This is a genomic window from Pseudomonas sp. LY-1 (assembly GCF_053502595.1).
On the sequence record NZ_CP094353.1, the window covers coordinates 6342942 to 6400612 of the forward strand.

Consider the following 57671-nt stretch of genomic DNA (forward strand, 5'->3'; position numbering starts at 1 on the left):
AGCGCCAGCCACTTGAGCAAATCCAAGGCGCCATCGCGGACACGTCCGACAGGAATCGTTTCAGTAGCGTGCATAATTCCCCAGTGACTTTGCATTTACAGTGCGTGTGCACCCCAACCAATCTTGGTTAAAGTGTGCACCAACATCGACCACAGGAATGGGCCATGACCGACAAGAGCCAACAATTCGCCAGCGATAACTATTCCGGCATCTGCCCGGAAGCCTGGGCCGCCATGGAACAAGCCAACCACGGCCATCAGCGCGCCTATGGCGATGACGAATGGACCCACCGCGCCGCCGACGGTTTCCGTAACCTGTTCGAGACCGACTGCGAAGTGTTCTTCGCCTTCAACGGCACCGCCGCCAACTCCCTGGCGCTGTCGTCGCTGTGCCAGAGCTACCATAGCGTGATCTGCTCGGAAACCGCCCACGTCGAGACCGACGAATGCGGCGCACCGGAGTTTTTCTCCAACGGTTCCAAGCTGCTCACCGCGCGCACCGAAAACGGCAAGCTGACCCCGGAATCGATCCGCGAGATCGCCCTCAAGCGCCAGGACATCCATTACCCCAAACCCCGCGTGGTGACGCTGACCCAGGCCACTGAAGTCGGCAGCGTGTACACCCCGGACGAAATCCGCGCCATCAGCGCCACCTGCAAAGAGCTCGGCCTGAACCTGCACATGGACGGCGCGCGCTTCGCCAACGCCTGCGCGTTCCTCGGCTGTTCGCCGGCCGACCTGACCTGGAAAGCCGGGGTGGATGTGTTGTGCTTCGGCGGCACGAAAAACGGCATGGCCGTGGGCGAAGCGATTCTGTTCTTCAACCGCGCACTGGCCGAAGACTTCGACTACCGCTGCAAACAGGCCGGCCAGCTCGCGTCGAAGATGCGCTTCCTCTCCGCGCCGTGGGTGGGCCTGCTGGAAAACGACGCCTGGCTCAAACACGCACGCCACGCCAACCACTGCGCACAGTTGCTGAGCAGCCTGGTGGCGGATATTCCCGGCGTGGAATTGATGTTCCCGGTGCAGGCCAACGGCGTGTTCCTGCAACTCTCGGAACCGGCGATCGCCGCGCTGACGGCCAAGGGCTGGCGCTTCTACACCTTCATCGGCAAAGGCGGCGCGCGCTTCATGTGTGCGTGGGACACCGAGGAAGAACGCGTGCGCGAGCTGGCGGCGGATATTCGCGAAGTGATGGGGGCCTGATTACGAAGGTGGCAGGGGCTTGCTCCCTGCCACAGTGGATCGTGCCCACTTAAGGTGTGGGTCAGAACTCAATCCGCACGTCGCCCTTCGGCACGCTGCAGCACGACAGGATGTAGCCCTCGGCTTCGTCTTCCTCGGTAATCCCGCCGTTGTGGTCCATCTCGACCTCGCCGCCCAGCTTGAGCACCTTGCATGTGCCGCAAATCCCCATGCCGCAGGCCTTGGGAATCAGCAGGCCGAGCTTGGCCGCAGCGGCGTGGACGGTTTCGCCCGGCGCCACGCGGATGCTCTTGCCCGAGGTGATGAACTCGACCTGATGCAGGTCCGCCAGGTCGATTTCCGGCGCATCGGCGGCTTGTTCGGCCTGTTCCACCGCATCGGCGCGGGCTTCCGCTGGCGTCGCGCCGAAGGACTCTTCGTGATAACGCGTCATGTCGAAACCGGCGGCTTCCAGCAGGCGCTTCACTGCGGTCATGTACGGCGTGGGGCCGCAGCAGAACACTTCGCGCTCCAGGAAGTCCGGCACCATCAATTCGAGCATCTTGTGGTTCAGGTAGCCGCGATACCCGGCCCAGGGCTCGCCCAGGCCGTGCTTCTCGCAGATCAGGTGCAGGCTGAAGTTGTCGATCCGCGAGGCCATGTGCTCCAGCTCGCGGTGGTAGATGATGTCTTTGGGCGAGCGCGCGCTGTGGATAAACGTCATGTCGACGTTGGCGTTGGTGTCGTAGAACCAGCGCGCCATGGACATCACCGGGGTAATGCCGACGCCGCCGCTGAGGTACAGCACCTTGGGGCTTGGGAAGTCGATGGCATTGAACAGCCCGACCGGCCCGTGGACCGCCAGCTCCTGGCCCTCGTGCAGGGTGTCGTGCAGCCAGTTGGAGACCTTGCCGCCCGGCACGCGCTTGATCGTCACCGAGAAGCTGTAAGGCACCGACGGCGAGCTGGAGATGGTGTAGGAACGCATGATCGGCTGGCCGTCGATTTCCAGCTCCAGGGTGACGAACTGCCCCGGCTTGAAAAAGAACAGGATCGGTTGGTCGGCCATGAAGCAGAAGGTGCGAACGTCCCAGGTTTCCTGGATGACTTTGACGCAACGGACAATGTGCCGACCATTGGCCCAGGTCTGGGTGGTTACCGGATTCAGGAAGTTGCTGGACATGCTGTTCTCCACCGCCGAGGCTCGGCCTTATGGTGGCGATTCTGCGTAACGCGAGAACCACCCATTTACCTATCTGCGACATTCACATACTTATCGCGACCAGCCCCCAACGACAGGGGGTTGCGCGTCGGGAACAGATTGGGCCATGTCGCCCATGGATAAGGTTCACCGCAACGGCGGCCGCACACTCGCTGCCAACAACGACACTTTCTTTACGCCTTGCCACTGCACTAACCGTAGCCACTTTCGCCGGCCACACAGAATGGCCATGAGGACACACACGATGGACGTCACCGCAACCTTAAGCTTGGGCGATCCGCTGGAACCCGCACGCAAGGCCACCGCGCAGATGCTGCAAGAGCGCGAACGCACGTTCTCGCTGCCACAGCCGTTCTACTCTGATGAGCGGTTGTTTGATATCGATATGCAGGAGATCTTCCAGAAGGAATGGTTGATCGCCGGCATGACCTGCGAGATCCCCACCAAGGGCAACTTCCTGACCCTGCAAGTGGGCAAGAACCCGATCATCGTGATCCGTGGCGCCGATGGCGTGGTGCATGCGTTCCACAACGTCTGCCGCCACCGCGGTTCGCGCTTGTGTACCAGCGACAAAGGCAAGGTCGCCAAGCTGGTCTGCCCGTACCACCAGTGGACCTACGAACTGGACGGCCGCCTGCTGTTCGCCGGCACCGAGATGGGCGCCGACTTCGACATGAAGCAGTACGGCCTCAAGCCGATCAACGTGAAGACCGCCGGCGGCTACATCTTCATCAGCCTGGCGCAGAACCCGCCGGCCATCGATGACTTCCTGTCGACCCTGAACCACTACATGGAACCCTACGACATGGAGAACACCAAGGTGGCGGTGCAAACCACCTTGATGGAAAAGGCCAACTGGAAACTGGTGCTGGAAAACAACCGCGAGTGCTACCACTGCAACGCCTCGCACCCCGAGCTGTTGAAAACCCTGCTCGAGTGGGACGACGTCACCGACCCGCGCGCCGACCAGGCCTTCAAGGACCACGTGGCCGCCAGCGCCGCGGCCTGGGAAGCCGAAAAAATCCCTTACGCCCACGCCAGCTTCGGCCTGCGCAACCGCATCGTGCGTATGCCGCTGCTCAAGGGCACCGTGTCGATGACCCTGGACGGCAAACAGGGCTGCAAGAAGTTGATGGGCCGCATCAAGAACCCGGACCTGGGCTCGATGCGTATCCTGCACCTGCCGCACTCGTGGAACCACTGCATGGGCGACCACGTGATCGTGTTCACCGTGTGGCCGATCAGCGCCCAGGAAACCATGGTCACCACCAAGTGGCTGGTCCACAAGGACGCGGTCGAAGGCGTGGACTACGACGTGGAGCGCATGCGCCAGGTATGGGACGCCACCAACGACCAGGACCGTCGCCTGGCCGAAGAAAACCAGCGCGGGATCAACTCCACCGCCTACCAGCCGGGCCCCTACTCCAAGACCTATGAGTTCGGCGTGGTGAACTTCATCGACTGGTACAGCGAGCGCATGCTGAGCAACCTCGGCGCGGCGCCGGCGCCCTACCTCAAAGGCGTGGCCGCCCAGTAACCATCCCAGTGGGAGCGGGCTTGCTCGCTCCCACATTGGGTTGCGCACTGATCAAAATTTGTTCAAGCACACTGAACCCCTCTCGCCGCCTGCCCTCCAGCCTTTGCCCAACAACTTATCCACAGAGCCACCCACAGCAATTGTGCGCAAGTGCGCCTGCCCGTCGAAATTAAATCAAGAAAATCCGTGACTTATTCGACTTGGCCGTTTTAAGGCGCCACTGATCAATTTTTGAACAACTCCGTGTAAGCCATATGAACCGTGCCCTGTAGCGGTACGCGAACACCTTATCCACAGAAGCACCAACAGACTTTGGGGGCAACTTTGACGCGGCTGTGGAAAACCCCTTCAAACCTTCATAAACCGGGCTATCCACGCGTTTCAGCGGGCAAATGCGCGCAATTGATCAAATTTCGATCAACCTAGCGTAAGCCTTGATTTATAAGGGCTTCAGCGGTAAGCGAACATCTTATCCACAGAAGCGCCAACAGACTTTGGGGGAAACTCTGCGCGGGGTAATGGCTGTGATCACACAGAAACCCAAGGAAAAACCGAGGGTTAGCCTGGTCGTTTTTTGTACGGAGGGCTGCAGGGCTTGATTTACAGGGGGTGTGGACAACCGCGAACAGGTTATCCACAGACGGGTCAACAGGGATTGTGGGTAAGCCACTCTCCCCGTTGCGGCTCAGCGAACCACGCCTTCCTCAAGCAACAACTTGAGAATCGCTTCAGCACCCGCTTCAGGGCTGAGGCCCTTGAGTACCTGCCCGCCGCCGCCACTGGCCTTGGCCGTGGCCGCCTTCATCCGGTCCGCGCCGCTCTTGGCCTTGATCACCTTGAGCCGCTTGGGGCGTGGCTTGGCCGGTTGCAGCACGGCGCCTGTGAATAACTCGTCCGCTTCAACCTCGACCTCGTGGGCCGCCAGTTCGCCGCGTTGCGCCGGGCCATAGGCGCTCTGTCGAGGCTTGGGCGCGGCGTTATCCACCGTGGCCAGAAACGGCAGGCGCACCTTCAAGCGCCGCCGCTGCCCACGGGGCAAGGCTTGCAGCACCAGGGCCACGCCGCTCTCGATGGACTCCACCTGCGCCAGCCCGACAATCAGCGGCCAGCCGAGGTGTTCGGCGAGCAGGAACGGCAACATCCCCGAACCTTCGCCGGTTTCGGCCTGGCTACCGGTGAGCACCACCTGGGCGCCGGCGTCGCGCAGATACTCACTGAGCACCGGCAAGGCATCGGCGCCAGGCGGTTGTTCGAGCACATGCAACTGCGCCAGCCCCATGCCCAGGTAGCTGCGCAGCGTGGGTTCGGCGATGTCGCCGGCATGCAGCACCTGCAACTTATCCCCAGCCATTTGCAGGCCCAACTCGACCGCGCGCGCATCCTGCGCGGCGCGGCGCGGGCGCCCGGAGGTGGGGTGGGCGCCGATGGAGACCAGACTGATTACCTGCGTGTTCATGCCCTTATCCTTTGCTTAAGCCGCATCGCGCTTGGCGCCGTGGCGGTAGGTCTCGACCGCGGCGATCAAGGCTTGCAGAATCGCGGCGCTGTCGCCGATCACCGACAGGTCGGCACGCTTGATCATGTCGCAGCCGGGGTCGAGGTTGATCGCCACCACCTTGTCGCAGGCGCCGATGCCTTGCAGGTGCTGGATCGCCCCGGAGATACCGACGGCCACATACACCCGCGCCGTGACCCAGGTGCCGCTGGCGCCGACCTGGCGATCGCGGGCCATGAAGCCATCGTCCACCGCGACGCGCGAGGCGCCTTCGGTAGCGCCCAGGGCGGCGGCGGTCTGGTGGAACAGCGCCCAGTCCTTCACGCCGTTGCCGCCGGAGAAAATAAACTCGGCTTCAGCCATCGGAATCGCCGCCGGGTCCACCGCCACCGCGCCGAGGTCTTCGATACGCGGCAGGCTGCGCGCCAGGGCTGTGGATAACTCCACGGGCAGCACTTCATGCCGAGTGTCGCTGACCGGATCGGCGCATTCGGCGGCGGCCAGGATCAGGCGCGGCAACGGCCGGGCCACGTCTTGCTGACCAGCACCGGCACGGCCGATGCACTGCTCGCCCTGGATCTGCCAGACCCGCGTGGCCGGGCGCTCGTTGAGGCTGGCGGCAAAACGCCGACCGAGTTCACCGCCACCGCTGCGGCTGTCCGGCAGCAACCAATGACGCGGGTTGAACTGGTTATCCACAGCCCGCAGGCCCTGCACGCGTTGCTCCGGTGAATAACCGTCGAAAGCATGACCTTCGAGCACCAGCAGGCGGTCGACGCCGGCCGTGGCAAATGCGTTTTCCTTGTGTTCGCCAAACACCACGGCCAGCACCGCACCGTCGCTGCCGGCGAGTTGCCGGGCCAGGCCGAGCAGGTCACGGTCGTGGCTGCTCAGACGGCCGCCGACCATGTCCGGCACCACGTTGATGTAGAACGCGGGCGCCGCCACCTGATGCAGCGGCAACTGCACCGCCACCGCCGCCGTGCGCTTGGCCGCCCCGCCCTGCTGGGCACCGCTGCGGTCGATGCGCTTGATGCCGTTGGGGCCGATAAAACCGACACCATGGACGTTCTTGCGGATGACGCCGTTGGGCCCCATCCAACTGTGTTGCACCGGCTGCATCGCCGCATGCAGCGGGTGCAGGCGGTTACGGGCGATCCATTCGGCGCGTGGGTCGCGGCGGATAATGTCGCTCATCAGTGTACCTCCGCGGGTTCACGCGTGATCGGGGCTTTGGCCGGCGCCGGCTCGTCGAGCAAGGCATCGGCCACCAACTCGGCGATGTCCTTGATCAGTGGGCGCGGTTCGACCACGCCTTCGAGCATCGCAGTGCATTGCGGGCAGCCCACGGCCACCAGTTCGGCGTCGGTTGTGCGGATGTCGTCCATCCGCATATCGGGGATGCGTTGCTTGCCCGGAATGTCGGTGATCGGCGCGCCGCCACCGCCACCGCAGCAGCGTGAACGGTAGCCCGAGCGTTGCATCTCCTTGACCTCGATCCCCAACGCCCGCAGCACCTGGCGCGGCGCCTCGTATTCGCCGTTGTAGCGGCCCAGGTAGCACGGGTCGTGATAGGTCACGCTGCTGCCTTTGTGCTGGCCCAGGTTCAGCGCGCCGTCGCCGATCAGCTCGGCCATGAAGGTGCTGTGGTGCTGTACGACATAGTCACCGTTGAAGGCGCCGTATTCGTTTTTCAGCACATGGAAACTGTGCGGGTCGCAGGTGACGATGCGCGTGAAGTTGTACTTGGCCAGGGTCTGGATATTGCGCGTGGCCAGCAGTTGGAAGGTCGCTTCATCGCCCAAGCGGCGGGCGACATCGCCGCTGTCGCGCTCTTCCAGGCCGAGCACGGCGAAGTCGACCCTGGCCGCTTTCAGCACTTTGACGAAGGCGCGCAGGGTGCGCTGGTTGCGCATGTCGAAGGCAGCGTCGCCGACCCAGAACAGCACCTCGCAGCGACCTTTTTCGCTGAGCAACGGCAGGTTCAGATCCGCCGCCCAGTTCAGCCGACCGCCCGGTGCGAAGCCGCCGGGGTTGTCAGTGGCGATCAGGTTTTCGAGGACTTCGGCGCCCTTGTTCGGCGTGGCGCCTTTTTCCAGGGTGAGGTGGCGGCGCATGTCGACGATGGCGTCCACGTGCTCGATCATCATCGGGCACTCTTCCACACAGGCGCGGCAGGTGGTGCAGGACCACAACGTGTCGGCGTCCACCAGGCCGTTGACGATCGGTTGGTGCGGGTTGCCGCGGTGTTCACCGATCGGTTTTCCAGGATAAGCGCTGCCGGCGAACTTGGCATCGGTGCCGCCGGCCAGGCCGACCACCATGTCCTGAATCAGCTTTTTCGGGTTCAGCGGCTGGCCGGCGGCGAACGCCGGGCACGCCGCTTCGCACTTGCCGCACTGCACGCAGGCGTCGAAGCCGAGCAGTTGGTTCCAGGTGAAGTCCTTGGGTTTTTCCACGCCCAGGGGCGCGCTTTTATCGTTCAGGTCCAACGGTTTCAAACCGGTGGAACGGCCCCCGCCGAAGCGCTCGGCGCGGCGGTGCCAGGCCAGGTGCAAGGCACCGGCGAAGGCGTGCTTCATCGGCCCGCCCCAGGTCATGCCGAAGAACATTTCCGACACGCCCCACAGCACACCCACGCTCAACAACGCGGCCAGCAACCAGCCGCCGAAGTCAGCGGGCAGCACCCCGGCCACCGGCAGCGTCACCAGGAAGAAGCTCACAGAAAACGCCATCAGGCTTTTCGGCAGGCGCATCCACGGGCCTTTCGACAGGCGCGACGGCGGATTGCGCCGGCGCAGATAGACAAACGTGGCGCCGACAAACATCAGTACCGACGCCAGCAGCAAGGCAACGCCGAGGATGCGGTTATGCAGGCCGAAACCATGCACCAGGACCGCCAGCAGCGCCGACAGCACAAAACCCAGCGCCGTAGCGACGTGGGTGTTGGCGATGTATTTGTCGCGGGCGACCACGTGGTGCAGGTCGACCATGTAGCGCTTGGGCATGGCCAGCAGGCCTTTGATCAGGTCGACCTTCGACGCCCGCCCACGGCGCCACATGGCTGCCCGCCGCAGCGCGCCCAGAACAGCAAGGCCCAGCGCCGCGAACAGCAGAATCGGAAGAAGAGTATTCAACATGGTGAAGCTCCCACAGACCACACGGATCTACTGTGAAACCGGGCCCTAAATGTGGGAGGGGGCTTGCCCCCGATGGCGGACTGTCAGTTGATACAGCTGCAGCTGACCCACCGCTATCGGGGGCAAGCCCCCTCCCACATTTTTGACCGAGTACACATTGGTTCGGTGTCGGGTCAGAAATCCTTGCACAAGCGCAGGGCGTCATAGATCGCGGCGTGGGTATTGCGCTGCGCCACACAGTCACCGATACGGAACAGCAAGTAGCCCTCGCCCGCTTCGCTCAGGCACGGTTGCGGCTTGATCGCGAACAGCGCTTCGATGTCCATCTGCCCCTTGTTGCGCGAGCCGGGTTTGAGGGCGTAGTAGATCTCCTCATCGGGACGCACGCCGTTTTCCACCACCACCTGATCGACCACCCGCTCCTCTTTGGCGCCGGTGTATTCGTTCTCCAGCACCGCTACCAGCTTGTCGCCTTCGCGGTAGACCTTTTCCAGCATCATGTCGCCGGTCATGATCACTTCCTTGGGGTACATGCTGCGGTAGTAGGTCGGGAACGACGTACCGCCGATGGCCACGCCGGGCTTGATGTCGTCGGTGACGATCTCGACCTGGCTGCCCTTGTCCGCGAGGAAATCGGCCACCGACATGCCGGTGAATTCGCAGATGGTGTCGTAGACCAGCACGTTCTTGCCCGGCGCGACTTTGCCGTCGAGCACGTCCCAGCTGCTGACCACCAGGCCTTCGGCCGCGCCCCAGTGTTCGTTCTGCTCCAGGAACGGATGCCCGCCCACCGCCAGCACCACCACATCCGGGCGCAGGTCGAGGATGGCCGCCGCGTCCGCCGCCACGCCCAGGCGCAGGTCGACGTTCAACCGCGCCAGTTCCAGTTGGAACCAACGGGTGATCCCGGCGATCTGGTCGCGCTGCGGGGCTTTGGACGCGGTAGTGATTTGCCCGCCGATAAAGGCTTTTTTCTCGAACAGGGTCACGTCGTGGCCACGCTCGGCGGCGACGCGCGCAGCCTCCATCCCCGCTGGCCCGGCGCCGACCACCACCACCTTGCGCTTGGGCCCGGTGGATTTTTCGATGATGTGCGGCACGCCCATGTATTCGCGGGAGGTCGCGGCGTTCTGGATGCACAGCACATCCAGGCCCTGGTACTGGCGGTCGATGCAATAGTTGGCGCCGACGCACTGTTTGATCTGGTCGATCTGGCCCATCTTGATCTTGGCGATCAGGTGCGGGTCGGCGATGTGGGCGCGGGTCATGCCGACCATGTCCACATAGCCGCCTTCGAGGATGCGCGTGGCCTGGTTCGGGTCCTTGATGTTCTGCGCATGCAGCACCGGGGCCTTGACCACTTCCTTGATCCCGGCCGCCAGATGCAGGAACGGCTCCGGTGGATAACTCATGTTCGGAATGACGTTGGCCAGGGTGTTGTGGGTATCGCAACCCGAGCCGACCACACCGATAAAATCGAGCATGCCGGTGTCGTCGTAATACTTGGCGATCTGCTTCATGTCCTCGTGGGACAAGCCGTCCGGGTGGAACTCATCGCCGCACAGGCGGATGCCGACGCAGAAATCCGGGCCGACTTCAGCCCGCACCGCCTTGAGCACTTCCAGGCCGAAACGCATGCGGTTTTCAAAGCTGCCGCCCCATTCGTCGGTGCGCTTGTTGACCCGCGGGCTCCAGAACTGGTCGATCATGTGCTGATGCACCGCCGACAGTTCCACGCCGTCCAGGCCACCGGCTTTTGCCCGCGCTGCCGCGCTGGCGTAGTTGCCGATCACGCGCCAGATCTCTTCCGGCTCGATGGTCTTGCAGGTCGCACGGTGTACCGGCTCGCGGATGCCCGAGGGCGACAGCAGGGTCGGCCAATGCTCGCCGTCCCAGCGCGAGCGGCGGCCCATGTGGGTAATCTGGATCATGATCTTGGCGCCATGCTTGTGCATGGCATCGGCCAGGTTCTGGAAGTGCGGGATGATCCGGTCGTCGGCCAGGTTCACCGATTTCCACCAGCCTTGCGGGCTGTCGATGGCCACGCTGGAAGACCCGCCGCAGATGGCCAGGCCGATCCCGCCCTTGGCTTTCTCTTCGTAGTACTTCACATAGCGGTCGGTGGTCATGCCGCCGTCGGTGGCATACACCTCGGCGTGGGCGGTACTGAGCACGCGGTTGCGGATGGTCAGTTTGCCGATCTGGATCGGCGCGAACATTGCTTCGAAAGCCATGGCAGGGTTCCTCGACTTACAACGGCTTGACGGTGAACAGGCCGTCGTCGTGGCCCTCTTCGGAGCCGCCGTAGACTTGTTCGGCCACGGTGCGAATAGTGCTGCCGCGCGCTTGCAGGATCTGGTCCATGGCCCCGGCAAACCAGCCGGTGAACATGTAGTCGACCTTGCGCCCGACCTTGCCGTACACGTAGACAAACGCCGAGTGTTCGAGCTTGACGCTGGCGGTGCCTTTGTCGAGGTCGATGTCTTGGATCTTGAACAGGCCCCAGCCGCGTTGCGACAGGCGCTTCATGTAGTGCTCGAACACCGCCACGCCTTCAAGGCCATGGCATTCGGCTTCTTTTTCACACCAGTGCCAGGCGGATTTGTAGCCGGCCTTGTAGAGGATCGCGGCGTAGGCCTCGGCACCGAGCACCTCTTCGATACCCATGTGGTTGTTGACGAAGAAATGACGCGGTACGTACAGCATCGGCAGGGCGTCGGAGGTCCAGACACCGGTTTCGCTGTCGACTTCGATAGGCAATTGCGGGGCGATCTTGGCCATGGAAACTTAACTCCAGAAAATTCGTAGTGGTGTTGCCCGTGGGTGTTTGGCTTATTCGCCCCACACGTCCTTCAAGACGTTGACCCAGTTCTCGCCCATGATCTTGCGCACCACGCGTTCGCTGTGGCCGCGCTTGAGCAGGGTCTCGGTGAGGTTGGGGAACTCGCCCACGGTGCGGATGCCCAGCGGGTTGATGATCTTGCCGAAGCTGGTCAGGCGGCGGGCGTAGCCCTTGTCATGGGTCAGCATTTCGAAGAAATCCTGGCCATGGCCCTGGGTGAAGTCGGTGCCGATGCCGATGGCGTCTTCGCCGACGATGTTCATGGTGTACTCGATGGCTTCGGCGTAGTCGTCGATGGTCGAATCGATACCCTTGGCCAGGAACGGCGCGAACATGGTCACGCCGACAAAGCCGCCGTGGTCGGCGATGAACTTCAGCTCTTCATCGGACTTATTGCGCGGGTGTTCCTTGAGCCCGGAGGGCAGGCAGTGGGAGTAGCACACCGGTTTTTTCGATTCGAGGATGACTTCTTCGCTGGTCTTGGAGCCGACGTGGGACAGGTCGCACATGATGCCGACGCGGTTCATCTCGCCGACAATCTCGCGGCCAAAGCCCGACAGACCGCCGTCGCGTTCGTAGCAACCGGTGCCGACCAGGTTCTGGGTGTTGTAGCACATCTGCACCACACCGACGCCGAGCTGCTTGAAGATCTCGACGTAGCCGAGCTGGTCTTCAAACGCGTGGGCGTTCTGGAAGCCGAAGATGATGCCGGTCTTGCCCTGTTCCTTGGCCTTGCGGATGTCGGCGGTGGTTTTCACCGGGATCACCAGGTCGCTGTTCTCGCGGATCAGGGTCTGGCTGGCGACGATGTTATTGATCGTCGCCTGGAACCCTTCCCACACCGACACGGTGCAGTTGGCTGCGGTCAGGCCGCCTTTGCGCATGTCCTCGAACAGCTCGCGGTTCCACTTGGCAATGATCAGCCCGTCGATAACGATGCTGTCGGCGTGTAATTGCGCTGGGCTCATCAGGCGTCCCCTTATTGGCGATTCGTGCGCCGAATCGTCTGCCGGCGCTTTGGGGCCAGCATATGCCGAGGGGCCGAGCGGACCGGGTGCAAAAACGACAGGGGAATTGCCGAAAGCGTCAATCCGCGACGAAGGTCGCTAAGACAGGTCTGTCTGGCGGCTGTTCTTTGTCTTACGCTTGGGCCAGAATTCCCGCATCAACCGATATGAGACGGCGCAATGAAATCGATTTTCCTGGCTTTGGCACTCATCGCAACCGGCGTCCACGCGGCCGAAGACACCGACAGCACGCCGTGCGACGGCATCGAAAACGACAAGCAAACCTTGGAATGCGCCACCTACAACAAAACCACCGCCGAGCAATTGCTCAAGGATAACTATCAAGGGTTGCTGGAGCGCATGGGTTCGACCTATGGCAGCAACAAGTCACAGCTGGCAGACATTACCGCTCGTCTGAAGGATGCCCAGCAGAAGTGGGAAAAATTACGCGACGCCGATTGCGCCGTGGACACCTTCCCGGCGGCGACCGGTACCAAGCCCTATGCGATCGCGCTGAACGATTGCCTGGCGCGGATGAGTGATGAGCGGTCGGAGTTTTTGGAGTCGATCGGCCAAGAGTGAAGCATTCCCGCGCATTGAACGCGGGAACGCTTCACAGGCGTCAGGCCATGAAGGGCGACTTGAACGGGCTTTTCGTCAATGGGCGGCTGGGCGCATAGCTGTAGCCCAGCGCGGCGATATCCATCACCTCACTGATCCGGCGGGTCCAGGGATTAATCACATCATCATAGTTGTGGCCCGGCGGACCGTCCTGCATGGGGCAATAGTGCGGGGCCAGGTCCGGCTCATCCAGGCGCTTCTGCGCCTGCCATTCCGCCCAGATCTTGTCGATGAAGCAGTGATGCAGGAAGAACACCGGGTCATCCGGTGAGGTCATGGGCAACATATTGCCGCCAATCCACAAATGCACACGGTTATGCAGCTGCGAACCGGAGGTTTTGACAGCAGGATCGCCGCGCTGGGTGATCCAGCCTTCCAGGCGGTTTCTGAAACCGCGGATGAAAGGGCTCGAGTTGTAATTGGGTTCGTCATACAGGCTTTCGTTCATCGCCACTCGCAGGTCGTCCTCGGTTGGCAGTGAGCTGATCACTTGCCCGAACTGGCGCTTGAGGCCTGGCCCGGGCAAGCCCTCCTCGTCATAGGGCGGCACGGGCCAGTTCCCGTATTTGTGGGCAAAGACCCCATCTTGCACGCGAAACTGATCGGCTGGGTCGCCATCACCTCCCAGGAAACCCTGGCGCCAGACCGGCGATTGTTCAGGGGCGGCCGCATCCTGCGTCCAGTCCCAATAAGGCAGCGTCACGCCGACGTTGATCGCTTGTAGATCCGCCTCGAACTGCATCAACATTTCACGGTGCCACGGCAGAAATGCCGGCCCCCGGTGAGCACCGTTACGGTAGTTGGGATCTTGGGGTTCGTTCGGGTAGACCGTGGCCTTCATGACAGCGTGATGCCAATGAACATACTTGTCGTAGACACCGGAACGCTTCATCGCCAATAACGTGTTGATAAACTCCAGTTGTTCCGTTGCGGTCAGTGCGCGAATTTCCTTGCGAATATTCATTGCATAACTCCCTTGTCGGAATAGCCATGGAACAGACCGGAACCCTCGGCAGGCTCCTTCAGGGAATCTATGAGACCGGGCACGCGACGGTCTACTGTCAAAAATAACAGGTCAAGCACGTTCCCGACGGGTGGACGGCGGCCGTCTCAGCCCTCGACCCTGATACTATTGCGGCCTCTCTTTTTTGCCCCAAGGCGACCCAATGACTCTCTGCGGCATCGAAATCAAAGGCAGCGAAGCCATCATCGCCGTTGCCTCCCTGAACAATCAGACGCTGACCCACGTCGCCCTGGCCACCAAGAAAATCGCCCTCGAAGACGACGATGAAGCGGCCAACGTCAAAGCCTTCGCCGCCCAGGTGAAGGCGTTCGTGCAGGACAACGCCATCGAACGCATCGCCATCAAGAAGCGCAGCAAAAAAGGCGAATTCGCCGGCGGCCCGACCACGTTCAAGATTGAAGGGGTGTTTCAACTGCTGGAGGGGGTTGAAGTGACGCTGCTGTCGCCGCAGACCATCAATGCGCAGAACAAGAAGCACAATTTCGATCTGCCGGCGACGCTGAACAAGTACCAGCATGAAGCCTTCAAGGCGGCGTGTTCGGCCCTGATAAAGCAATAGGCACACCGACAATTTACTGTGGGAGGGGGCTTGCCCCCTCCCACATTGGCTTTGTGGTGTGTTTAGCCGTGTGTACGGTGCTTGTGCAGCAGCCAGTCGCCGAAGGACTTGTCTTCCAGGGCATAACCGCCGCGGCTGGACTTCCATACCAGTTCCTTGTCACGCAGGGCATCGATACACGCCTGGATGGTCTGAGTGCCGGGCACCACGTCGCTGCCCATCTCCTCCAGCACCTTGCTGACCGCAATGAGGGTGCTGTCGGTGAACGGGGCGAAGGGTTGATTGTGTTGCGAACGCTCCACCATCACTTGCAGCACGGCACGTTGCGCAAGGGTGAGGGCGTTCCAGGCGCTTTCGAATTCGTTCCAGACGCCGGCGCGCAGCACTTCCGCGCGGCTGTGCAGCAACTGGCCCAGGTTGCTCGCCTCGCCCAACTCCAGGGCCACTTCACCGATGATGGTGCGCAGCATCTCGGGGCGCCGGCCTACCAACTCAAACGCTTCGTCGATATCCGCCGCGTTGAATTGGTTGGTCTCGGCCAGGTGCGCGTTGAGATGCGCGGTGTAAGCCTGAGTGAACGCCTTACCCAGCAACGGAAACGGCGTGATGCTGGAGCCGAAAAACGGCTGGCTTTTGCCCAGCACCAAATGAGCGAGCTTGTCGCGGTTGGAGCCGGTGAACACCAGGTGTAAGCCACTGCCCTCGCCTTCGCGGCCCTGGTTGAGCTGGTCGCGTGCGGCCTTGAGGGCGAACATGGCGTTGATGCCCGCTTCGGTGGTGAGCGCGTGCTGGGCTTCATCAATCACCAGCACCACGGTTTTCTCGGCGGCGCGGTGAAGTAATTCCAGTGCTTGCGTAAGGGTCGCGCCCACGGGCAGTTGAGGCTTGGTGAAGTCCCAGGACAAGGTGCGCAGGAAGCTGAGTTTTTCGATGCCGATGTTCTTCGCCAGTTTGCGGATGCCCTTTTCGAAAGGCACCAACGCACCGGCAATGGCGCTGGAAATCAGCTCGGCGGGATCTTTCTCCTTGTCGGCCCACAGGTCCACATACACCGTCAGCCAACCCCGAGCCTGGCACTCGGGGAGAAGGTCTTCGCGCAGAAAAGTACTTTTGCCGGTACGACGCGGCGCCGCGAGAAACAGGCCAGAGGTGAAATCCTGGATACCCACGCCCACCAGGCCATCGGCAATACTGCTTGCCAGGGTGGGGCGGCGGAACACAAAACCGCTGGGCTTGGACATGCTTTTATACTCAATTATTGAACTAACTATAAATTATAGTCGTGAGTATAATTGACTATAATCGCCGGTCAAACCACCTCCCGTCGCCGATCCTCCCGCGGACACTTGGCAAACCGCGCCCGATAGCTGCGGGTGAAATACGACGGCGACTCAAAGCCGCAGGCAAGGCTCACCTCCAGCACGCTCATGTCGCTCTGGCGCAACAACTGCCGCGCTTTTTCCAGGCGCAGGCCGAGGTAGAAGTTGCTCGGCGTGTCGTTCAGATGCAGGCGAAACAGGCGCTCCAGCTGACGCCGCGTGACTTTGATCGCCTCGGCCAGGGCCAGGGTGCTCAACGGCGGTTCGGTGTGTTGTTCCATCTCGCCGATCACCTGCACCAACTTCTTGTTGTTGATGCCGTAGCGCGTGGCGATCTGCATGCGCTGGTGGTCTTTGCGCGGGCGGATGCGCCCGAGTACGAATTGCTCGGAGACCTGGATCGCCAGGTCGGGGCCGTGGGCCTGGGCGATCAGGTCGAGCATCAGGTCGATGGAAGCGGTGCCGCCGGCGCAGGTAATGCGGCGGCGGTCGATCTCGAACAGTTCCTGGGTCACGCTCAGGTGCGGATAGGCTTCCTTGAAGGCGTCGATGGCTTCCCAGTGCAGGGTCAGGCGGTGGCCGTCGAGCAGCCCGGCCTCGGCCAGGATGCAGGCTCCGGTGTCGATGGCGCCGAGGGTCACACCGTCATGGTCGAGGCGGCGCAGCCAATGTTCGAGGGCCGGGGTGGCGAATTCAAGCGGTTCGAAACCGGCGACCACCATCAGCGTCGCGCCTTTTTTCAGCGGCTCCAGCGCCGCGTCGGCGTTGACCGACATGCCATTGCTCGCCAGCACCGCGCCGCCGTCGGCGCTCAATACATGCCAGCGGTACAACTCGCCACGAAAGCGGTTGGCCACGCGCAGCGGTTCGAGCGCGGAGATAAAGCCGATGGCCGAGAACCCCGGCATCAGCAGAAAGTAGAAATCCTGGGACATGGTGCGCTCTCGTAGGACCGGCAGCGTGGTCACTGTGATACGCCAGTTCAACGGCCCATTCAAGAGCACAGGTCGCTGCAGTGCAAGAGCGGGTCGCCGCCGTGCGTTTTGTCGCCCTTCAAGCTGCGTAACGTGACCTCACGGCGCACAAAGACGCCGGCCCCCACAATAACGACCTGCCGAGGGAACCACCATGAACCGACTGATCAGCCGCTGCGTGCTCGCATTCAGCGCCAGCGCCATCTTGAGTACCAGCGTCTTCGCGGCCGACGCGCCATCCTGCCAGAACGTGCGTATGGGCGTGGTGAACTGGACCGACGTGATCGCCACCAGCGCCATGACCCAAGTGTTGCTCGATGGCCTCGGCTACAAGACCAAACAGACCAGCGCGTCCCAGCAAATCATCTTCGCCGGCATCCGCGACCAGCGCCTGGATTTGTTCCTCGGCTACTGGAACCCGCTGATGACCCAGACCATCGCCCCGTTCGTCGACGCCAAGCAGGTCAAGGTCCTCGATAAACCGAGCCTGGAAGACGCGCGCGCGACCCTGGCGGTGCCGACTTATCTGGCCGACAAAGGCCTGAAAACCTTCGCCGACATCGCCAGGTTCGAGAAAGAACTGGGCGGCAAGCTCTACGGCATCGAGCCGGGCTCGGGCGCCAACACCCAGATCAAGGCGATGATCGCCAAGAACCAGTTCGGCCTGGGCAAATTTCAGCTGGTGGAGTCCAGCGAAGCGGGCATGCTCGCCGCCGTCGACCGCGCGGTGCGTCGCAAGGAAGCCGTGGTGTTCTTCGGCTGGGCGCCGCACCCGATGAACGTCAACATCGCGATGACCTACCTCACCGGCAGCGAAGATGCCCTGGGCCCGAACGAAGGCATGGCCACCGTGTGGAGCGTCACCTCGCCGACCTATGCCGAGCAGTGCCCCAACGTCCACAAGCTGCTGACCAACCTGACCTTCACCGCCGCCGACGAGAGCCGAATGATGCAGCCGTTGCTGGAACACAAGGACGCCTTCGAGTCCGCCAAGCAGTGGCTCAAGGACCACCCGCAAGACCAGGCGCGCTGGCTCGAAGGCGTGACCACCTTCGACGGCAAACCCGCCGCCGCCAACCTGCAACTGACCAGCAAATAACGGTATTCGACGCACCGTTTCGCGGTCTTGCCTGACCGCGAACGGCCTCGCTACGCCTTGAAATCACGCCTGTAAGGAACCTGCCCCATGAACCACGACGTCATCATCACCTGCGCACTCACCGGTGCTGGCGACACGAGCGCCAGAAGCCCCCATGTACCGGTCACCCCCAAACAAATCGCCGCCGCCGCCGTGGAAGCCGCCAAGGCTGGCGCCACTGTCGTTCACTGCCATGTGCGCAACCCCGAGACCGGCAAGTTCAGCCGCGACGTCGCCTTGTACCGCGAAGTGATGGAGCGTATCCGTGAGGCCGACATCGACATCATCGTCAACCTCACCGCCGGCATGGGCGGCGACCTGGAGATCGGCGGCGGTGAGACGCCCATGGCATTCGGCCCCAACACCGACCTGGTCGGCCCGCTGACGCGCCTGGCCCATGTCGAAGCGCTGCTGCCGGAAATCTGCACGCTCGACTGCGGCACGCTGAACTTCGGCGATGGCGACACCATTTACGTGTCCACCCCGGCGCAACTGCGGGCCGGCGCCAAACGCATTCAGGAACTGGGCGTAAAAGCCGAGCTGGAAATCTTCGACACCGGCCACCTGTGGTTCGCCAAGCAGATGATCAAGGAAGGCCTGCTCGACGACCCGCTGTTCCAACTGTGCCTGGGCATCCCGTGGGGCGCGCCGGCCGACACCACCACCATGAAAGCCATGGTCGACAACCTGCCTGTCGACGCGGTGTGGGCCGGCTTCGGCATCGGCCGCATGCAAATGCCGATGGCGGCGCAGGCGGTGCTGCTCGGCGGCAACGTGCGCGTCGGGCTGGAAGACAACCTGTGGCTGGACAAAGGCGTGCTCGCCACCAACGGTCAACTGGTGGAACGCGCCAGTGAAATCCTCAGCCGCCTGGGCGCGCGGGTCATGACCCCGGCCGAAGGGCGCCTGAAAATGGGCCTCAAAAAACGCAGCTAACCCCCCAGCCCAAACCGGATCAAAACCTGTGGGAGGGGGCAAGCCCCCTCCCACAGGAGAACATCACCTTATTCAGGAATGTCGCCATGCGTTTTATTACAGATATCAAAACCTTCGCCGCCCTCGGCAGCGGTGTGATCGGCAGCGGTTGGGTATCCCGCGCCCTGGCCAATGGCCTCGACGTGGTGGCCTGGGACCCGGCGCCCGGTGCCGAAGCCGCGCTGCGCCAACGCGTCGCCAATGCCTGGGGCGCCCTGGAGAAACAAGGCCTGGCCCCCGGCGCATCGCAGGACCGCCTGCGTTTTGTCGCGACGATCGAGGCGTGCGTGAAAGACGCCGACTTCATCCAGGAAAGCGCCCCGGAACGCCTGGAGCTGAAACTGGAGCTGCACAGCAAGATCAGCGCGGCCGCCAAGCCGAATGCGTTGATCGGCTCCAGTACCTCGGGCCTGTTGCCCAGCGAATTCTATGAAGGCTCGACCCACCCTGAACGCTGCGTCGTCGGTCACCCGTTCAACCCGGTGTACCTGCTGCCGCTGGTGGAAGTGGTGGGCGGCAAACACACCGCGCCCGAGGCGATCCAGGCGGCGATCCAGGTGTATGAGTCCCTCGGCATGCGCCCGTTGCATGTGCGCAAGGAAGTCCCCGGCTTTATCGCCGACCGCCTGCTCGAAGCCCTGTGGCGCGAGGCGCTGCACTTGGTCAACGATGGCGTTGCCACCACCGGCGAGATCGACGACGCAATCCGTTTTGGCGCCGGCTTGCGCTGGTCGTTCATGGGCACGTTCCTGACCTACACCCTGGCCGGCGGCGATGCCGGGATGCGGCACTTCATGGCGCAGTTCGGCCCGGCGTTGCAGTTGCCGTGGACCCACCTGCCGGCGCCGGAGCTGACCGACAAGTTGATCGACGATGTGGTCGACGGCACCCGCGAGCAGTTGGGTAACCACAGCATTTCGGCGCTGGAGCGCTATCGTGATGATTGTCTGTTGGCGGTGCTGGAAGCGGTGAAGACCACTAAAGCCAAGCACGGCATGACCTTCGCCGAATAAGGAAACCCCCAGCATGCCGGCACTGACCACCTACACCACCCAGGTCCACCCCGACTGGGTGGATTACAACGGCCACCTGCGCGACGCGTTCTACCTGCTGATCTTCAGCTACGCCACCGACGCGTTGATGGACACCCTCGGCCTGGACAGCGAAAACCGCGCCGCCAGCGGCCATTCGCTGTTCACCCTGGAGCTGCACCTGAACTACCTGCACGAAGTGAAACTCGGCGCCGACGTGGAGGTGCGGACCCAACTGATCGCCCACGATGCCAAGCGCCTGCACCTCTATCACAGCCTGCACCGGGTGAGCGACGACAAGGAACTGGCGGGCAACGAACAGATGCTGCTGCACGTCGACCTCGCCGGGCCGCGCTCGGCGCCGTTCACCGAGGCGACACTGGAACGCCTAGCAGCCATCCGCGCCACGCAAGTCGACCTGCCCACTCCCGCCCTCCTCGGCCGCGTCATTGGCCTGCCCGCGCCAAATGGCCCGAAAACGACCTGTTCATAGCCATCCGAGCCATTCATGCATTCTGCCCTTGCCGACCGCCTGGTCGGCTACCAGAATCCAGATCGATCCCCCCCGCTCCCTTCACCAGGATAAACGTCATGATGCACGCGGATTTGATTGACCAGGATGACCTGCTGAGCAAACTGCGCTCGCTCGGTTTCGAGGTGTCCAGCGGCGCCAGCGCCGAGCAGGCCTGTGAGTGTGCAGTACGCGGTTTGAGCGAAGCGCGGGCCAAGGCGCTCAAGGGCATGGTCGAGCAGATGTACAGCGGCAGTGCGACGATTCTGCCGGCGGTGCGGCAGGCGATCGACAGGCAGTTATTGCCGGCGCTGATGCAGTTCAAACAGAACTCCGGCGTCTGACAGACCGCTATCGGGGGCAAGCCCCCTCCCACACTCGAATTGTGAATACAGTCAAATGTGGGAGGGGGCTTGCCCCCGATGCAGGCGACTCGGTCTAGAGCCTCACACTGGCAAACGTCGACTCATTGCGCGCCTGGCTCAACGCCGACATCGGCCCCGACAACGGGGACAACACCAAGGCCGGCGGAATCGGCATCATCGCCACCTGCTGGGTGGTGTTGGAACCGACGCGCTCATCCCGTGGCGGAATACCGAAGTATTCGCGGTAGCACTTGGAGAAGTGCGGCGTGGACACGAACCCGCACACCGACGCCACTTCGATGATCGACATCGGCGTTTGCTTGAGCAACTGCCGTGCGCGAATCAGGCGCAGCTTGAGGTAGTAGCGCGACGGCGAGCAGTGCAGGTATTTCTGGAACAGCCGCTCCAGCTGGCGCCGCGACACGGCGACGTACACCGCCAGCTCATCCAGGTCGATCGGTTCTTCGAGGTTGGCTTCCATCAGCGCGACGATTTCCTGCAACTTCGGCTGGTTGGTGCCGAGCATGTGCTTGAGCGGCACACGCTGGTGATCCTGTTCGTTGCGGATGCGCTCGTACACAAACATCTCGGAGATCGCCGCCGACAGTTCACGGCCGTGGTCGCGGCTGATCAGGTGCAGCATCATGTCCAGCGGCGCGGTGCCGCCGGAGCTGGTGAAGCGGTTGCGGTCGAGGGTGAACAGGCGGGTGCTCATCGACACGCGCGGGAAGGCTTCCTGCATCGACGCCAGGCATTCCCAGTGCACGCTGCAATCGAAGCCATCGAGCAGCCCGGCGCAGGCCAGGGCCCAACTGCCGGTACATACCGCGCCGAGGCGACGGGACTGGCGCGCCTGGCTTTGCAGCCACGACACATGTTCACGGGTGACGGTGCGCTGGATACCCACGCCGCCGCACACGATGACGGTGTCCAGGGCCGGGGCTTTGTGCATGGCGGCATCGGGGGTGATTTGCAGACCGTCGCTGGCCCACACCTGATTGCCGTCGACACTCAGGGTTGTCCAGCGATACAACTCGCGCCCGGACAACTGGTTGGCCATGCGCAGCGGTTCCACTGCCGAAGCCAGGGAAATCAGCGTGAAATTGTCCAGCAGCAGAAAGCCGATGGATTGAGGCGCACGGTTCTGGGGTTGGGCCCCGGAGTTGAACGACGTCATCGCGGTATCTCCTCACACAAAGCGGGTGATGGCCTCAGGCGAGGCTCTTGTTATTGCGCTCGTCTCTGATGCAGAGAGAGGCGTTGAGTTGATAGAGCAATTGCCATGCCTAAATTTGAATGGCCATTCAATAACTCCTGAAAACGACCTCTTGATGTGTCTAGACAAGCCCCTGTACGAAGTGCGGAATATGCCCCGAATCGGCGGCGCAAACGGCCCCGTTCAAGGGCTGTGAGCAGATCGGTAGCACTTGTGGGTAGGCGCTTTGAGGGCGAAGCAAGCGTCTGTCACCGCAGGCACGGGTGACGGGTGGTCGGAGGGGAAAGTGTTTGGGGGCTACTTATCTGTTTGCGACGCGCTAAAAGGTGGCGCTTTTGGTTTTGGTGTTCACTTTATGAGCAGGGTTGTTTGGACTGGCGCTATCGGGGGCAAGTCGAATCGTCGCACCGCCCCTCCCACACTCGACCGAGTTCACATTTCAAATGTGGGAGGGGCTTGCCCCCGATAGCGGCGACGCGGTCTCAACACTCAACCGCACTGACCGCCAACCCACCCCGCGACGTCTCTTTGTACTTGTCATGCATGTCCGCCCCGGTATCGCGCATGGTGCGGATCACCCGGTCGAGGGAAATAAAGTGCTGGCCGTCGCCGCGCAGGGCCATCTGCGCGGCGTTGATCGCCTTCACTGCGGCAATCGCGTTGCGCTCGATACACGGCACTTGTACCAGGCCGCCCACCGGGTCGCAGGTCAGGCCGAGGTTGTGTTCCAGGCCGATTTCGGCAGCGTTGCACAGTTGCTCCGGGGTGGCGCCGAGGATCTCCGCCAACCCCGCCGCCGCCATGGCGCAGGCTGAGCCGACCTCGCCCTGGCAGCCGACTTCGGCGCCGGAGATCGAGGCGTTCTTCTTGCACAGAATGCCCACCGCCGCCGCGCTGAGCAGGTAGTCGACCACGTTGGCTTCGGTGACGTCATCGCTGAACTTCATAAAGTAGTGCAGCACCGCCGGGATGATCCCCGCCGCGCCATTGGTCGGCGCGGTGACCATGCGCCCGCCGGCGGCGTTTTCTTCGTTGACCGCGAGGGCGAACAGGTTGACCCACTCCATCGCGCTCAAGGTCGAGCCGATCACGTTGGGCTTGCTCAACTCCAGCAAACTGCGGTGCAACTTGGCGGCGCGACGGCGCACATTCAGGCCGCCGGGCAGGATGCCTTCGTGCTTGAGGCCCTGCTCGACGCACGCCTGCATGGCGCGCCAGAGCGTCATCAGGCCGCTGCGGATTTCATCCTCGGAGCGCCAGACTTTTTCGTTGGCCAGCATCAGCTCGGCGACGCGCAGGTTATGGCTCTTGCACAGTTGCAGCAGCTCCACCGCGCTGGAGAATTCATAGGGCAATGCGCTGCGGTCCATATCCGCCACGCCGCTTTGCGCCTGGGCTTCATCCACCACAAAGCCGCCGCCGACGGAGTAGTAGGTGTCGCGGTGCAACTCGCCGTCAGCACCGAACACCACCAGGGTCATGGCATTGGGGTGGAACGGTAGGTTTTCGTCGAGCAGGCGCATGTCCCGCGCCCACACGAAAGGCACCGGTAAACGCCCGTCCAGCAGCAGCGTGTCGGTCTCGCGCAGGGTATGGATACGCAGGCCGATCTGCGCCGGATCGATTGCGTCCGGCCACTCGCCCATCAGGCCCATGATGGTTGCGGTGTCGCTGCCGTGGCCGATGCCGGTGGCCGACAATGAGCCGTAGAGCTGAACTTCGACGCGCCGCACCTGTTCCAACCATTCACGTTCACGCAACCGTTGAACGAACAACGCTGCGGCGCGCATGGGGCCGACGGTGTGAGAACTCGAAGGCCCGATGCCGATCTTGAACAGGTCGAAAACACTGATAGCCATTGCCGTGGAACTCCTCGATAAGCACAGGCCAGGCTTGAACGAGGTGCTACGCTCAGATCGCCCAGATGGCGGCATCATCAGGCTTTTATCCGCCATCACGGCGTCTCACACCGACGCAACCATGCTCATCAGCGTCGCTCACGAACAAGGGCCTGTTTTGGGCGTTTTTAGCGGTGCAGATGGGTAAAAACAGCGGTTTTACCTTAGGAAAAATCTGTAAACGACGTCACCGACACTGGATGCGACCCTGCCTGTACTGGATACGACGCCCCCTGTAGGCGTCAGATTTTCACTGGTACATGATCAGTCTCGACTCGTTGGCAAGGCACCGTGCCGCCGCCTCAAAGCACGTTCCAACCGCAACACTTATAAAGCGCGGCGAATGCCGCCAGAAAGTACACAGGAGTCTAGCCCCATGAAAGGTTCACCCTCGTTGTTGTTGGCCGCCATGCTGAGTCTGCCAGTCCTGGCGCACGCTGCAGAACCGGCACAATGTCAGACCGTCAACTTCTCCGATGTCGGCTGGACCGACATCACCGTCACGACCGCGACCACCAGCGAAATCCTCAAGGGCCTCGGCTACAAGCCGCGCACCACGATGATTTCGGTGCCGGTGACCTACAAGTCCCTGGCCGACGGCAAGAACATGGACATCTTCCTCGGCAACTGGATGCCGACCATGGAAAACGACATCAAGGCATACCGTGATGCCGGCACCGTGGAAACCGTGCGCGCCAACCTGGAAAACGCCAAGTACACCCTGGCCGTTCCCGAGGCGCTGTATGACAAAGGCCTGAAAGACTTCGCCGATATCGCCAAATTCAAGGATGAGCTGGAAGGCAAAATCTACGGCATCGAACCTGGCAACGACGGCAACCGCACCATTCAAACCCTGATCGACAAGGACGCGTTCGGCTTGAAGTCGGCCGGTTTCAAAGTCGTCGAGTCCAGCGAAGCCGGGATGCTGTCGCAGGTCGAACGCGCCACCAAGCGCGGCAAGGCCATCGTGTTCCTCGGCTGGGAACCGCACCCGATGAACACCCGCTTCAAGATGAAGTACCTGACCGGGGGTGACGACTCGTTCGGTCCCAACTACGGCCAGGCCACCATCTACACCAACGTGCGCAAGGGCTACACCCAGGAATGCAGCAACGTCGGCCAGTTGCTGAAAAACCTGTCGTTCACCCTGAACATGGAAAGCACCCTGATGGGTAACGTCCTGGACGACAAGATGAAACCCGACGCCGCGGCCAAGGCCTGGCTGAAGAAAAACCCGCAAGTGCTCGATACCTGGCTTGCCGGTGTCACCACCGTCGATGGCAAACCAGGTCTGGAGGCCGTCAAAGCTTACCTCGCCAAGTAATCCCTGCTGACCCCGGGCTGGTGCGCTGGCCCGGGATGTTTTCCCCTTCGCATGTGGACATTCACTACCATGCTGACTGAACAGAAAATCCCACTAGGCCAGTACATCGCTGCCTTCGTCGAATGGTTGACCCAACACGGTGCCAACTACTTCGACGCAATCGCATCGACCCTGGAAACGATGATCCACGGCGTGACGTTCGCGCTGACCTGGTTCAATCCGCTGGCACTGATCGGTCTGATTGCGCTGCTGGCTCACTTCATTCAACGTAAATGGGGCCTGACTGTTTTTGTCATCGCCTCCTTCCTGCTGATCCTCAACCTGGGGTACTGGCAGGAAACCATGGAGACCCTCGCGCAGGTGCTGTTCGCCACCCTGGTCTGCGTGGTCATCGGCGTGCCGCTGGGCATTGTTGCCGCGCACAAACCGATGTTCTACACCCTGATGCGGCCGGTGCTCGATCTGATGCAGACCGTACCGACCTTCGTCTACCTCATCCCTACCCTGACCCTCTTCGGGCTGGGTGTGGTGCCTGGGTTGATTTCCACGGTGGTGTTCGCGATTGCCGCGCCGATCCGCCTGACCTACCTGGGTATCCGTGATGTACCGCAAGAGTTGATGGACGCCGGCAAAGCCTTCGGCTGCTCGCGCCGTCAATTGCTCTCGCGCATTGAACTGCCCCACGCCATGCCGAGCATTGCTGCCGGCATTACCCAATGCATCATGCTGTCGCTGTCGATGGTGGTGATCGCCGCCCTGGTGGGTGCCGACGGCCTCGGCAAGCCGGTGGTCAACGCACTGAACACCGCCGACATCGCCCTGGGCTTTGAAGCCGGCCTGGCGATCGTGCTGCTGGCCATCATGCTCGACCGCATCTGCAAACAACCCGACGCCAGAGTAGGGGGTGATGCATGAGCATTATCCGATTCGACAATGTCGACGTGATCTTCTCCAAAGACCCACGCGAAGCGCTCAAGCTGCTGGACCAGGGCATGAGCCGTAACGAGATCCTGAAAAAGACCGGCCAGATCGTCGGCGTTGAAAAAGCCAGCCTGGATGTGGAAAAAGGCGAGATCTGTGTGCTGATGGGCCTGTCGGGCTCCGGCAAGTCGAGCCTGCTGCGCTGCATCAACGGCCTCAACACCGTCAGCCGTGGCCAGTTGTTCGTCGAGCATGAAGGGCGCCAGATCGACATCGCCTCCTGCACCCCGGCCGAGCTGAAAATGATGCGTACCAAACGCATCGCCATGGTATTCCAGAAGTTCGCCCTGATGCCCTGGCTGACCGTGCGCGAGAACATCAGCTTCGGCCTCGAAATGCAGGGCCGCCCGGAGAAAGACCGGCGCAAGCTGGTGGACGAAAAGCTCGAACTGGTGGGCCTGAGCCAATGGCGTAACAAGAAGCCGGACGAACTCTCCGGCGGCATGCAGCAGCGCGTCGGCCTGGCGCGGGCGTTGGCGATGGACGCCGACATCCTGCTGATGGACGAACCCTTCTCCGCCCTCGACCCGCTGATCCGCCAAGGCCTGCAGGACGAGTTGCTGGAGCTGCAAAACAAGCTGAGCAAGACCATCGTGTTCGTCAGCCACGACCTCGACGAAGCCCTCAAGCTCGGCAGCCGCATCGCGATCATGAAAGACGGCAAGATCATCCAGTACAGCGTGCCGGAAGAGATCGTGCTGAACCCGGCGGACGATTATGTGCGTACCTTCGTCGCACATACCAACCCGCTGAACGTGCTGTGCGGGCGCAGCCTGATGCGGACGCTGGACAACTGCAAACGCATCAACGGCTCGGTGTGCCTCGATCCGGGCGGCGACTCGTGGCTCGACCTGGCCGAAGGCAACACCATCCGGGGCGCACGCCAGAATGGCGCGGTGATGAACCTGCAGAACTGGGCACCGGGGCAACCCGTGGAAGGCCTGGGCCGCCTGCCGACACTGGTGGACTCGAATATCGGCATGCGCGATGCGCTGCAGATCCGCTACCAGACGGGCAACAAGTTGGTGTTGCACGACAACAACCAGGTGGTGGGGATTCTTGGCGACAGCGAGCTCTACCATGCCCTGCTGGGCAAGAACCTGGGCTAACAAACACCGCATAACCCATTGGAGAAACAGGGTCAAAATGTGGGAGGGGGCTTGCCCCCGATAGCGGTGTATCAGTAACAGACGAGCTGACTGACACACTGCAATCGGGGGCAAGCCCCCTCCCACATTTTTTGCCCCAGTGGTGTCAGTGGGGACACCACCAGGCTTCAACCATCAGCTATAGACACGGCCAAGGAGCTGCCGATGGCTTTCAAACTGATCGAGCACGTCCCGGGTGATCTGCTCCTGGGCGAAGCCCATCAGGTCGTACTCCTGAGGCCCGTTGTGCAGGTACACCTCGGCCCGGTAGTAACGGGCGCGCTCCGCCTCGGGCAGTTCGTCCGACGCCACCGCGTAGCCGTCCAGGCTCACTTCGTAGACAAACGGGTTGCCCTCTTCCATCTCAATACGCACGCCGATGCAACGCTTGGATTTGCCCAACAGGGTCTGCACATCCAGCCCCTGGTCGCGCAACGCCTTCGTCGCGTCTTCCAGTGCCGGCGTGACGTGCTTGTCCATAAAGCGCTGCGCCGTGGCCTGGCTCGGTTGCAGGTCCAGGGCGGTCAAGCGCTCGCTGAAACCACGACGGCCACGCTCGGCCAATTGCGCCTGCTCCAGTTCCGTCGCCATGTCCTGGCGCATCGCCTTGTGCAAACCGAACATAAAGACAATCAACACCACCGAGAACGGCAGCCCCGCCAGCACCACCATGGTTTGCATGGCTTCGAAGTTACCCGCAAACAGCAGGCCGATGGTCACCAGGGTGATCACCACCGACCAGAAGATCCGCAGCCAGTGCGGCGCGTCTTCGTCCACGTTGCCGCCTTTGCAGGACAGGTTGGCCATCATCACCGCGCCGGAGTCCGCCGGGGTCAGGAACAGCACGAAGCCGACAAAGATCGACACGCCGATGACGATTTTCGACGCAGGGTAATGCTCCAGCAATTGGTAGATGGCCATCGACGGTTGTTCCAGCGCCGTCTTGCCCAACGCCACCGCACCCTGGTTCAACACCAGGTCCAGCGCCGAGTTACCGAAGATCGACAACCAGGCCAGGGTGAAGCCCAGCGGGATCAGCAGCACGCCGGCCACCAGTTCACGCACCGTGCGGCCCCGGGAAATCCGTGCGATGAACATGCCCACGAACGGCGCCCAGGAAATCCACCAGGCCCAGTAGAACAGGGTCCACAGGCCCATCCAGCGTTCGGTCTTGTCGGCGTCGCCTTCGTACACATACAGGTCGAAGGTTTTCAGGAGGATGCCGTTGAGGTAGTCACCGGTGTTCTGCACCAGGCCGTTGAGCAGGTGCAGGGTCGGGCCGAACAACAGCACGAAGATCAGCAAGCCGCTGAACAACACGATGTTGAGGTTGGACAGGCGACGAATGCCGTTCTCCACCCCCGACACGGCGGCAATGGTCGCCACAGTGCTCATCACGATGATCACGATCAGCAGGTTGGTGTTGCTGTGCTGCATGCCAAACAGGTTTTCCAGGCCGGACGACACCTGCATCGCGCCGATACCGAGGTTGGTCACCAGGCCCAGCAGGGTCACGAACATGCCGAACCCGTCCACCGCGTGGCCGGCCGCGCCTTTGACCCAACGCTCGCCCACCAGCGGGTACAACGCCGAACGCAGGGCCAGTGGCTGGTTATGGCGGTACGCGAAGTACGCCACGGCCAGGCCGACCAGCGCATAGATCGCCCAGCCGTGCAGGCCCCAGTGCAGGAAGGTCAATTGCAGCGCCTGGCGCGCCGCGCCGTTGCTGGCGGCCGCGCCTTCGGGCGGGTTGAAGTAATGGTCCAACGGCTCCGACGCGCCGAAATACAGCAACGAGATGCCAATACCCGACGAAAACAGCATGCCGGCCCAGGCGCCGTAGCTGAAGTCCGGGGTGTCGTCCTTGCTGCCCAGCTTCAGCTTGCCGTAGGACGAAAACGCCAAGCCGACCACGAACACCAGGTAGGCCGCGATCACCAGCATGTAGTACCAGCCGAAGCTTTTCGATAACCACGCCTGCGCCACGCCGAGCATCCGGCCGGCCTCTTGCGGGGCGATGATCAAAATGGCGGTCAGCAACAGAATCAGTGCGGTGGAGGTGTAGAACACCCAACCGTTGACCCGCACCTTTTCCGGTGGGGTTTTTATTAGAGAGGCAGAACTCATGGCGCAGATGCTCCAGGCAGTGCGAGAGAGAAACACAAGGCAGCGGTGATCCCGTGCTCATCGATTTTTCGGCAGTCGACGGACGGGTGTTATAAAGACACCCCGAAAATTCTTGAGCCCGCCGAGGCGGTGTTCAGGCTCTGAAATGGCCTGTTTCAAGGGTTTTCACAGGTGTCAGATGTCGCCACCTACCGGTAGGAAATACCGGCAGGCAGCGACCATTTGTCGCAGAGCTTATTCTTTGTTGATTGAACGTTCAATCAAAACAAAATAGACTGGCCATCGAGTCGACGGACGTCATCGCCCGCCGGCAGGCCTGAGGAGAGGTACTCCATGCCCAAGGTCGGTATGCAACCCATACGCCGCCAACAACTGATCGAAGCCACGCTGACGGCCATCGATCAAGTCGGAATGGGAGATGCCAGCATTGCGCTGATCGCCCGTTTGGCCGGCGTTTCGAACGGCATCATCAGTCACTACTTCAAGGACAAGAACGGCCTGATCGCGGCCACGATGCGGTACTTGATGAATGTGCTGATCGAGAACGTCCACGAACGGCGACAAGCGTTGACGGAGGACACGCCACGGGCGCACCTCCAAGTGATCATCGGCGGCAACTTCGACGCCAGCCAGGTCAACGGCCCGGCAATGAAAACCTGGTTGGCCTTCTGGGCGACCAGCATGCACCACCCGTCTTTGCACAGGTTGCAGCGGATCAACGATCACCGCCTGTATTCCAACCTGTGCTGCCAGTTCCGCCGCGTGTTGCCGCTGCCGGATGCACGCAGCGCAGCCCGAGGCCTGGCGGCCTTGATCGACGGTTTGTGGTTGCGCGGCGCCCTGTCGGGAGATGAGTTCGACACGGCGCAGGCGCAACGGATCGCTTACGAATACATGGATTTCCAATTGGCCAAGCAGGTGAGTTAGAGCACACATAACCGCTCAACCCCTGAACCTCCACTGATCGGTGTTGCCAGACTCTTATTGGCCACCCCTCAGTGGTTAACGCCAACCACTTATGCACTTGCGAGGACTTTATGGCCCGTTTCGACCTGCAAAAACTCTACATTGACGGCGGCTACAGCGACGCTGGCAGCGATGCCACCTTCGAAGCCATCAACCCGGCTAACGGTGAAGTTCTCGCCCAAGTGCAACGCGCAACGTTCGATGACGTTGAACGTGCCGTGGTCAGCGCTGAAAAAGGCCAGAAAATCTGGGCCGCCATGACCGCCATGGAGCGTTCGCGCATCCTGCGTCGTGCCGTCGACATCCTGCGCGAGCGCAATGACGAACTGGCCGCTCTGGAAACCCTGGACACCGGTAAATCCTTCTCCGAAACCAAGTACGTCGACATCGTCACCGGCGCCGACGTGCTGGAATATTACGCGGGCCTGGTGCCAGCCATCGAAGGCGAGCAGATCCCGCTGCGCGACACCTCGTTCGTCTACACCCGCCGCGAGCCGCTGGGCGTGGTCGCCGGTATCGGCGCGTGGAACTACCCGATCCAGATCGCCCTGTGGAAATCCGCACCGGCCCTGGCCGCCGGTAATGCGATGATCTTCAAACCCAGCGAAGTCACCTCGCTGACCACCCTGAAACTGGCGGAGATCTACACCGAGGCCGGTGTTCCGGCCGGTGTGTTCAACGTATTGACCGGCAGCGGCCGCGAAGTCGGCACCTGGCTGACCGAGCACCCGCGCATCGAGAAAGTCTCGTTCACCGGCGGCACCGACACCGGCAAGAAAGTCATGGCCAGCGCCTCCAGCTCTTCGCTCAAGGAAGTGACCATGGAACTGGGCGGCAAATCGCCGCTGATCGTGTTCGAAGACGCCGACCTGGACCGCGCCGCCGACATCGCGATGATGGCCAACTTCTACAGCTCCGGTCAGGTCTGCACCAACGGTACTCGCGTGTTCGTGCCCAAGCACCTGCAAGCCGCGTTCGAAGCCAAGATCGCCGAACGTGTTGCGCGCATCCGCATCGGCGACCCGCAGGACGACAACACCAACTTCGGCCCGCTGGTCAGCTTCGCCCACATGGAAAGCGTGCTCGGCTACATCGCCAAGGGCAAGGCCGAAGGCGCTCGCGTGCTGTGCGGCGGCGACCGCCTGACCGACGGCGACTTCGCCAAAGGCGCCTTTGTTGCCCCGACCGTGTTCACCGACTGCACCGACGAAATGACCATCGTCCGTGAAGAAATCTTCGGCCCGGTGATGAGCATCCTCACCTACGAGACTGAAGAAGAAGTGATCCGCCGCGCCAACGACACCGACTTCGGCCTCGCCGCCGGCCTGGTGACCAAGGACCTGAACCGCGCCCACCGCGTGATTCATCAACTGGAAGCGGGCATCTGCTGGATCAATGCCTGGGGCGAGTCCGACGCGAAAATGCCGGTCGGTGGCTACAAGCAGTCGGGCGTGGGCCGTGAGAACGGGATCAGCTCGCTGAACAACTTCACCCGCATCAAATCGGTACAGGTCGAGTTGGGCGATTACGCCTCGGTGTTCTAAAGCCTGAGCCTTGCGTTGCCTGTGAGGCCGCTATCGGGGGCAAGCCCCCTCCCACATTTGAATTGTGAATACCTTCAAAGGTGGGAGGGGGCTTGCCCCCGATGAGGCCCGACCTGACCACACTTCAAAGAGGGTGCATTCAATGTCCCAAGAATACGATTACATCATTGTGGGTGCCGGCTCCGCCGGTAACACCCTGGCGACCCGTCTGACCGAAGACGAAGGCGTCACCGTCCTGCTGCTGGAAGCCGGCGGCCCGGATTACCGTCTCGACTTCCGCACCCAGATGCCCGCCGCCCTGGCGTTCCCGCTGCAGGGCCGTCGCTACAACTGGGCCTACGAGACCGACCCAGAACCGCACATGGACGGCCGTCGCATGGAATGCGGGCGCGGCAAGGGCCTGGGCGGTTCCTCGCTGATCAACGGCATGTGCTACATCCGTGGCAACGCCATGGACTACGACAACTGGTCGAAACTGCCCGGCCTGGAAGACTGGACCTACCTCGACTGCCTGCCGTATTTCCGTAAAGCCGAAACCCGCGACATCGGCCCCAACGACTACCACGGCGGCGACGGCCCGGTCAGCGTGACCACGCCCAAGGCCGGCAACAACCCGCTGTTCCACGCCATGGTCGAAGCCGGCGTACAGGCCGGTTACCCGCGTACCGAAGACTTGAACGGCTACCAGCAGGAAGGCTTCGGCCCGATGGACCGTACCGTCACGCCAAACGGCCGGCGCGCCAGCACTGCGCGCGGTTATCTGGACACGGCTAAAAAGCGTTCCACCCTGACCATCGTCACCCATGCCCTGACCGACAAAGTACTGTTCGAAGGCAAGCGTGCGGTCGGCGTGCGTTACCTGATCGGCGCCGCCGAAGAACGCGTCGAAGCCCGTGCGCGTAAAGAAGTGCTGGTGTGCAGCGGCGCCATCGCCTCGCCGCAACTGCTGCAACGCTCCGGCGTCGGCCCGGCCAAACTGCTCGAAAGCCTCGACATCCCGGTGGTCCACGACCTGCCCGGCGTCGGCGAAAACCTGCAGGACCACCTTGAGCTGTACCTGCAATACGCCTGCACCCAACCGGTGTCGTTGTACCCGTCGCTGCTCTGGTACAACCAACCGGCCATCGGTGCCGAGTGGCTGTTCAACGGCACCGGCATCGGCGCCAGCAACCAGTTCGAAGCGGGCGGTTTTATCCGTACCCGGGAAGACTTCGATTGGCCGAACATCCAGTACCACTTCCTGCCGGTGGCGATTAACTATAACGGCAGCAACGGTGTGAAAGAGCATGGTTTCCAGGCGCACATGGGCTCCATGCGTTCGCCGAGCCGTGGCCGCGTGCAGTTGAAGTCGAAGAACCCACGGGACTACCCGAGCATTCTCTTCAACTACATGGCCACCGAGCAGGACTGGCAGGAATTTCGCGATGGCATCCGTCTGACCCGCGAAATCATGCAGCAGCCGGCGCTCGACCCGTTCCGTGGCCGCGAAATCAGCCCGGGCATCGAGGTGCAGACCGACGAGCAACTCGACCAGTTCATCCGCGAACACGCCGAGACCGCGTTCCACCCGTCCTGCTCGTGCAAGATGGGCAGCGACGAGATGGCCGTGGTGGATGGCGAAGGCCGCGTGCATGGCATGCAGGGCCTGCGGGTGGTCGATGCGTCGATCATGCCGATCATCACCACCGGCAACCTGAACGCGCCGACGATCATGATCGCCGAGAAAATCGCCGACAAGATCCGTGGCCGCAAGCCACTGCCGCGCAGCACCGCGGACTACTACGTGGCAGGCGATGCGCCGGTGCGGGGCAAGCCGATGCGTGAAGTGGGGCCGACTGCGCAGTAACTGGAAGACCGTGTCGCCCGCATCGGGGGCAAGCCCCCTCCCACACTTCGATTTGTGAATACATTCAAAATGTGGGAGGGGGCTTGCCCCCGATAGGGCCCGACCCAACACCGCAAACCTTACGCCTACACTCTCCTTGATCCGCTCCCCAGCCCAGGCCTACTCTGTTCGTCTGCCCGCGCTGAGCCGCCCACAAGGAAGGCCCCATGTTCGAACACCACGCCACACTCAAAAAGCATTTCAGTGCCCTGCGCACCACCGCCGAGTTTTTCTCCCTGCGTTATGTGCGCGAATCCGGCCACTACCTGTCGGTGCGCAAGAACGTCGCCGCACCGCCGCACCTGAACCACGACGAAGGCGCCATGCTCACCGTGCGCGTCAACGGTGTCGAAACCTACGCCGCGACCCACGATATTTCCCTGCCCGGCCTGCAAGCTGCGCTCGAGCGTGCCGAACAGCAAGCACGCCTGATAAAACCCCACGCCCTGCTCGACCTGCGCGAGCAACACGTGTCCAGCGACGTCGCCGATTACCTGTCGCCCCACCTTGAGCAAGCCTTCCCCTCCTTGAGCGACTGCTACCAATTGCTCGGCGCTGAATCTGCAGCCGTGCCCCGGGACGAGCGCCTGGTGAACTGGGAAGTCAGCCTCGGCCTGAGCCACGTCGAACAGATCTACCTCAACAGCGCCGGCGCGGAACTGCGCCAGGCCCAGCGTTTTGTGTTCCCTGGCGTCAACGTCACGGCCTACGACGGCAACGACAGCCAGTCGCGCACCCTCGGCGGCAGCAACTTCGGCCAGCAAGGCGGGTTTGATGTGATCGAGCGCTTCGGCCTGGTCGGCGCCGCACCGCGCATCGCCGACGAAGCCCTGCAACTGCTGCTGGCGCCGAACACGCCGCAGGGCCCGCGCGACCTGCTGTTGATGCCCGACCAGATGATCCTGCAGATCCACGAATCGATCGGCCATCCGCTGGAACTCGACCGCATCCTCGGTGACGAGCGCAATTACGCCGGAACCAGTTTTGTGAAGGCCAGCGACTTCGGCCACCTGCAATACGGCTCCAAGCTGCTCAACGTGACCTTCGACCCGGACATCCCCGAACAACTGGCCAGCTACGGCCACGACGACGACGGCACCCCGGCCAGCAAACAATTCCTGATCCGCGAGGGGCTGCTGCTCAAGCCGCTGGGCGGGGCGTTGTCGCAATTTCGCGCGGGCATGAGCGGCGTCGCCAACAGCCGCGCCAGCAGCTGGAACCGCCCGCCGATCGACCGCATGGCCAACCTGAACATCGAGGCCGGCGACCAGAGCCTGGCGCAACTGATCGGCGGCATCGAACACGGCATCCTGATGTCGACCAACCGTTCGTGGTCCATTGACGACGCGCGCAATAAATTCCAGTTCGGTTGCGAATGGGGCCAGTTGATTGAAAACGGCGAGCTCAAAGGCGTGGTGAAAAACCCCAACTACCGCGCCATCTCCGCGCAGTTCTGGCGCAACCTCAGCGCCGTGGGCGACGCCAGCACCTTCCAGGTGTTGGGCACGCCGAACTGCGGCAAAGGCGAGCCCAACCAGGTGATCCGCGTCGGCCATGCCTCGCCCGCCTGTGTATTCAGCCATGTCGACGTATTTGGGGGAGACGCCTGATGAACAACTTCAAGGCATTGGTGGAGTGGCTCAAGCAGGCCCTCACCGACAAAGAACAATTTCACCTGGGCTACGCCGCGGAATCGTCCGAATTCGTGCGTTTCAACCACGCCAAGGTGCGTCAGGCCGGGCAGGTGCAACAGGCCAGCCTGACCCTCAAACTGATCAACGATGGCCGTCATGCCGACCTCGGCATCACCCTCGGCGGCGAGCCGGCGCTGGACCGCCAGCGCCTCGCCGCGGGCCTGCAACAGTTGCGCGAAACCTTGCCGTTGCTGCCGCACGATCCGTACCTGTTGCTGAACCACAACGCCTGGCAGAGCCAAAACGAACAGGCCCGGCCGCTGCCCGAGCTGGGCCAGGTGCTGGAAGACATCAGCCAGGCGGCACACGGCGTCGATCTGGTCGGCTTCTACGCCGCTGGCCCGATCAGCCGTGGCTTCGCCAGTTCGGACGGCGCGTTCGGCTGGCATCAGGCCAATAGTTTCAACTTCGACTTCAGCCTGTTCCACGCCAACGGCGAAGCGGTCAAAGCCAGTTACGCCGGCAATGAATGGAACAGCGCCGAGTTCGCCCGCCGCTTCCAGCAGGCTCGCGAACAGCTGGAATTCCTCGGACGGCCACTGCACAAGCTGGCGCCCGGCGAGTACCGCGCCTACCTGGCGCCGGCAGCCCTGGAAGAAATCATCAGCATCATCACCTGGGGCGGTTTTTCCGCCCAGGCCATCGCCAGTAAAAGCAGCTCGCTACAGCGGCTGTATGCCGGCGAGCAGGCGTTGAGCACTCTGGTGACGGTGGATGAGCACATCAGCGGCTCGCTGAGCCCGGCGTTCTCCAGCGAAGGCTACCCGTGCAGTGACGTCACGCTGATCAACGCCGGCCAGGGCGCCGGCCAACTGGTCAATTCGCGCAGCGCCGCCGAATACGGCCTCAGCGCCAACGGCGCCAGCAGCGACGAGTCCCCCAGCGCGTTGCAGATGGCGGCGGGCAGCCTGGCCCAGGCCGATATCCTCAAGCAATTGGGCACCGGGCTGTACATCAGCAACCTGTGGTACCTGAACTATTCCGACCTGCCGGCAGCGCGCCTGACCGGCATGACGCGGTTCGCCACGTTCTGGGTGGAAGACGGCGAGATCAAGGCGCCGGTCAGCACCATGCGCTTCGATGACAGCGTCTACAGCCTGCTCGGCTCACAACTCGAAGCGCTGACCGCAGAGCGCGAACTGTTGCTGTCGGCCAGTACCTACAGCCAGCGCAACACCGCGTCCAATCTGTTGCCGGGGGCATTGGTCAAGCGCCTGACCCTGACCCTCTGACCGACAGTAGTCTGCTTGTGGGAGGGGGCCCCTCCCACATTGTTTTGTGTTGATTTCAGACGCATTGCTTCGACATGTCCTACAGCTAAATCAGACCTCTCTCACCGCCCGCCCAAGGCCGGTTGTCGCCTGTAAAAAACCCCGTTATAACGGTTAGTGGCACCCCGCCACCTAACCCACGTGCCCGCACGTGATGCATGACCTCGCCCGGGAAAAGGCAAGCTGGAGCATTGACATGAACCATGGAAGTTTTGTCATAGAAAAGCTGTTCAAGCACTACAACGTTCATGTTGAGCAACTAGGTCACCATCCGCAAAAGAAAACCGTGCTGATGGTCAATGGCGCGCTATCCACCACGCGCTCCTTCGCCCGCACCAGTAAATGCCTGGCCGAGCATTTCAATGTGCTGCTGTTCGATTTACCGTTCTCAGGCTATTCACGCGAGCACAACACCGACCTGGACCTGGTGACCAAGGACGACGAAGTGCAAATCCTGCGGGCGCTGGTGGAGCGCTTCCAGGTCAACCACCTGGTATCGGCGTCGTGGGGCGGCATCTCCACGCTGCTGACCCTGGCACACAACCCGCCCTCCATCGAAAGCTCGGTGGTGATGGCGCTGGCGCCGAACCTCAACCAGGCGATGCTCGACTATGTGGAGCGGGTGCGCGTGCTGATCGAAGCCGACGACAAATCCGCCGTCGGCCACTTGCTCAACGACACCGTGGGCAAATACCTGTCGCCGCGACTCAAGCGCAACAACCATCGGCACCTGTCGAACATGGCCACCACCGAATACCGCCAGGCGCGCTTTCATATCCACCAGGTGCTGGCGCTGGGCGATGGCAACTACCTGCCACAGCTCAGCCGGATCGAAACGCCGGTGCATTTCCTCAACGGCACGCTGGACGAATACACCCCGGCCGCCGAGGCCCGACTGTTCCAGCACTACGTAGGCCGCAGCAGCTTTGCCGTCGCCGAACATACCGGGCATCTGCTCGACCTGGAGTCCCGCGAAGCGGCGCGGGCGGTACATCGCGCGCTGCTGGATTTCCTGGTGGGCGAGCATGCGATGTTGTCGGATGTAGACGAACCTTCAGTGGGAAAAGGAGCGACGAATGGCGCATAATCGCCGACACATAGCCTCCTAACAAAAGGGATCCCATGCCGAATCGCGCCCCTCTCGATGCCAAGACCGCCCGCTGGCTCCCCTGGGTGGTCGCGATTGCCTTCTTCATGCAATCGCTGGATGGGACGATTCTCAACACGGCACTGCCGGCGATGGCCCGGGACCTCGCGGAAAACCCGCTGCGCATGCAAGGGGTGGTGATCGCCTACATGCTCACCGTCGCCTTGCTGATCCCGGCGTCGGGCTGGATCGCCGACCGCTTCGGCACCAAGAAAATCTTCTTTGGCGCGATCATGCTGTTCAGCATCGGCTCGCTGCTGTGCGCGCTGTCCAGCAGCCTGACCATGCTCGTCGGCGCGCGGGTGGTCCAGGGCCTGGGCGGGGCGCTGATGCTGCCGGTCGGCCGGCTGGTGGTGCTGCGCGCTTATCCGCGCTCCGAGCTGGTGCGGATCATGGGCTTCATCACCATCCCTGGCCTGCTCGGTCCGTTGCTCGGCCCGACCATGGGCGGCTGGATGGTGCAATACCTGACCTGGCACTGGATTTTCCTGATCAACCTGCCGGTGGGCATGATCGGCTGCTACGCCGTGTGGAAACTGATCCCCGACCTGCGCGGCAGCGAGCGCACGCGGTTCGACGGCATCGGCTTCCTGCTGTTCGGCGCGGCGATGGTGTTGATCACCATCGCCATGGAAGGCCTGGGCGAATTGCACCTGCCGCACCTGCGGGTGATGTTGCTGCTGTTCGGCGGGCTGGCCTGCCTGGCGGCCTATTGGCTGCGCGCCGGGCATATCGATAACCCGCTGTTTGCGCCGGGGCTGTTCAAGACCCGTACCTTTGCGGTGGGCATCCTGGGCAACCTGTTCGCACGCCTGGGTAGCGGCGCCTTGCCGTTTCTGGTGCCGTTGCTGTTGCAGGTAGCCTTGGGCTATTCACCGTCCCAGGCCGGGATGAGCATGCTGCCCCTGGCGGCGGCGGCGATGCTGGCCAAGTCGGTTGCACGGCCGTTGATCGAACGCCTGGGCTACCGCGTGGTGCTGACCGGTAACACCCTGGCCTTGGGCCTGATGCTGGCGAGCATGGGCCTGGTCAGCGAACAGACGCCCTACCCGCTGCTGCTGGGCATGCTGGCGATACTCGGGGCGATCAACTCCTTGCAGTTCACCGCGATGAACACCGTTACCCTGATCGACCTCGACGATGCCCAGGCCAGCAGCGGCAACAGCTTGCTGTCGGTGGTGGCACAACTGTCCCTGAGCCTCGGCGTGGCCTGCGCCGGTGCGCTGCTCGGCGGGTTCACCGCCGAATCGGGCAATGACGGCGTGAGCACGGTACTCGGCGCCTTCCAGCTGACCTTCCTCACCGTGGGCATCATGGCAATGCTGGCGGCGGCGATCTTCCTGCAACTGTCGCCAAAAGACGGCAAACGCATCGGCAGCCGCGAACACGACATCGAACACTAGCAGGCGTCTCGTCGAGAACTTGCAGGGAAAATCCCACGGGACTGCTACACTGCGCGACATTTTGTTTTTGCAGAGCCAGTCCCGTGACCACCATCGCCACCGCTTTTAATACGTTGCCGCTCTCCGCCGCCATGCTGGCTAACCTCGACTCGCTGGGTTATGCCGAGATGACGCAGATCCAGGCGCAGAGCTTGCCGGTGATCCTCAAGGGGCTGGACCTGATTGCCCAGGCCAAGACCGGCAGCGGCAAGACGGCTGCGTTCGGCATCGGCCTGCTGAACCCGATCAACCCGCGCTACTTCGGCTGCCAGGCCCTCGTGATGTGCCCGACCCGCGAGCTGGCCGACCAGGTGGCCAAGGAAATCCGTCGCCTGGCCCGCGCCGAAGACAACATCAAGGTGCTGACCCTGTGCGGCGGCGTGTCCCTCGGCCCGCAGATCGCCTCCCTGGAACATGGCGCCCACGTCATCGTCGGCACCCCGGGCCGCATCCAGCAACACCTGCGCAAGGGTTCGCTGGTGCTCGACGGCTTGAACACGCTGATTCTCGACGAAGCCGACCGCATGCTCGACATGGGTTTCTACGACGCCATCGAAGACATCATCAGCAAGACCCCGGCCCGCCGCCAGACCCTGCTGTTCTCGGCCACCTACCCGGTGAGCATCAAGCAGTTGGCCTCGAAATTCATGCGCGCGCCGCAGCAAGTGAAGGCCGAAGCGTTCCACTCCGACGACCAGATCGAGCAGCGTTTCTACGAGATCTCGCCGGAAGAACGCATGGAGGCCGTCACCAAAGTCCTCGCGCATTTCCGTCCGGCCTCGTGCGTGGCGTTCTGCTTCACCAAGCAGCAAGTGCAGGAAACCGTCGACCACCTGACCTCCAAAGGCATCTCCGCCGTCGGCCTGCATGGCGACCTGGAACAGCGTGACCGCGACCAGGTGCTGGCGATGTTCGCCAACCGCAGCACCTCGGTACTGGTCGCCACCGACGTCGCCGCCCGCGGCCTGGACATCGATTCGCTGGACATGGTGATCAACGTCGAACTGGCCCGCGACTCGGAAATCCACATCCACCGCGTCGGCCGCACCGGCCGTGCCGGTGAGACCGGGATCGCCATCAGCCTGGTGGCGCCGTCCGAAGCGCACCGCGCCCAGGCCATCGAGCAGTTGCAGAAGTCGCCGCTGAACTGGGACCAACTGGACAACCTCAAGCCACAGAGCGGTGGCCCGCTGCTGCCGCAGATGAGCACCCTGTGCATCGCCGCCGGCCGTAAAGACAAGGTCCGTCCGGGCGATATCCTCGGCGCACTGACCGGTGAAGCCGGCATTCCGGGGGCCCAGGTCGGCAAGATCGCGATCTTCGATTTCCAGGCGTTTGTGGCCGTGGAACGCAGCGTCGCCAAGCAGGCGTTGCAGCGCCTGAACGACGGCAAGATCAAAGGCCGCTCGCTGCGCGTGCGGATCCTGTAAACGATCTTTCGAACAATAGAGATCCCCTGTAGGAGGGGGCTTGCCCCCGATGGCGGCGGACCAGTCAACTCATCAGGTGACTGACATACCGCCATCGGGGGCAAGCCCCCTCCCACATTTGACTGTATTTCAAATCAGAACATGTATGAGGACACCGTTTTGCGCTCGACCGAAGTTGTGATCATTGGCGCCGGCGCCGCAGGCTTGATGTGTGCTCTGACCGCCGCAGGGCGTGGGCGCAAGGTGATGCTGATCGACCACGCGAACAAGGCCGGCAAGAAGATCCTGATGTCCGGCGGCGGTCGCTGCAACTTCACCAATATGTACACCGAACCGGCGAACTTCCTCTCGCACAACGCGCACTTCTGCAAGTCCGCCCTGGCCCGCTACACCCAATGGGACTTCATCGGCCTGGTGGCCAAGCACGGCGTGCCGTACCACGAGAAGAAGCTCGGCCAGTTGTTCTGCGATAACAAATCCAGCGACATCCTCGGCATGCTGCTCGACGAGTGCATCCAGACCGGCGTGAGCCTGCACCTGGACACCTCGATCGAAACCATCACCAAGCTCGACAGCGGCTACCAGTTGCAGACCACCCTGGGCGAGCTGCGCTGCGAATCCCTGGTGATCGCCACCGGCGGCCTGTCGATCCCGACCCTCGGCGCGACCGGCTTCGGTTACCAGGTGGCCAGGCAATTCGGCCACGAACTGCTGCCGACCCGCGCCGGGCTGGTGCCGTTCACCATCACCGACCAGCTCAAGGAGCTGTGCGGCGAGTTATCCGGCACGTCGGTCGATTGCCTGGTCAGCTGCAACGGCCAGAGCTTTCGCGAGAACCTCCTGTTTACCCATCGCGGCCTGAGCGGGCCGGCGATTCTGCAGATTTCCTCCTATTGGGAGTCCGGCGACACGGTCGAGATCAACCTGCTGCCCGACCACGACGCCCACGCCTGGCTGCAACAGCAACAAGCCGAGCGCCCCAACAGCGAGCTGAAAACCCTGCTGGGTGAAATCTTCACCAAGAAGATGGCCAACCTGCTGGCAGAAACCTGGTTCGTGTCCAAGCCGATGAAGCAGTACACCCACGCCGAACTGGCCGACATCGCGCAAAAACTGGCGAGCTGGCAATTGGTACCGGCAGGCACCGAAGGTTATCGCACCGCCGAAGTGACGCTGGGCGGCGTGGATACGCGGGAAGTGTCGTCCAAGACCATGGAATCGCTGAAAAGCCCGGGCTTGTACTTCATCGGTGAAGTGCTGGATGTGACCGGCCACCTCGGCGGCTTCAACTTCCAGTGGGCCTGGGCTTCCGGCTACGCCGCCGCGCAATATGCCTGACACAACGCGGTAAAAATGTGGGAGGGGGCTTGCCCCCTCCCACATTTTGATTTTCAGTGTGCCCGGGAGAAATTTTGTGCAGTGATGTGATCACCACCCTTGCCGCAGCGTCCTTGATAGCTCAATTTAGCGGCATCGTCCCGGAAGACTCCAGCCTTCATGTCATCGACCTCGTTCAAGCAGTCCATGCGGCGCCTATGGGCACTGGATAAATTCAGTTACAGCGTTCGGGTATTCATCGCCCTCACCGGCAGCATGACGCTGTGCTGGTATCAGGATGAAATGACACTGCTGATCCCGCTGTTCCTGGGGATTATCGCCAGTGCCCTGGCCGAGACCGACGACAGTTGGCAAGGCCGCCTCAACGCCCTGGCGGTGACGCTGGTGTGTTTCAGCATTGCCGCGCTGTCGGTGGAGCTGTTGTTCCCCTACCCCTGGGCCTTCGCGGTCGCCCTGGCCCTGGCGAGTTTCGGCCTGACCATGCTCGGCGCCCTCGGTGAGCGTTATGGCGCGATCGCGTCGGCCACCTTGATCCTGTCGGTCTACACCATGATCGGCGTGGACCAGCGCGGCGGTGCCGTCACGGATTTCTGGCACGAACCGCTGCTGCTGGTGGCCGGCGCCGCCTGGTACGGTGTGCTGTCGGTGCTGTGGCAGGTGCTGTTTTCCAACCAGCCGGTGCAGCAGAGCCTGGCGCGGTTGTTTCGCGAGTTGGGGCGTTACCTCAAGCTCAAATCGTCGCTGTTCGAGCCGATCCGCCAGTTGAACGTGGAGGCGCGCCGCCTGGAGCTGGCCCAGCAAAACGGCCGGGTGGTGGCCGCGCTGAATGCGGCGAAGGAAATCATCCTGCACCGCGTCGGCAATGGCCGGCCGGGCTCCAAGGTCAGTCGTTACCTCAAGCTGTATTTCCTGGCCCAGGACATCCACGAACGCGCCAGCTCGTCGCACTATCCCTACAACGCCCTGGCCGAGGCCTTCTTCCACAGCGATGTGCTGTTCCGCTGCCAGCGCCTGCTGCGCCAGCAAGGCAAGGCCTGCGAGGCCCTGGCCGAATCGATCCAACTGCGCCAGCCGTTCATCTATGACGCCAGCTTCGCCGAAGCCTTGGGCGACCTGAACGCCTCCATGGAACACCTGCGCATCCAGAGCAACCCGGCCTGGCGCGGCCTGCTGCGTTCCTTGCGTGCGCTGGCGGCCAACCTGTCGACCCTCGACCGCCTGCTGGGCGACGCGAGCAACCCGGACGCCCTGGCCGACGCCAGCGACAGCAACCTGCTTGACCGTGCCCCACGCAACCTCAAGGAAATGTGGACGCGCCTGCGCACCCAGCTCACGCCGACTTCGCTGCTGTTCCGCCACGCCTTGCGCCTGGCCCTGGCGTTGACCATCGGCTACGGCACCCTGCATGCGATCCACGCTTCCCAGGGCTACTGGATCATCCTCACCACCCTGTTCGTCTGCCAGCCCAACTACGGCGCCACCCGGCGCAAGCTCGGCCAGCGGATCATCGGCACAGCCATCGGGCTCACCGTGGCCTGGGCGCTGTTCGACCTGTTCCCCAGCGCCCTGGTGCAGTCGATGTTCGCCATCGCGGCGGGCCTGGTGTTCTTTATCAACCGCACCACCCGCTACACCCTGGCCACCGCGGCGATCACCCTGATGGTGCTGTTCTGCTTCAACCAGGTGGGCGATGGCTACGGGCTGTTCCTGCCACGCCTGTTCGACACCTTGATCGGCAGCGTGATTGCCGGCCTGACCGTGTTCCTGTTCCTGCCGGACTGGCAAGGCCGGCGCCTGAACAAAGTGCTGGCCAATACCCTGACCTGCAACAGCATCTACCTGCGCCAAATCATGCAGCAATACGCCGCCGGCAAAAGCGACGACCTGGCTTACCGCCTGGCCCGACGCAACGCGCACAACGCCGACGCGGCGCTGTCCACCACCCTGGCGAATATGCTGATGGAGCCGGGGCAGTTCCGTAAGGAGGCCGACGTGGGCTTCCGCTTCCTGGTGCTGTCCCACACCTTGCTCAGCTACCTGTCGGGGCTCGGCGCGCACCGCGAAACCCAACTGCCGGCCGACGTGCGCGAGCACTTGATCGACGGCGCGGGAAAAACCCTGGCGGCGAGCATCGACGAAATCGCCACGGGGCTGGCCAATAAACAGCCGATCTCGATTCAGAGCGATGCCGAGGAAGCCTTGGCTGCGGAGCTGGAACAGATGCCGGAAGAGATCGATGAGGGGCAACGTCTGGTGCAGACGCAACTGGCGTTGATTTGCCGGCAGTTGGGGCCGTTGCGCACCCTGGCGGCCCACCTGATCAAAGACACCAGCGCGGCGTAGGCCACTACATGCCGTGCTGCTTCATCAACCGCGCATAACTGCCGTCGGCCTTCATCTTGGCAATCTCGCGGTCAAAACCGGCAACGATCTGCTCATGCTCGGGGTTCTTCAGACTGACCAGAATATGCAGGCTGTTTTCACTCAACGGCTGCGGCAAAAACTCCACCGCATTGCGCACCCGCGCCGACTCCTGCGCCAGGTAATAACGGGCAACGAATTCGTCCTCCACCGTCAGGCGTACCCGGCGCGCAACGAGCATCCGCACCGCCATGGCGAAGTTGTGTACCGGGACTTTCTGTAACTGCGTGTCCTGGTCGAACGCCGCGGAATACGCATACCCCCGCACCACGGCGATGGGATAGTTGTGCAGTTGCTCAAGGTTCTGGAACTCGATGGGATCGTCGCGACGCTTGATAAAAACCAGGCGGTTGATCAGGTATTCAGCGGAAAACTGCCCCAGGCGCGTGCGGGCCTCGTCATACCAGGCGTTGACCACCACGTCATAGCGCCCATCGCCGACCCCCATCAACGCGCGAGCCCAGGGCACCTGCTCGAAATCACTGGCATAACCGGCGCGGGCCAAGGCTGTGCTGACAATATCGGTAGCCAGCCCACCATTGATCAAGGTGGCATCGGTAAAGGGTGGCCAGGCATCTGCCACCAGGCGCAGACGCTGTGCGAACGCCGGCTGGGCCAGCAACAACATTCCAATCAAAGCAACGGCACGAGAGAATCGCGGCATGCTTAAAGTCCTTGGCAGGCAGGCGGTGGCCCTGGCTCAGGCGGTGCCTGAGGATGTAACAGTAGCTCAGATTACACAAAGAACCCGCCGCTGAATGCACACAATGATGGCGGATTGATGTCACTGATCCAAACAGTCGATTTAGACAGAAGTGCCCGCCGCGCTTACTATCCGGGACAGACACTTCCAAGAGAACCACACCATGACAGTCGAATGGGTCTGCAAACATCACAACGACCTGGGCAAGGAACAGCTGTACGCCATTCTGCGCCTGCGCAGCGAGGTCTTCGTTGTCGAGCAAAAGTGCGTCTACCAGGACATCGACGGGCAGGACCTGCAAGGCGATACCCACCATCTGATGGCCTGGAAAGGCGACGACCTGGTGGCCTACCTGCGCCTGCTGGACCCGGAGACCCAGGCCGGGGATGTGGTGATCGGCCGGGTGATCGTGGCACCGATGGCACGCGGCACCGGGCTGGGGCATCTGCTGATGGAGGAAACCCTCAAGCAGATTGACGATATCTGGCCAGAGACGCCGATCTTTCTCTCAGCCCAGGCGCATTTGCGGGGGTATTACGCGCGGTATGGTTTTTTGGTGGCGGGTGAGGAATACCTTGAGGACGACATTCCGCACATCGGCATGCGGCGCGCCTGATGGCCCCATCGCGAGCGGGCTTGCTCGCGATAGCGTCAGCCCAGCTGACCGCCAAGCCTCAGGGATAACCCAAGACCTGTTTGATCGACGCCAGATTCGCCTCGATCCACCGCCGATCGATCGCGCCCCAGTCGCGAATCCGATAGCACCCCGCATGATTGCGCGCGCCGTCTTCCTGCTCGAACTCGCAGACGATATCCAGATCCGCCAATGCCGCAATCGTGTCCTGCGCGGTGCGCCGGGGCATGCCCGTCACCTCGGTCAGCGCCGGCACGCTGCTGGCCTGCTGGCTGTCGATCAGATACGCCACGTACAGGCGGCGGTAGAAGCTGCTCTTGGTCTTGCTCACATCCATGGTCAACCGCCTTGGAAAGTCAGGGTTTGCCCTGCAGGTCGCGATACGTGAGGTACACGCGCAGGTCGAATTCCACCTGATGGTAGCCCGGCATCATGTACTCACAGAGTTTGTAGAACGCTTTGTTGTGGTCCGATTCCTTGAAGTGCGCCAGTTCGTGTACCACGATCATGCGCAGAAATTCCGGGGCGGCCTCCTTGAACAGCGCGGCGATCCGGATTTCTTTCTTGGACTTCAGATTGCCGCCCTGCACCCGCGAAATCGTGGTGTGCAGGCCGAGGGCACGGTGGGTCAGGTCGAGGCGGTTATCGAACAGCACTTTGTCGATAGCCGGCGCGTTGCGCAGGTGCTCCTGTTTCAAGGCCAGCGCGTAGGCATACAGGGCCTTGTCGCTCTGCACGGCGTGACGTTCGGGGTAACGCTGCTCCAGGTAGGCGCCCAACTGGTCCTTGGCGATCAGTTGGCGCACTTGCTCCTGAAGGGCAGCGGGATAGGCCTGGAGGTATTTCAGCGCGGTCATTGAGGTCTGCAACAGGGTTCGAATGGGCGCCAGTGTAGCGAATTCAGCAGGAACGGGCGCGCAACCAGTCGACCACCGCCCCGGCCATCAACGGTGGGGCCGCCCATGGCCCCTGGACAAACGGGCAACCATTGGCCTTGAGCCACTGGGCTTGCTCCAGCGTCTCTACGCCCTCGGCGACTACCAGCACACCGAAATGCCCGCACAACTCGATAATGCTACGGGCCATCGCCGCATCCCGCGCCGAGCCCGGCAGGCCCGCGACCAATTGGCGGTCCAGCTTGAGCGTGTCGAATGGCAGGTCGCGCAGATGGGCCAGGGAACAGTGGCCGGAACCAAAATCATCCAGGGCGATGCGTACCCCGACCGCGCGCAGTAACTTGAACTGCTTGGCGGACGCTTCGAGGTTATGCATCAGGCTGTCCTCGCCGATTTCCACCTCCAACTGGCGCCCCTGCAACCCATGTCGGTCGAGTACTTGCTGCAGTTGGCTCGCCAGGTTGGGCATGTTGAACTGGCTGCTGCTCAGGCTCACGCTCAACACCAGTTCATCCTCGAACATGGCTTGCCACACCTGACGCTGAGCGGCGACCTGGTGGTAGATCCAGGCACTCAACTGGCTGATCAGCCGCGCCTCTTCCAGCAGCGGCAAAAACAGCCCCGGCGGTACATCGCCGACACTCGGGTGCTGCCAGCGCAACAACGCCTCGACGCCGCGCAGATGGCCGTCCTCCAGAGACACCTGGGGCTGGTACACCAGGGTGAAATCCTTGTTCTGAATGGCGTTGCGCACGCTGTCCTCGAGCATCAGCCGCGAGCGGGCACGACCGTTCATTTCCTGATCGTAATAGCGATATTGCTGACGCCCCGCACGCTTGGCCTCATACATGGCGATGTCAGCCGCACGCAACAGGCCGCCCAAGTCCGAGCCGCAATCCGGAAAAGTCGCGATGCCGATGCTGACCCCGAGCATCACCTCCAAGCCATCCACCTGTTGGCAAACAGACACCCGCTCGATCAGTTTTTCCGCAATCTTCGCCGCCTGTTCGGGGAACTCCAGCTCCAACAACGCCGTGAATTCATCCCCACCCATGCGTCCGAGAATGTCGTAGGAACGCAGGCAGCTCTGCAACTGTTCCGAAACCCAGCGCAGCACCCGATCACCCGCGTCATGCCCCAGCGAGTCGTTGACCCGTTTGAAGCCGTCGAGGTCCAGGTACAACAAGACCAGCGACTGCTCGGTGCGATCGCTGCGCAGCAGGGAGTTTTCCACGGCCTGGTAAAAGCCACGACGGTTCAACAACCCGGTCAGCGGGTCGGTCACCGCCTGGAACTCCAGTTGCTGATGCAGGTGGCAGACCTCGGACATGTCCAACACGGTCACCACCATGGCCTTCTGCTCGGCGGGCAACGGCGCACAAGAGAGCGCCACCGGCACCTGCTGACCGCGGCCGGTACGCAAGATCGCATCATGCAAACGCCAGGTTTGGCCTTGACGGAAACCGGCGTACATCTGCGATTCCAGCCAGGCAGGCACATGGGGTTTTTGCAGGAAACTCAAAAAATCCTTGCCCTTGAGCTCATCGTGCGTGGCATTGAGCAGGCGCGAAATCGCCGGGTTGGCGTACTCGATCACGCCCGCATCACTCACCACGAGGATGCCTTCGGCGGCGTTGTCCAGCACCGAGGCATTGAAGGCGCGGGCGGACTCCAGGTCATGGCTCAGGCGCTGCAACGCCCGACGGGTGCGCTGCTGCTCCAGCAACGCCTGGACCTTGGGCTTGAGGATATGCGGGTCGAAGGGTTTAAACAGGTAATCGATGGCGCCGCTGGCATAACCTTCCAGCACGGCGGCCGGCGATTGCGCATTCGCGCTGAGAAAGATGATCGGCGTCATGCGCGTGCGCTGGCTGCCGCGCATCAGGCGGGCGACTTCAAAACCGTCCATGCCGGGCATCATCACGTCGAGCAGCACCAGGTCTACCTCGTGCTGGAGCAACAGTTCCAGAGCCTCCAGGCCGGAACCGGCGGTCACCACCTGCCAGTCATCACCTTGCAAAAGGGCGCGCATGCTAATCAGATTTTCCGGGTAGTCATCGACCACCAGAAGAACCGAACCGCCATCGCCTTGGTGTGGAGCGCATTCCATGCTACGTCTCTTCCTTAAGGTACCGCACCGGTCAGTTCTGAGAGAAAACCCGGGCAAGCACTGAGGTCTCACTCTAGCCTTGGTTCCCAAAAATCAGAAGTGAAGCGGGGGCCATCATCGCACCAAAGACTGCTAAGCCGACTAACGGTCAACCCCTGCAGCCCACGGTTCATGGGGAACATGGCTTTTTGACATTCCCTTGGCGTCAATAATTTGCCAGGCATTCATTAACAAGCGGCGGACTACCGCCTATAAAGATGCTGTCTGGCCCAAGGGCCAAAGCCTATATCTATCTGTAAAAAGGCCTACGCCATGATTGATCTTTCCACCTGGAACCTGAGCATTCCGGTCGGCTCGCCCCCCGCGACCATCAACACCCCGAAGCTGATGAGTGGCTTCAATGACCAATATTTCCAGGCCGAAGGCAGCAACGTGCAATTCTGGACACCCGTCACCGGCACACGTACCGAGAACGCCATTTACCCCCGCAGCGAACTGCGCGAAACCTACGCCGACGGGCGTCTGCGCAACTGGACCTACCCCGAAGCCGACAATTATCTGCGCGCCACGCTGGCCGTCAACCAGGTGCCCTCCTCCGGGAAAATCGTCATCGGCCAGATCCACGCCTACGACAGCCAGAAACCCTTGATCAAGGTGGAATACCAGTTCAAGGAAAAAACCCAGACCGGCAACATTGTCGCCAAGGTCCGCATGCGCCCGGACGACGATGAAAGCCGGGTGATCATCGTCGCCTCCAATGTGCCGCTGGAGAAGAGTTTTACCTACGTGATCAACCTCAACAAAGCCGGGTTGCTCAGTGTCGTAGCAGCCGACGGGCAGTGGAATGAGCGCATTGGCGCGGCCTGGGGCAGCAAGCCGCTGTATTTCAAGGCGGGGGCGTATGTGCAGGACAACAGCGGGGATAGCAAGGAAGGGGCGAAGGTGACGTTTGCGAAGTTGGATATTGATCACGAGTGAACGGATTGGCCTCATTACGAGCAGGCATTGTCTGATCAGCACAATGAGCACGCCCTGGTAAACGCCGTTCCCCTGTGTAGCCTTAGGACTCGGTGCTGGTCCTACACGCCTGCAAGCTGATCAAATTCCAGCCGCAAAAAAAGCCCGCATCGCTGCGGGCTTCTTTTTAAACGCTTGAGGCTCAGTTCACCTTAGCGTTCAACTCACCTTTCAGGTAACGCTGGTACATCGCTTCCAGGGAGATCGGCTTGATCTTCGAAGCATTGCCCGCAGTACCAAACGCTTCATAACGTGCGATACACACATCGCGCATCGCGGTCACGGTGGCACCGAAGAATTTACGTGGGTCGAATTCGCTCGGGTTGGTGGCCATCAGGCGACGCATCGCGCCGGTGGATGCCAGGCGCAGGTCGGTGTCGATGTTGACCTTGCGCACGCCGTACTTGATGCCTTCGACGATTTCTTCAACCGGTACGCCGTAGGTTTCTTTGATGTCGCCGCCGTACTGGTTGATGATCGCCAGCCACTCTTGCGGCACCGAGGAAGAACCGTGCATCACCAGGTGGGTGTTGGGGATGCGCTTGTGGATTTCCTTGATGCGGTCGATGGCCAGCACGTCGCCGGTAGGCGGCTTGGTGAACTTGTAGGCGCCGTGGCTGGTGCCGATGGCGATGGCCAGGGCGTCGACCTGGGTCTTCTTGACGAAGTCGGCGGCTTCTTCCGGGTCGGTCAACATCTGGCTGTGATCCAGCACGCCTTCGGCGCCGATGCCGTCTTCTTCGCCAGCCATGCCGGTTTCCAGGGAACCCAGGCAGCCCAGCTCGCCTTCAACCGAGACGCCGCAGGCGTGAGCCATGGCCACGGTTTGTTGGGTGACGCGCACGTTGTACTCGTAGTCGGTCGGGGTCTTGCCGTCTTCGCCGAGGGAGCCGTCCATCATCACCGAGCTGAAGCCCAGTTGGATGGAACGCTGGCACACGTCCGGGCTGGTGCCGTGATCCTGGTGCATGCACACCGGGATGTGCGGGAATTCTTCGATCGCGGCGAGGATCAGGTGACGCAGGAACGGGGCGCCGGCGTATTTACGCGCACCGGCCGAAGCCTGGACGATCACTGGGGAGTCGGTCTTGTCAGCGGCTTCCATGATGGCGCGCATCTGCTCAAGGTTGTTGACGTTAAAGGCTGGGACGCCGTAGCCGAACTCGGCTGCGTGGTCCAGCATTTGACGCATGCTGATAAGTGCCATTGTGTTGTCTCTCCCGGTCGAGGGTCGTTAATCGTGCAAGCCTGCCGTAGCGGCGGCTGCTATTCAAGTTATTGCCGGTCAGGCTTTGCATACCTGGCCTGCTGAATCGTTTTTTCACTATCCGGTTCACTGCCTGTATCACTTTGGAACCGGATCAATGTGGGAGGGGGCTTGCCCGCGATGGCGATTTACCTGTCGACATCGCGGGTGGCTGACCCAACGCTATCGGGGGCAAGCCCCCTCCCACATTTTGGTCTCATTAATGTTGAGACCGTGTTCTGTTTACTGGGCCTTGCAGCCACGCCCGATCAGATCGTCGGTGGCCACCCAGTAAACCAGGCCTTCCTCACCTTTTGTGTGAAACGCCAACTGATCGTTGCTGTAGAGCACACCCGATGCCGCCACGTCCTGCTTGAGGCGGTAAACCTGGGTCGAGCCGCCGAGGCGGACATCCACTTCGGTGCGGGCCGGGTTGGCAAAGCGCCAGTTGACCTCGGCCTTGCTGTCGCAGGTCCAGGTCGTCCATTTGTCGGCAGGCTCTGCCTTGTTGAACATGTTCATGCTGCTGCAACCGGCCAGTAAGGCCAGTGCTGCCAGGGCGAAAACGCCTTTCATTGCCAATCCTCGCACGCAGGCCTTGGGCCTGCGTTGCAGTCGGTTAGTTGATCAGACCCTTCAAGGGCAACCCTGTTCCTGACCGTTGGGCGCAGAGTCGTATTTCTCCAGCCGTTCGTTGCCCATGCGCTTGTTGATCACCGGCATGGTCTCGGCTTGCCAATCAGCTTGGTAGCAGCTTTTTTTCTGCGCCGGCAGCGCCTTTCCAGGCGCCGGCGCCGCGCTCGGCGTGCTGCCGCAGCCGGCCAACAGGCCCGCTGCGATCACCAGTGCCAACGACTTGATCATGGGAAGGCTCCTTTTCCTGATCTGCCTCAGCCTTTGGCTCGGCTTTCCAGGACTTCAACCGCCGGCAGGACCTTGCCTTCGACGAACTCGAGGAACGCGCCGCCACCGGTGGAAATGTAGGAGATCTGGTCGGCAACGCCATATTTATCGATGGCCGCCAGAGTGTCGCCGCCGCCAGCGATGGAGAATGCCGAGCTTTCGGCAATGGCCTTGGCCAGCACTTTGGTGCCGTTGCCGAACTGGTCGAACTCGAACACACCGACCGGGCCGTTCCACAGGATGGTCCGGGAGGCTTTCAGCAATTGCGCGAAGTTGGCTGCGGTTTGCGGGCCGATGTCCAGGATCATGTCGTCAGCGGCCACGTCATCGATGAGTTTGACGGTGGCTTCAGCGCTTTCGGCAAATTCCTTGGCCACGACCACGTCCACCGGCAGCGGCACGCTGACCTTGGCCGCGATGGCGCGAGCGGTGTCCAGCAGGTCCGGCTCGTACAGCGACTTGCCCACCGGGTGACCGGCTGCGGCCAGGAAGGTGTTGGCAATGCCGCCGCCGACGATCAACTGGTTGCAGACCTGGCTCAGGCTGTTGAGCACGTCCAGCTTGGTAGAGACTTTGGAACCGGCCACGATGGCCGCCATTGGTTGGGCCGGCGCCTTCAGGGCCTTGCCCAGCGCGTCCAGCTCGGCAGCCAGCAACGGGCCGGCGGCAGCGACCTTGGCGAACTTGGCCACGCCGTGGGTCGAACCTTCGGCGCGGTGGGCGGTGCCGAAGGCGTCCATCACGAACACGTCGCACAGGGCGGCGTATTGCTGGGCCAGTTCGTCACTGTTCTTTTTCTCGCCCTTGTTGAAGCGCACGTTTTCGAACAGCACGACGTCGCCGGCTTTCACGTCGACGCCGCCGAGGTAGTCAGCCACCAGCGGCACGTCGCGGCCCAGGGCCTTGCTCAGGTAATCGGCCACAGGCTTGAGGCTGTTTTCGGCCGAGAACTCACCTTCGGTCGGACGACCCAGGTGGGAGCAGACCATCACGGCCGCACCTTTTTCCAGGGCCAGCTTGATGGTCGGCAGCGAGGCCAGGATTCGCGCATCGCTGGTGACAACACCGTCCTTGACTGGGACGTTGAGGTCTTCGCGAATCAGTACGCGTTTACCTTGCAGATCGAGGTCGGTCATCTTCAACACGGTCATGGGTGGCAATTCCTGAGGCTAAAGTTTTGGAGAGGCTGTTTGCAGATAGTGTTCTGCGACGTCCAGCATTCGGTTGGCAAACCCCCATTCGTTGTCGAACCAGGCCAGGATATTCACCAGCCTCGGGCCGGAAACGCGGGTCTGGCTGGCATCGACAATCGCCGAATGCGGGTCATGGTTGAAATCACAACTGGCGTGGGGCAACTCAGTGTAGGCCAGCAAACCTTTGAGCGGGCCGCTGGTGGCGGCGTCGCGCAGAATCCGGTTGACCTCCACCGCATCGGTGTCGCTGACGGTTTGCATGGTGATGTCCAGGCATGAAACGTTCACCGTCGGCACCCGCACGGCTTTGGCCTGAATTCGCCCGGCAAGTTCCGGCAACAGCCGTTCGATGCCACGCGCCAGACCGGTGGACACCGGAATCACCGACTGAAACGCCGAACGCGTGCGGCGCAGGTCTTCATGGTGATACGCGTCGATCACCGGCTGGTCGTTCATCGCCGAGTGGATGGTGGTGATCGACACGTAGTCCACGCCGATCGCCTGGTCCAGCAGGCGTAACAACGGCACGCTGCAGTTGGTGGTGCAGGAAGCGTTGGACACCAGCCGCTCAGCGCCGGTCAGGCAATCCTGGTTGATGCCGTAGACGATGGTGGCGTCGACATCCGCCTCGCTGGCCATCGGCTGGGAAAACAGCACACGCGGCGCGCCGGCATCGAGAAAACGCTGGCCGTCGGCACGGGTGTTATAGGCACCGGAGCATTCCAACACCAGGTCGACGCCCAGCGCCGCCCAGTCGATGCCCTCGGGGGTGGCACTGCGCAGCACTTTCACGCAGTCGCCCTTGATATGCAGACAATCGCCTTCCACCCGCACTTCGCCGGGGAACCGGCCGTGGGTGGAGTCAAAGCGTGTCAGGTATTCGATGCTGGCCATGTCGGCCAAATCGTTGATCGCGACAATCTCAAACCCGGCCGCCGCCCCTCGCTCGAACAGAGCACGCAAGACGCAACGACCAATACGGCCGTAGCCGTTGAGTGCAACTTTGTAAGGACGCGGTTGGGGCATGGGGTTCTCGCAGTGTGGGCGACACAAACCATCTAACCAATGTAGGAGCGAGCTTGCTCGCGAAGAACGAGAGAGCGCCGCGTCAAACCAGAGACGCTGCGTTATCGTTGACGATCTTCGCGAGCAAGCTCGCTCCTACAGTGGGTGCGATGGGCAGTCGCCACCGCACATCTGTGTGCAGCAGCCAGTTGGCCACCGCGTTCGCGCTTTTAGTCTTCCAGCAGCTCTTCAGCCTGACCCAGGATGTTTTCCAGGGTGAAACCGAACTCTTCGAACAAGGCTGGCGCCGGCGCCGACTCACCGTAGGTGGTCATGCCGATCACGCGGCCTTCCAGGCCCACGTACTTGTACCAGTAGTCGGCGTGAGCCGCTTCGATGGCGATACGCGCGCTGACCTGCAGCGGCAATACCGATTGCTTGTAGTCGGCGTCCTGGGCTTCGAACACGCTGGTGCAAGGCATGGACACCACGCGCACGTTGCGGCCCTGGGCAGTCAGCTTGTCGTAGGCCTGAACGGTCAGGCCGACTTCGGAACCGGTGGAGATCAGGATCAGCTCCGGCTCGCCGATGCAGTCCTTGAGCACGTAGCCACCACGGCTGATGTCAGCGATCTGCGCGTCAGTGCGAACCTGATGTTGCAGGTTCTGACGGGAGAAGATCAGCGCCGAAGGGCCGTCCTTGCGCTCGATCGCGTGTTTCCAGGCCACGGCGGATTCGACCGCGTCGGCTGGGCGCCAGCAATCCAGGTTCGGCGTGGTGCGCAGGCTGGTCAATTGCTCGACCGGCTGGTGGGTCGGGCCGTCTTCGCCCAGGCCGATGGAGTCGTGGGTGTACACGTGGATCACGCGTTTCTTCATCAGCGCGGCCATACGCACTGCGTTGCGCGCGTATTCCATGAACATCAGGAAGGTCGCGCCGTAAGGCACCAGACCGCCGTGCAGGGACACGCCGTTCATGATCGCGCTCATGCCAAATTCGCGCACGCCGTAGTACATGTAGTTACCGCTGGCGTCTTCGGCGGAGACACCTTTGCAACCTTTCCATAGGGTCAGGTTGGAACCGGCCAGGTCGGCCGAACCGCCGAGGAACTCAGGCAGCAACGGGCCAAAGGCGTTCAAGGTGTTCTGGCTGGCTTTACGGCTGGCGATAGTCTCGCCCTTGGCCGCGACTTCGGCGATGTAGGCCGAGGCTTTTTCCGCGAAGTCGGCAGGCAGGTCACCGGCGAGGCGGCGTACCAGCTCATTGGCAAGCTCCGGGAATTCGGCGGAGTAGGCGGCGAAACGCTGGTCCCACTCGGCTTCGGTGGCCAGGCCTTGTTCCTTGGCGTCCCATTCGGCGTAGATGTCGGCCGGGATTTCGAACGGGCCGTAGTTCCACTTCAGCGCTTCACGGGTCAGGGCGATTTCCGCGTCACCCAGCGGGGCGCCGTGGCAGTCTTCTTTGCCTTGCTTGTTCGGCGAGCCGAAACCGATGGTGGTCTTGCAGCAGATCAGGGTCGGCTGCTCGCTCTTGCGGGCGGTGTCGATGGCGGTCTTGATTTCTTCCGGATCGTGGCCGTCGACGTTGCGGATCACCTGCCAGTTGTAGGCTTCGAAGCGCTTAGGGGTGTCGTCGGTGAACCAGCCTTCGACTTCGCCGTCGATGGAGATGCCGTTGTCGTCGTAGAAGGCAATCAGCTTGCCCAGGCCCAAGGTACCGGCCAGGGAAGCGACTTCGTGGGAAATGCCTTCCATCATGCAGCCATCACCCAGGAATACGTAGGTGTGGTGGTCGACGATGTGGTGGCCGGGGCGGTTGAACTGCGCGCCCAGGACTTTTTCAGCCAGGGCGAAACCGACGGCGTTGGCCAGGCCTTGGCCCAGGGGACCGGTGGTGGTCTCGACGCCTGGGGTGTAGCCGAATTCCGGGTGACCCGGGGTACGGCTGTGCAACTGGCGGAAGTTTTTCAGATCGTCGATGGTCAGATCGTAGCCGGTCAGGTGCAGCAGCGAGTAGATCAGCATCGAGCCGTGGCCGTTGGACAGCACGAAGCGGTCACGGTCGGCGAAAGACGGGTTGGTCGGGTTGTGTTTCAGGTAGTCACGCCAGAGTACCTCGGCGATATCCGCCATGCCCATCGGGGCACCGGGATGGCCGCTGTTGGCTTTTTGCACGGCATCCATGCTGAGGGCACGAATGGCGTTGGCACGCTCACGACGGCTGGGCATCGCTGTTCTCCTGAGGGTTGAATAAAAGAAACGGAAAAAAGGACCGGCATTTTCCCTCAGCCACCGCCTGCGGGCAATGACAGATAGTCACTTGAGGGCGTTTTTCCTGTGGTTTGCGCGGCAATCGCCTGCAGAACCCTGCCGCCGCTTCGTCTAACGGGAATAGCGCTCGCTTATAACCGCCACTTATCGACCAATATCAAAACTTTTTGATATTGGCCTTGCGATGATTTCCACCCGTCACTAGACTGCTGGCCTTATGAACCTACCCGTGCCCTCCCTGCGTCCCGACGATGGCGATGAACTGGCTGCCTTATGCAAGGCCGCTGGCGATCCGTTGCGCCTGAACGTCTTGCGGGTGCTGGCCAACGATTCCTTCGGCGTGCTGGAACTGGCGCAGATCTTCGCCATCGGCCAGTCGGGCATGAGCCATCACTTGAAGGTCCTGGCCCAGGCCGACCTGGTGGCCACCCGCCGCGAAGGCAATGCGATTTTTTACCGCCGTGCCCTGCCCCACACCGAGTTGCTCGGCGGCAAGCTGCACAGCGCGCTGCTGGAAGAAGTGGACAACTTGAGCCTGCCCGGCGACGTGCAATCACGCATCGGCCAGGTTCACGGGCAGCGCGCGGCGGCCAGCCAGGACTTTTTCTCACGGGTCGCCGAGAAGTTTCGCGCTCAGCAAGACCTGATCGCCGGCTTGCCGCAATATCGCGAAAGTGTACTGGCGTTGTTGGACAAGCTGAGCTTCAGTCATAAAGCGACGGCCCTGGAAGTCGGGCCTGGCGATGGCGGCTTTTTGCCGGAACTGGCGCGCCGCTTTCAACAGGTCACGGCGCTGGACAACAGCCCGGCGATGCTCGAACTGGCACGCCAGCTGTGCGAGCGCGAGGCCTTGGGCAACGTCAGCCTGCAGTTGGCCGATGCCCTGAATGACACCAGCCTGCGGGCCGATTGCGTGGT

General features: G+C 62.2%; 49 protein-coding genes (2 of these 49 cut by a window edge). 25 read left to right on the forward strand and 24 right to left on the reverse strand.

The genetic code is table 11. The features are described from left to right. Positions 1 to 74, reverse strand: the 5' portion of a protein-coding gene (locus tag MOQ67_RS29235; protein WP_448675746.1) for a TraX family protein. 655 nt of this gene lie to the left of the window's left edge; the window shows 74 of its 729 coding nt (coding positions 1-74); it begins with the start codon at positions 72 to 74; the stop codon falls past the left edge of the window. Positions 75 to 164: 90 nt separating this feature from the next. On the opposite strand from MOQ67_RS29235, the gene MOQ67_RS29240 reads away from it, so the two are divergent. After that, the gene (locus MOQ67_RS29240; protein ID WP_017847880.1) at positions 165 to 1205 is read left to right on the forward strand and encodes a threonine aldolase family protein; all 1041 of its coding nucleotides are present in this window, start codon (positions 165 to 167) and stop codon (positions 1203 to 1205) included. 61 nt (positions 1206 to 1266) lie between these two features. On the opposite strand, the gene gbcB is transcribed toward MOQ67_RS29240, so the two are convergent. Beyond that, positions 1267 to 2367 (reverse strand): glycine-betaine demethylase subunit GbcB, encoded by a 1101-nt coding sequence (gbcB, locus tag MOQ67_RS29245; protein ID WP_017847881.1) that lies wholly within the window; start codon positions 2365 to 2367, stop codon positions 1267 to 1269. A 283-nt stretch (positions 2368 to 2650) separates the two neighbouring features. Between gbcB and gbcA the strand changes: the two genes are divergently transcribed. Then, positions 2651 to 3943: a glycine-betaine demethylase subunit GbcA gene (gene gbcA / locus MOQ67_RS29250; RefSeq protein WP_017847882.1), complete on the forward strand. Its 1293-nt coding sequence runs from the start codon at positions 2651 to 2653 to the stop codon at positions 3941 to 3943. Between the two features lie 685 nt (positions 3944 to 4628). Here the strand turns inward: gbcA and etfB are convergent. From etfB to MOQ67_RS29280, 6 genes are all read right to left on the reverse strand, one after another. Beyond that, positions 4629 to 5399 carry an electron transfer flavoprotein subunit beta gene (gene etfB, locus MOQ67_RS29255; protein ID WP_193039867.1) on the reverse strand — a complete coding sequence of 257 codons (771 nt, stop codon included), beginning with the start codon at positions 5397 to 5399 and terminating at the stop codon, positions 4629 to 4631. Positions 5400 to 5414: 15 nt separating this feature from the next. Continuing rightward, the gene (gene etfA, locus MOQ67_RS29260; protein ID WP_448675747.1) at positions 5415 to 6635 is read right to left on the reverse strand and encodes an electron transfer flavoprotein subunit alpha; all 1221 of its coding nucleotides are present in this window, start codon (positions 6633 to 6635) and stop codon (positions 5415 to 5417) included. After that, complete coding sequence (gene dgcB, locus MOQ67_RS29265; protein ID WP_448675748.1) at positions 6635 to 8578, reverse strand: dimethylglycine demethylation protein DgcB; 1944 nt, start codon at positions 8576 to 8578, stop codon at positions 6635 to 6637. Before dgcB ends, etfA begins: the two co-directional genes overlap by 1 nt. Positions 8579 to 8751: 173 nt before the next feature. Beyond that, entirely contained in the window at positions 8752 to 10812 is a 2061-nt protein-coding gene (dgcA, locus tag MOQ67_RS29270; RefSeq protein ID WP_017849541.1) for a dimethylglycine demethylation protein DgcA, read from the reverse strand. A gap of 16 nt (positions 10813 to 10828) precedes the next feature. After that, positions 10829 to 11359, reverse strand: a complete 531-nt coding sequence (locus MOQ67_RS29275) for a DUF5943 domain-containing protein (protein WP_017849540.1) — start codon at positions 11357 to 11359, stop codon at positions 10829 to 10831. Positions 11360 to 11410: 51 nt separating this feature from the next. Then, complete coding sequence (locus tag MOQ67_RS29280; RefSeq protein ID WP_017849539.1) at positions 11411 to 12388, reverse strand: dipeptidase; 978 nt, start codon at positions 12386 to 12388, stop codon at positions 11411 to 11413. Between the two features lie 219 nt (positions 12389 to 12607). Between MOQ67_RS29280 and MOQ67_RS29285 the strand changes: the two genes are divergently transcribed. Continuing rightward, positions 12608 to 13009, forward strand: a complete 402-nt coding sequence (locus MOQ67_RS29285) for a lysozyme inhibitor LprI family protein (protein ID WP_017849538.1) — start codon at positions 12608 to 12610, stop codon at positions 13007 to 13009. Between the two features lie 40 nt (positions 13010 to 13049). On the opposite strand, the gene MOQ67_RS29290 is transcribed toward MOQ67_RS29285, so the two are convergent. Next, on the reverse strand, positions 13050 to 14012 hold the full coding sequence (locus MOQ67_RS29290; RefSeq protein WP_177031777.1) for a tyrosinase family protein: 963 nt from the start codon (positions 14010 to 14012) through the stop codon (positions 13050 to 13052). 202 nt (positions 14013 to 14214) lie between these two features. Here MOQ67_RS29290 and MOQ67_RS29295 point away from each other — a divergent pair, with 202 nt between their 5' ends. Next, on the forward strand, positions 14215 to 14631 hold the full coding sequence (locus tag MOQ67_RS29295; RefSeq protein ID WP_017849536.1) for a DUF3010 family protein: 417 nt from the start codon (positions 14215 to 14217) through the stop codon (positions 14629 to 14631). 62 nt (positions 14632 to 14693) lie between these two features. Here the strand turns inward: MOQ67_RS29295 and MOQ67_RS29300 are convergent, their stop codons facing one another. Both MOQ67_RS29300 and MOQ67_RS29305 read right to left on the reverse strand, forming a co-directional pair. Further along, positions 14694 to 15872 carry an AAA family ATPase gene (locus tag MOQ67_RS29300; protein ID WP_448675749.1) on the reverse strand — a complete coding sequence of 393 codons (1179 nt, stop codon included), beginning with the start codon at positions 15870 to 15872 and terminating at the stop codon, positions 14694 to 14696. A gap of 68 nt (positions 15873 to 15940) precedes the next feature. Beyond that, on the reverse strand, positions 15941 to 16885 hold the full coding sequence (locus MOQ67_RS29305) for a GlxA family transcriptional regulator (protein WP_017844925.1): 945 nt from the start codon (positions 16883 to 16885) through the stop codon (positions 15941 to 15943). A 193-nt stretch (positions 16886 to 17078) separates the two neighbouring features. Here MOQ67_RS29305 and MOQ67_RS29310 point away from each other — a divergent pair, with 193 nt between their 5' ends. The 5 genes from MOQ67_RS29310 to MOQ67_RS29330 all read left to right on the forward strand — a co-directional run bounded on the left by MOQ67_RS29310 (position 17079) and on the right by MOQ67_RS29330 (position 20923). After that, positions 17079 to 18023, forward strand: coding sequence for a choline ABC transporter substrate-binding protein (locus MOQ67_RS29310; RefSeq protein WP_017844926.1), 945 nt, complete (start codon positions 17079 to 17081; stop codon positions 18021 to 18023). An 87-nt stretch (positions 18024 to 18110) separates the two neighbouring features. Next, a complete protein-coding gene (locus tag MOQ67_RS29315) occupies positions 18111 to 18998 on the forward strand; it encodes a BKACE family enzyme (RefSeq protein WP_102617712.1) in 888 nt (295 codons plus the stop codon). 86 nt (positions 18999 to 19084) lie between these two features. Next, entirely contained in the window at positions 19085 to 20050 is a 966-nt protein-coding gene (locus tag MOQ67_RS29320) for an L-carnitine dehydrogenase (RefSeq protein ID WP_017844928.1), read from the forward strand. A gap of 13 nt (positions 20051 to 20063) precedes the next feature. Next, a complete protein-coding gene (locus MOQ67_RS29325; RefSeq protein WP_046487925.1) occupies positions 20064 to 20561 on the forward strand; it encodes a thioesterase family protein in 498 nt (165 codons plus the stop codon). Between the two features lie 98 nt (positions 20562 to 20659). Continuing rightward, complete coding sequence (locus MOQ67_RS29330) at positions 20660 to 20923, forward strand: hypothetical protein (protein ID WP_017844930.1); 264 nt, start codon at positions 20660 to 20662, stop codon at positions 20921 to 20923. A 94-nt stretch (positions 20924 to 21017) separates the two neighbouring features. On the opposite strand, the gene gbdR is transcribed toward MOQ67_RS29330, so the two are convergent. Beyond that, positions 21018 to 22121 carry a choline metabolism transcriptional regulator GbdR gene (gbdR, locus tag MOQ67_RS29335; protein ID WP_017844931.1) on the reverse strand — a complete coding sequence of 368 codons (1104 nt, stop codon included), beginning with the start codon at positions 22119 to 22121 and terminating at the stop codon, positions 21018 to 21020. Positions 22122 to 22642: 521 nt separating this feature from the next. Continuing rightward, positions 22643 to 24019, reverse strand: coding sequence for an L-serine ammonia-lyase (locus MOQ67_RS29340; protein WP_017844932.1), 1377 nt, complete (start codon positions 24017 to 24019; stop codon positions 22643 to 22645). 415 nt (positions 24020 to 24434) lie between these two features. On the opposite strand from MOQ67_RS29340, the gene MOQ67_RS29345 reads away from it, so the two are divergent. The 3 genes from MOQ67_RS29345 (at position 24435) to choV (ending at position 27472) form a co-directional block, all read left to right on the forward strand. Next, positions 24435 to 25382 carry a choline ABC transporter substrate-binding protein gene (locus tag MOQ67_RS29345; RefSeq protein ID WP_017844933.1) on the forward strand — a complete coding sequence of 316 codons (948 nt, stop codon included), beginning with the start codon at positions 24435 to 24437 and terminating at the stop codon, positions 25380 to 25382. A gap of 69 nt (positions 25383 to 25451) precedes the next feature. Further along, positions 25452 to 26297 (forward strand): choline ABC transporter permease subunit, encoded by an 846-nt coding sequence (gene choW / locus MOQ67_RS29350; RefSeq protein ID WP_017844934.1) that lies wholly within the window; start codon positions 25452 to 25454, stop codon positions 26295 to 26297. Then, positions 26294 to 27472: a choline ABC transporter ATP-binding protein gene (gene choV, locus MOQ67_RS29355; protein ID WP_104904321.1), complete on the forward strand. Its 1179-nt coding sequence runs from the start codon at positions 26294 to 26296 to the stop codon at positions 27470 to 27472. Before choW ends, choV begins: the two co-directional genes overlap by 4 nt. Positions 27473 to 27646: 174 nt before the next feature. On the opposite strand, the gene MOQ67_RS29360 is transcribed toward choV, so the two are convergent. Continuing rightward, a complete protein-coding gene (locus MOQ67_RS29360) occupies positions 27647 to 29581 on the reverse strand; it encodes a BCCT family transporter (RefSeq protein ID WP_448675963.1) in 1935 nt (644 codons plus the stop codon). 390 nt (positions 29582 to 29971) lie between these two features. Between MOQ67_RS29360 and betI the strand changes: the two genes are divergently transcribed. From betI to yccS, 10 genes are all read left to right on the forward strand, one after another. After that, positions 29972 to 30565, forward strand: coding sequence for a transcriptional regulator BetI (gene betI, locus MOQ67_RS29365; RefSeq protein ID WP_017844937.1), 594 nt, complete (start codon positions 29972 to 29974; stop codon positions 30563 to 30565). Positions 30566 to 30675: 110 nt separating this feature from the next. Beyond that, positions 30676 to 32148: a betaine-aldehyde dehydrogenase gene (gene betB / locus MOQ67_RS29370; RefSeq protein WP_017844938.1), complete on the forward strand. Its 1473-nt coding sequence runs from the start codon at positions 30676 to 30678 to the stop codon at positions 32146 to 32148. 142 nt (positions 32149 to 32290) lie between these two features. Beyond that, positions 32291 to 33994 (forward strand): choline dehydrogenase, encoded by a 1704-nt coding sequence (gene betA, locus MOQ67_RS29375; RefSeq protein ID WP_046381793.1) that lies wholly within the window; start codon positions 32291 to 32293, stop codon positions 33992 to 33994. A gap of 206 nt (positions 33995 to 34200) precedes the next feature. After that, on the forward strand, positions 34201 to 35643 hold the full coding sequence (locus MOQ67_RS29380; protein WP_448675750.1) for a TldD/PmbA family protein: 1443 nt from the start codon (positions 34201 to 34203) through the stop codon (positions 35641 to 35643). Beyond that, entirely contained in the window at positions 35643 to 36959 is a 1317-nt protein-coding gene (locus tag MOQ67_RS29385; RefSeq protein WP_104904319.1) for a TldD/PmbA family protein, read from the forward strand. The genes MOQ67_RS29380 and MOQ67_RS29385 overlap by 1 nt, the downstream gene beginning before the upstream one ends. Positions 36960 to 37194: 235 nt before the next feature. Next, a complete protein-coding gene (locus MOQ67_RS29390) occupies positions 37195 to 38085 on the forward strand; it encodes an alpha/beta fold hydrolase (protein ID WP_017844942.1) in 891 nt (296 codons plus the stop codon). 35 nt (positions 38086 to 38120) lie between these two features. Then, positions 38121 to 39548: a multidrug transporter subunit MdtD gene (mdtD, locus tag MOQ67_RS29395; protein ID WP_102617718.1), complete on the forward strand. Its 1428-nt coding sequence runs from the start codon at positions 38121 to 38123 to the stop codon at positions 39546 to 39548. A 131-nt stretch (positions 39549 to 39679) separates the two neighbouring features. Next, positions 39680 to 41017: an ATP-dependent RNA helicase DbpA gene (gene dbpA, locus MOQ67_RS29400; protein WP_231590016.1), complete on the forward strand. Its 1338-nt coding sequence runs from the start codon at positions 39680 to 39682 to the stop codon at positions 41015 to 41017. 159 nt (positions 41018 to 41176) lie between these two features. After that, positions 41177 to 42355 (forward strand): BaiN/RdsA family NAD(P)/FAD-dependent oxidoreductase, encoded by a 1179-nt coding sequence (locus MOQ67_RS29405; RefSeq protein ID WP_104904598.1) that lies wholly within the window; start codon positions 41177 to 41179, stop codon positions 42353 to 42355. Positions 42356 to 42514: 159 nt separating this feature from the next. After that, positions 42515 to 44698, forward strand: coding sequence for a YccS family putative transporter (gene yccS, locus MOQ67_RS29410; protein WP_104904318.1), 2184 nt, complete (start codon positions 42515 to 42517; stop codon positions 44696 to 44698). Positions 44699 to 44702: 4 nt separating this feature from the next. On the opposite strand, the gene MOQ67_RS29415 is transcribed toward yccS, so the two are convergent. Then, entirely contained in the window at positions 44703 to 45440 is a 738-nt protein-coding gene (locus MOQ67_RS29415; RefSeq protein WP_046487940.1) for a substrate-binding periplasmic protein, read from the reverse strand. Between the two features lie 202 nt (positions 45441 to 45642). Here MOQ67_RS29415 and MOQ67_RS29420 point away from each other — a divergent pair, with 202 nt between their 5' ends. After that, on the forward strand, positions 45643 to 46095 hold the full coding sequence (locus MOQ67_RS29420) for a GNAT family N-acetyltransferase (protein WP_104904317.1): 453 nt from the start codon (positions 45643 to 45645) through the stop codon (positions 46093 to 46095). A 58-nt stretch (positions 46096 to 46153) separates the two neighbouring features. Here the strand turns inward: MOQ67_RS29420 and MOQ67_RS29425 are convergent, their stop codons facing one another. From MOQ67_RS29425 to MOQ67_RS29435, 3 genes are read right to left on the reverse strand one after another with little or no spacing between them, the layout of a single operon-like run. Continuing rightward, positions 46154 to 46450 (reverse strand): winged helix-turn-helix domain-containing protein, encoded by a 297-nt coding sequence (locus tag MOQ67_RS29425; protein ID WP_017844949.1) that lies wholly within the window; start codon positions 46448 to 46450, stop codon positions 46154 to 46156. Positions 46451 to 46469: 19 nt separating this feature from the next. After that, positions 46470 to 46970, reverse strand: a complete 501-nt coding sequence (locus MOQ67_RS29430; protein ID WP_010207148.1) for a M48 metallopeptidase family protein — start codon at positions 46968 to 46970, stop codon at positions 46470 to 46472. 43 nt (positions 46971 to 47013) lie between these two features. After that, on the reverse strand, positions 47014 to 49119 hold the full coding sequence (locus MOQ67_RS29435; protein WP_017844950.1) for a putative bifunctional diguanylate cyclase/phosphodiesterase: 2106 nt from the start codon (positions 49117 to 49119) through the stop codon (positions 47014 to 47016). A 312-nt stretch (positions 49120 to 49431) separates the two neighbouring features. Between MOQ67_RS29435 and MOQ67_RS29440 the strand changes: the two genes are divergently transcribed. Continuing rightward, entirely contained in the window at positions 49432 to 50097 is a 666-nt protein-coding gene (locus MOQ67_RS29440) for a polysaccharide lyase family 7 protein (RefSeq protein WP_102617721.1), read from the forward strand. 181 nt (positions 50098 to 50278) lie between these two features. Here the strand turns inward: MOQ67_RS29440 and fba are convergent, their stop codons facing one another. The 6 genes from fba to tkt all read right to left on the reverse strand — a co-directional run bounded on the left by fba (position 50279) and on the right by tkt (position 56711). Then, the gene (gene fba, locus MOQ67_RS29445) at positions 50279 to 51343 is read right to left on the reverse strand and encodes a class II fructose-bisphosphate aldolase (protein WP_003177554.1); all 1065 of its coding nucleotides are present in this window, start codon (positions 51341 to 51343) and stop codon (positions 50279 to 50281) included. A 282-nt stretch (positions 51344 to 51625) separates the two neighbouring features. Then, complete coding sequence (locus MOQ67_RS29450; protein WP_017844952.1) at positions 51626 to 51958, reverse strand: MliC family protein; 333 nt, start codon at positions 51956 to 51958, stop codon at positions 51626 to 51628. A gap of 60 nt (positions 51959 to 52018) precedes the next feature. Next, positions 52019 to 52246, reverse strand: coding sequence for a hypothetical protein (locus MOQ67_RS29455; protein WP_017844953.1), 228 nt, complete (start codon positions 52244 to 52246; stop codon positions 52019 to 52021). Between the two features lie 26 nt (positions 52247 to 52272). Next, entirely contained in the window at positions 52273 to 53436 is a 1164-nt protein-coding gene (locus MOQ67_RS29460) for a phosphoglycerate kinase (RefSeq protein WP_017844954.1), read from the reverse strand. Between the two features lie 18 nt (positions 53437 to 53454). After that, a complete protein-coding gene (gene epd / locus MOQ67_RS29465) occupies positions 53455 to 54504 on the reverse strand; it encodes an erythrose-4-phosphate dehydrogenase (RefSeq protein WP_017844955.1) in 1050 nt (349 codons plus the stop codon). Positions 54505 to 54713: 209 nt separating this feature from the next. Beyond that, entirely contained in the window at positions 54714 to 56711 is a 1998-nt protein-coding gene (gene tkt / locus MOQ67_RS29470; RefSeq protein ID WP_017844956.1) for a transketolase, read from the reverse strand. A gap of 259 nt (positions 56712 to 56970) precedes the next feature. Here tkt and MOQ67_RS29475 point away from each other — a divergent pair, with 259 nt between their 5' ends. Beyond that, on the forward strand, positions 56971 to 57671 hold the 5' portion of the coding sequence (locus MOQ67_RS29475) for an ArsR/SmtB family transcription factor (protein WP_026139787.1). Its footprint extends 295 nt past the window's final position; 701 of the gene's 996 nt are visible here — the first part of the coding sequence; the start codon lies at positions 56971 to 56973; its stop codon lies beyond the right edge, outside the window.

Coding starts and splice junctions, on each gene's coding strand:
- MOQ67_RS29240 (WP_017847880.1), top strand. CDS start 165: ATGACCGACAAGAGCCAACAATTCGCCAGCGATAACTATTCCGGCATC.
- gbcB (WP_017847881.1), bottom strand. CDS start 2,367: ATGTCCAGCAACTTCCTGAATCCGGTAACCACCCAGACCTGGGCCAAT.
- gbcA (WP_017847882.1), top strand. CDS start 2,651: ATGGACGTCACCGCAACCTTAAGCTTGGGCGATCCGCTGGAACCCGCA.
- etfB (WP_193039867.1), bottom strand. CDS start 5,399: ATGAACACGCAGGTAATCAGTCTGGTCTCCATCGGCGCCCACCCCACC.
- etfA (WP_448675747.1), bottom strand. CDS start 6,635: ATGAGCGACATTATCCGCCGCGACCCACGCGCCGAATGGATCGCCCGT.
- dgcB (WP_448675748.1), bottom strand. CDS start 8,578: ATGTTGAATACTCTTCTTCCGATTCTGCTGTTCGCGGCGCTGGGCCTT.
- dgcA (WP_017849541.1), bottom strand. CDS start 10,812: ATGGCTTTCGAAGCAATGTTCGCGCCGATCCAGATCGGCAAACTGACC.
- MOQ67_RS29275 (WP_017849540.1), bottom strand. CDS start 11,359: ATGGCCAAGATCGCCCCGCAATTGCCTATCGAAGTCGACAGCGAAACC.
- MOQ67_RS29280 (WP_017849539.1), bottom strand. CDS start 12,388: ATGAGCCCAGCGCAATTACACGCCGACAGCATCGTTATCGACGGGCTG.
- MOQ67_RS29285 (WP_017849538.1), top strand. CDS start 12,608: ATGAAATCGATTTTCCTGGCTTTGGCACTCATCGCAACCGGCGTCCAC.
- MOQ67_RS29290 (WP_177031777.1), bottom strand. CDS start 14,012: ATGAATATTCGCAAGGAAATTCGCGCACTGACCGCAACGGAACAACTG.
- MOQ67_RS29295 (WP_017849536.1), top strand. CDS start 14,215: ATGACTCTCTGCGGCATCGAAATCAAAGGCAGCGAAGCCATCATCGCC.
- MOQ67_RS29300 (WP_448675749.1), bottom strand. CDS start 15,872: ATGTCCAAGCCCAGCGGTTTTGTGTTCCGCCGCCCCACCCTGGCAAGC.
- MOQ67_RS29305 (WP_017844925.1), bottom strand. CDS start 16,885: ATGTCCCAGGATTTCTACTTTCTGCTGATGCCGGGGTTCTCGGCCATC.
- MOQ67_RS29310 (WP_017844926.1), top strand. CDS start 17,079: ATGAACCGACTGATCAGCCGCTGCGTGCTCGCATTCAGCGCCAGCGCC.
- MOQ67_RS29315 (WP_102617712.1), top strand. CDS start 18,111: ATGAACCACGACGTCATCATCACCTGCGCACTCACCGGTGCTGGCGAC.
- MOQ67_RS29320 (WP_017844928.1), top strand. CDS start 19,085: ATGCGTTTTATTACAGATATCAAAACCTTCGCCGCCCTCGGCAGCGGT.
- MOQ67_RS29325 (WP_046487925.1), top strand. CDS start 20,064: ATGCCGGCACTGACCACCTACACCACCCAGGTCCACCCCGACTGGGTG.
- MOQ67_RS29330 (WP_017844930.1), top strand. CDS start 20,660: ATGATGCACGCGGATTTGATTGACCAGGATGACCTGCTGAGCAAACTG.
- gbdR (WP_017844931.1), bottom strand. CDS start 22,121: ATGACGTCGTTCAACTCCGGGGCCCAACCCCAGAACCGTGCGCCTCAA.
- MOQ67_RS29340 (WP_017844932.1), bottom strand. CDS start 24,019: ATGGCTATCAGTGTTTTCGACCTGTTCAAGATCGGCATCGGGCCTTCG.
- MOQ67_RS29345 (WP_017844933.1), top strand. CDS start 24,435: ATGAAAGGTTCACCCTCGTTGTTGTTGGCCGCCATGCTGAGTCTGCCA.
- choW (WP_017844934.1), top strand. CDS start 25,452: ATGCTGACTGAACAGAAAATCCCACTAGGCCAGTACATCGCTGCCTTC.
- choV (WP_104904321.1), top strand. CDS start 26,294: ATGAGCATTATCCGATTCGACAATGTCGACGTGATCTTCTCCAAAGAC.
- betI (WP_017844937.1), top strand. CDS start 29,972: ATGCCCAAGGTCGGTATGCAACCCATACGCCGCCAACAACTGATCGAA.
- betB (WP_017844938.1), top strand. CDS start 30,676: ATGGCCCGTTTCGACCTGCAAAAACTCTACATTGACGGCGGCTACAGC.
- betA (WP_046381793.1), top strand. CDS start 32,291: ATGTCCCAAGAATACGATTACATCATTGTGGGTGCCGGCTCCGCCGGT.
- MOQ67_RS29380 (WP_448675750.1), top strand. CDS start 34,201: ATGTTCGAACACCACGCCACACTCAAAAAGCATTTCAGTGCCCTGCGC.
- MOQ67_RS29385 (WP_104904319.1), top strand. CDS start 35,643: ATGAACAACTTCAAGGCATTGGTGGAGTGGCTCAAGCAGGCCCTCACC.
- MOQ67_RS29390 (WP_017844942.1), top strand. CDS start 37,195: ATGAACCATGGAAGTTTTGTCATAGAAAAGCTGTTCAAGCACTACAAC.
- mdtD (WP_102617718.1), top strand. CDS start 38,121: ATGCCGAATCGCGCCCCTCTCGATGCCAAGACCGCCCGCTGGCTCCCC.
- dbpA (WP_231590016.1), top strand. CDS start 39,680: ATGCTGGCTAACCTCGACTCGCTGGGTTATGCCGAGATGACGCAGATC.
- yccS (WP_104904318.1), top strand. CDS start 42,515: ATGTCATCGACCTCGTTCAAGCAGTCCATGCGGCGCCTATGGGCACTG.
- MOQ67_RS29415 (WP_046487940.1), bottom strand. CDS start 45,440: ATGCCGCGATTCTCTCGTGCCGTTGCTTTGATTGGAATGTTGTTGCTG.
- MOQ67_RS29420 (WP_104904317.1), top strand. CDS start 45,643: ATGACAGTCGAATGGGTCTGCAAACATCACAACGACCTGGGCAAGGAA.
- MOQ67_RS29425 (WP_017844949.1), bottom strand. CDS start 46,450: ATGGATGTGAGCAAGACCAAGAGCAGCTTCTACCGCCGCCTGTACGTG.
- MOQ67_RS29430 (WP_010207148.1), bottom strand. CDS start 46,970: ATGACCGCGCTGAAATACCTCCAGGCCTATCCCGCTGCCCTTCAGGAG.
- MOQ67_RS29435 (WP_017844950.1), bottom strand. CDS start 49,119: ATGGAATGCGCTCCACACCAAGGCGATGGCGGTTCGGTTCTTCTGGTG.
- MOQ67_RS29440 (WP_102617721.1), top strand. CDS start 49,432: ATGATTGATCTTTCCACCTGGAACCTGAGCATTCCGGTCGGCTCGCCC.
- fba (WP_003177554.1), bottom strand. CDS start 51,343: ATGGCACTTATCAGCATGCGTCAAATGCTGGACCACGCAGCCGAGTTC.
- MOQ67_RS29450 (WP_017844952.1), bottom strand. CDS start 51,958: ATGAAAGGCGTTTTCGCCCTGGCAGCACTGGCCTTACTGGCCGGTTGC.
- MOQ67_RS29455 (WP_017844953.1), bottom strand. CDS start 52,246: ATGATCAAGTCGTTGGCACTGGTGATCGCAGCGGGCCTGTTGGCCGGC.
- MOQ67_RS29460 (WP_017844954.1), bottom strand. CDS start 53,436: ATGACCGTGTTGAAGATGACCGACCTCGATCTGCAAGGTAAACGCGTA.
- epd (WP_017844955.1), bottom strand. CDS start 54,504: ATGCCCCAACCGCGTCCTTACAAAGTTGCACTCAACGGCTACGGCCGT.
- tkt (WP_017844956.1), bottom strand. CDS start 56,711: ATGCCCAGCCGTCGTGAGCGTGCCAACGCCATTCGTGCCCTCAGCATG.